Below are 57,671 nucleotides of genomic sequence, written 5' to 3' on the forward strand. Positions count from 1 at the left end.
AACGGGGCCCGGACCGGGCTCCGTACCGGAGTCGTACAGGCATGGGAGACAGCGGATGAGGAGGAGACGGAGTCATGCGTGCGGTCGGGCGCGAGGCCGCCGGTGGAGTCCATGATCGGACCGTACGCAGGCCCGAGGATGACGAACCGTTACGCCCTGGGCATCTTCCTACGATCGGGGGACGGCGACGCCGGCCGCGTCCTCCTCGGCCCCCGCGTCCGGCGCGCCCTCGACCTCGGTGCCGGCCGGTGCGAGCAGGAAGACGTTGCGGTCGACCCGGTGCATGACGCTGCCGAGTCCGAAGACGACGCCGCTGCTGAAGTCCAGGATCCGCTTGGCGACATCGGTGTCGGCGCTGGTCAGGTCGAGGAGCACGGGAATCTGCGCGATCAGGTACTCGGCGACCTCGCGGGCGTCCGCGAAGACCTGCACCCGCAGGACGATCATGCGGCGCTGCTCGGCGTCCTCGTACGGATCGGACATCGTGCGGTGGTCGACCCTGGACGGCCATTCGTCACGACCCCGCAGGGGCAGGACCTGGGCGAGGCCCTCCCACTGCTCGTCGGTGACGTCGTACCTCTCGTACCTACTCATGCACCCATCCTCCCGTTACTCACCCGTTCGGCCCAACAGCGACACGAGCCGATCGGGTGTGCGATCCGCGAACGGTCAGCGTTCGACCGGCAGTCCGCGTGGTTCCTTGATCCGTTTCATGATGATCTGCGAGTTGACCTCGGTGACTCCGGTCAGCGAGGTCAGCCGCTCGATCCAGAGCCGTTCGTACGCGGCGAGGTCGGCGACGGCGATCCGCAGCAGGCAGCCGGGGCTGCCGAAGAGGCGGTGCGCCTCGATGACGTCGGGGATGTCCCGCAGCGCCTCCTCGAAGGCCTCGACGGTCTCCCGGTCGCGCCGGACCTCGATCGAGACGAGTACCTCGAAGCCGCGCCCGACCGCCGCCGGGTCGATGACCGCGCGGTAGCCCTGGATCACGCCGTCCTCCTCCAGCTGCCGCACCCTCCGCAGGCAGGCCGAGGCGCTGAGGCCGATGCGCTGGGCGAGCTCCAGGTTGGTCAGCCGACCGTCTTCCTGGAGTTCGCGCAAGATACTGCGATCGATCCTGTCCATGACGCAATTATGCACTCCGGAATTCACGATTCCGGAGCCGGATTCGCAATCACATTCGACACAAGCTGGCCTATCGTTGCGAAGGCGACGACCTTCGATCCCCGGGACAGACAGACATGCAGTGGACACGCGACGACCGGCCCCGCCGGATCACCCTCATCAGCACGGGCGGCACGATAGCCAGTCGCTGGCAGGGCACCGGGTACGCCGCCGACGCCTCCGGTGACGACGTCCTGGCCACGTCGGCGCTGCCCGAGGGCGTGACGGTCGAGGTCGTCGACCTCTTCAACGTCAACAGCTCCCGGATGACCTCCGCCCGCCAGCTCACCCTGCTGCGCGCGGTCCACGCGGCGCTCGCCGACCCCGGCGTGGACGGCGTGGTGGTCACCCACGGCACGGACACCCTGGAGGAGTCCGCGTTCTTCCTCGACCTCCACCACTCCGACGCGCGCCCGGTCGTCTTCACCGGCGCCCAGCGTCCGCTCGGCACGGGGGACGGCGACGGCCCCGGCAATGTGTACGACGCCCTTCAGGTCGCCGCGTCCGTACGCGACCTGGGCGTGCTGGTGGTCTTCGACGGCCGGGTGCACGCGGCGCGCGGCACCGTGAAGACGCAGACCCTGGCGGCGGACGCGTTCGCGGACCCCTCGGACGCCGTCCTCGGGAAGGTCGGGTTCGGCAGTGTCGACATCCGCCGCAGCCCGGACCGGCCCACGCCGCTGCCCCTGCCCACGGCGGCCGTCGAGGACCTTCCCCGGGTCGACGTGGTGATGCACCACAGCGACGGGGACCCCCTCTTCCTGAACACCGCCGTCTCGGCCGGCGCGCGGGGGGTCGTCCTCGTCGGCACCGGCGCGGGCAACGCCACCCCGGAGATCGCCGAGGCCGTCGGGGCGGCGGTCGCGCAGGGCACCCTGGTGGCGCTGAGCACGCGGGTGCCCTCCGGCCCGATCGCCGAGCTCTACACAGGCGGCGGAGCCGTCGACCTCGTGGCCGCCGGAGCCGTACCGGCCGGGACGCTGCGTGCGGGGCAGGCCCGGATGGCCGTGCTCGCGACCCTGCTGTCCGACGTCGGCCCGGAGCGCCGCCCGGCGCTGCTGCACGCCCTGTTGAACGGCCCGGCCCGCCCGGAGCCCGCCCTGACTGCGTCCGGCTCCCGCTTCAACGGCTCCTCCTGACGTCATCCCCGACGCCCCCGACGCTCTCCCCTCTCCTCACCGCCCCTCCCCCGAAGGCACCTCCATGACGACTGTCTCCCGCCGTGAGCACGACCTCCTCGGAGAGCGGGAGGTGCCCGTCGACGCCTACTGGGGCATCCACTCCCTGCGCGCGATGGAGAACTTCCCGATCACGGGAACGCCGATCTCCGTCTACCCTCAGCTGATCAACGCGCTGGCGGCCGTCAAGGAGGCCGCCGCGCTGACCAACGAGGAACTCGGCCTGCTCGCCCCGGAGAAGGCGGCCGCCATCGTCACCGCCTGCCGGGAGATCCGCGCCGGCAAGCTGCACGAGCAGTTCGTCGTCGACGTCGTCCAGGGCGGCGCCGGGACCTCGACGAACATGAACGCCAACGAGGTCGTCGCCAACCGCGCCCTCGAACTCCTCGGCCACGCCAAGGGCGAGTACCGGCACCTGCACCCCAACGAGGACGTCAACCTCAGCCAGTCCACCAACGACGTCTACCCGACCGCCGTACGGATCGCGGCGATCACGGCCGTCCACGGTCTCCTCCAGGCCACGGCGGTGCTCCAGGACGCGTTCGCGGAGAAGGCCTTCGAGTTCCGCGACGTCCTGAAGATGGGCCGCACCCAGCTCCAGGACGCGGTGCCGATGACGCTGGGCCAGGAGTTCTCCACGTACGCGGTGATGCTGGACGAGGACCGCAACCGGCTCGCCGAGGCCGTGGAGCTCATCCACGAGATCAACCTGGGCGCCACCGCGATCGGTACGGGTCTCAACGCCCCCGCCGCCTACGCCGAGACGGCCCGCCGCCACCTCGCCGCGATCACCGGCATGCCGCTGGTGACCTCCGCCAACCTGGTGGAGGCGACCCAGGACTGCGGCGCGTTCGTCCAGCTCTCGGGCGTCCTCAAGCGGCTGGCGGTCAAGCTCTCCAAGACCTGCAACGACCTGCGCCTGCTCTCCTCGGGGCCGCGGGCCGGCCTGAACGAGATCAACCTCCCGGCGGTCCAGGCCGGTTCGAGCATCATGCCGGGCAAGGTCAACCCGGTGATCCCGGAGGTCGTCAACCAGGTCGCCTTCGAGGTGATCGGCAACGACATGACGATCACGATGGCGGCGGAGGGCGGCCAGCTCCAGCTGAACGCCTTCGAGCCGATCATCCTGCACTCCCTGGCGAAGAGCATCACCTCGCTGCGCGCGGCCTGCCTCACCCTCGCGGAGCGCTGCGTGGTGGGCATCACGGCCAACGTGGACGAGCTGCGGGCGGCGGTCGAGAACTCCATCGGCCTGGCCACGGCCCTCAACCCGTACATCGGCTACACGGCCGCGACCGCGATCGCCAAGGAGGCCCTCCTGACGGGTCGGGGCGTCGCCGAACTCACCCTGGAGAAGGGCCTCCTGCCGGCGGAACGCATCGCGGAACTGCTGACCCCGGAACGCCTGACGGGCGCCGAGGTCCGCCCGGTCGCCTGATCATCTCAGCGGACCGCCGGTCGGCTGATCTGTCCAGACCAGCGGCGTCGTCCGCGCCCCCGCCACGCCGGCCGACCGCTCACGCCGGCCGTCGCTCACGTACGCCGATAGCTCACGCCGGCCGATCGCTCGCCTCGGCCGACCACCGCGCACCTCGGCCGAGCGCTCACGTCGGCTCCTTGAGCTCCTCGGGCCGTGCGGCGGGTGCGGACGGCTTCGCACGGGCCTGGGAGCCCAGAGCCGCCAGTCGGTTCGCGAGCAGCTCTCTGCGCTCCGCCGCCTCGGCCAGCACCGTACGGCGCTGCCAGAGCTGTCGGCGGTATCCGAGTTCCACGGTGCCCAGGGCCAGGACAAGACTGACCAGCGCCACGACCACGGTCAGAACGCCGTCGCGCCACGCCCCGGGACCGGACAGCGCGGCGGGGAGCGTGTGCGCTGCGGTCACCGTGATGTTCAGCGCCACCCATAGGATGTAGGTGCGAAGGAGCCAGGGCTGGTCCTGCGCCAGCCAGGTCAGACGGGGGCGCCGGGTCTCGTCCGCCAGCGCTGCGAGAGCCCGGCCGATGTCGTCGAGCACCCAGGATGCCTTCTCCCGCTGCTCCCGCGTCAGCGGCGACGACCAGAGGCGAGTCCGCGCGTCCAGCCGGGCGATCGCCCGCCGCAGGACCCTTCGGGACACAGGTACCGGCAGCGCCTGTGGCCACCGTGTCCACTGGTCCTCGTCCCGCTTCGTGGCCTGGATGGAAGCCGCGGCCGTGCGCACCACAGCCAGCACCACGACGAGCCCCACGACCAAGGACGGCAGGACTCCCAGCTCACCCATCCGGAACACACCGAACAGCGCGAAGAGCACTATCGTGACCGCGGCCGGGTAGGTCCGGCGGACGTAGGTCTCGTGCCTGACCGAGTGGAGCTCGCGCTCCCAGGCGTCGAAGGTGGAGCGGAAGAGGGCATGGACGACGAAGCCCGTCACTAGAAGGGTGCACATCAGCGACACCGACCACCCGACGACCAGATAAGCGACGGGAATCCTCCCAGGGCGCGCCTGCGCGCCCTCGTGAGTGAAAGCGAACCCCACGGAGACGAGCGCCGGCACGGCGATGGCGGTGCCCAGCCATCGATCCTGCATGACCTGACTGCGCCGTCCCGCCGGGATCGGGTGCCAAGTCCGCGCCACCCGGTGCTCCAGGAGGGCGATCAACTGCAGTAGGTCGGTGGTCCAGCTACGGCACAGCAACGAGTGGGCCTGCCGGTTCGCGAGGTCGCCTAGCTGGGCCGGCAATTGCTCGGCCCTCGGGGCCACCGCACCGTCCAGCAGTATCGGTATGACGGTCGTGCCCATGCGCATCGCGAGGTCGATCTCGCGGCAGACCCAGTCCTCCTCGAGGAACAGCCGCCTGGCCCCCGCCTCGTTCCGTTCGTCGGCCCAGCCCTCATGGATGCCCACGAGGAGCACCTCGCAGTCCGTCAGGCGCTGCCGTAACGCGTCCGGATAGCGGTCGCCCGGCATGATCGACGCGGTGTCGAGGAACACCTGCTCGTCCCCGAAGTGCTCAGCGAGCCGCTCCCGCAGGTCTCGCACCGCCTCAATGTGATTCCCCTGCCGGTAGTTGACGAAGATGCCGCCCACGCTTCCCTTCCCCCTCCCACCCACGCCGCCCCGAACCGGGGGGCGATGCAGGTAGGTGCAACGTCTGCGCCATCGTCTCCGATCCGATGGACGAAGCTCTCCGCGAGAGCTGCCTGGGAGGGTACGAGAAGGTCACCCTCGTGACGGCAGCGGAGGGAAGGCAAGGGCGTTGACGGCGCGGTGGTCGACGTGCGGTCGACCGGCGAGCTCCGAGTCGAGCATCCGCAGCCGATCGAGGCAGTGGCGTTGAGCGCCATAGACCTGCCTGGTCTGCGCCCAGACGGAGTCGCCGTCGGCGAGCGCGGAGGAGATCCTGATCGATCCGGACCTGATCGTCAGGGACTCCACCGCCCCGCCCCCGTGCGGTTCGCGCCTGGGGCCCGGTCACCGCGCGGGGGCAGGCGTGAGCCTGCCCTCCCCCGACGGAAGAGGTCAGGCAGGGCCGGGACGGGACCGATCGTCCCGAGCCGTCAGACGCGCAGCCACACCGCCAGTCCCCAGGCAGACGGCCCTCGGTTTCGAGTGGGCCGCTGGAGAGGATGACGTGTTCGTGCGGTGGGAGGGTCGTGGGCGTCCGTGAGAGGTTGACGACGCAGACGAGGCCCTCCCGGCGGGGCGAGGGCGAGTACGTCCTCGCCGGCGGGCAGCCAGCCCATCGGGCCGTCACTGAAGCCCGGTTCGGTCCGGCGGAGCGCCAGGGCCGTCCGGTACAGCGCGAGCATCGAATCCGGGTCCGTGTCCTGGCGGTCGACCGCGTAGCGGGCCCACTCCGCAGGCTGCGGCAGCCACGGCTCGGCGTACGGGCCGAAGCCCTACCAGGGTGCTTCGGCGGTCCACAGCACAGGCACCCGGCAGCCGTCGCGTCCGGGGTCGACGCCGTCGGTGCGGGCACGCATCGGATCCTGGATGCGGTCGAGCGGGGTGTCGGTCTCGGCACTCAGTTCCTCGCCCTGGTACGCGTAGACGGAACCGGGGAGCGCAAGGGTCAGCAGGGCGGCGGCGCGTGCGCGCCGGGCACCGAGGCCGAGGTAGAACTCTGACAGTGAATGATGGCGAGATGCTGGCTTATTGAGCGTTCTCGTTAATCCTTTGCGCCACGGGGGAACCGGAAGTTGGGGCGTCACATCCGCGCAGGTCAACGACGTGCGACTCCGGCGTCGGGGAACGATGAGGGGCGGGGCGGGGGCGCGGACGGCGCTTCGGGCGCGGAGTTGGGTGCCGGCCGGGAAGGGGGCGGCGCCGGGCTCGGCCGAGCGGGGTCGGCCGAGCGGGGGTGGCAGTCGGGTCAGCCCACCGGGGGCGGTGCCGTCGAGCCTCGGACGACGAGTTCGGGCTCGAAGAGAAGCTCGCCGGGGTCGGTCTGCGTGCCCTGGATCTGGGCGCAGAGCAGCTCGACCGCCGCGCGCCCCATCGCCTCGATGGGCTGGCGGACCGTGGAGAGCGGCGGCTCGGTGCAGTTCATGAAGGCGGAGTCGTCGAAGCCGACGACGGACACCTGCGACGGAACCGAGAGCCCCCGCCTGCGCGCGGCCCTGATCGCGCCCAGGGCGAGCGGGTCGCTGGCGCACACGATGCCGGTGACCCCCCGCTCAAGGAGGCGGTTGGCGGCCGCCTGGCCTCCTTCGAGCGAGAAGATCGAGCGTACGACGTACTCGTCGGGCAGCTTCGCGCCCGCGGCCTCGGCCACCGCGCGGGCCGCCTCCAGCTTGCGCCGCGAAGGGACGTGGTCGTTAGGGCCGAGGACGAGTCCGATCCGCTCGTGCCCGAGGGACGCGAGGTGGCGCCAGGCCTGCTCGACGGCGACGGCGTCGTCGCAGGAGACGCAGGGGAAGTTGAGCCCGGCGATGGACGCGTTGATGAGGACCACCGGGATGTTGCGCTCCGCCAGCTGGTGGTAGTGGTCGTGCGGCGCGTCCGCCTGCGCGAACAGCCCTCCGGCGAAGACCACGCCGGACACCTGCTGCTGGAGGAGGAGATCCACGTAGTCGGCCTCGGAGACACCGCCCTTGGTCTGCGTGCACAGCACGGGCGTCAGCCCCTGCTGGGCGAGCGCGCCGCCGATGACCTCCGCGAACGCGGGGAAGATGGGGTTCTGCAACTCCGGCAGGACCAGCCCGACGAGGCGCGCTCGCTCGCCGCGCAGCTGCGTGGGCCGCTCGTAGCCGAGCACGTCCAGCGCCGTGAGGACGGACTGCCGCGTCGCCTCGGAGACACCGGGCTTGCCGTTGAGCACACGGCTGACCGTCGCCTCGCTGACCCCCACCTTCTTGGCTACTTGAGCAAGTCGTCGCGTCATGAACGCAAGACTATCGCAAGACCCGCAAGATTGTTGCGTCGCTTCCTGCCTCGTATGCTCCGCCCGCCACAGGCCGGAGCGCGGGGCCGTCCACCTGCGGAATCGGCGGCTTGGCCCGCACAAACGGCGGCTCGGCCCGCGGAGCCGGCGGCTCGGCGGCTGTCCTCGGCCCGCCTCCTGCCGCCGGTGGGACGGAAGCGGCGCGCAAATGCTTGCGGAAGAACGCAACCCGCGTCGGCCCGCTCGCGAGCGCCCGTCCGACGCCGTCCCGGCGCCCCCGCCGACGGATGGCCACACGGTCTGGCCGAGTCATGAGCCCGTCGGCTCGGGGAGAGGGAGCGCGATGCGGAACGTGCAGCCCTGGCCCGGGGCGGTATCGAGGGTGATGCGGCCGCCGTGCGCGGTGACGAGGGCCTGGGCGATGGCGAGGCCGAGCCCGGAGCCGCCGGTGGCGCGGGTGCGGGAGTCGTCGGCACGGTAGAAGCGGTCGAAGACCCGGTCGCGTTCGGCCTCGGTCAGACCGGGGCCCCGGTCGGCGACTTCGAGGACGGCGTACGGGCCCGCGGTGCCGACGCCGATCCGGACGGGGGTGCCGGGAGGGGTGTGGGTGACGGCGTTGCCGATCAGGTTGGAGACGACCTGGCGGAGCCGGGCCTCGTCCGCGACGGCCGGGGCCGTGGACGGTTTCCCGCCACCGGGACCGGTCAGGGTCACCGCGCGGGTCGTGTCGAGGGCTCGTACGTCGTGAAGGGCGTCCGCCACCAGCGTACGGAGGTCCATGGGCGCGAGGTCGAGGGCGAACGCCGCCGACGCCGACGGGTCGTGGCCGTCCTCGTCGAGTCGGGCGAGGAGCAGCATTTCCTCCACGAGTCGGGTGAGGCGTTCGGACTCCGCGGCGATCCGGGAATTGGCTGAGCATCTGGTTGAGGCAGGCGGTGAGGCGTCCCACCTCGGTGTGAGGAGCGGCCAGTTCCGGGACGCGGTGGGAGTAGTCGCCTGCGGTGATGGCCGTCGCGGTCTCCTCGATGCGGGTCAGGGGGCGCAGCCCGGAGCGGACGGCGAACCAGCCGGCGACGGCCAGGACCGCGAACAGGGCGGTCCCCACCGTCAGCGACAGGTTCCTGGCCTCGGCGATGGTGCGGTCGACCTCTTCGAGGGAGGTGGCCACGAGAACGCTCCCCCGAACGTCGGACCGTCCGGGCGGGAAGACCTCGGCGGGCTGGTCGAGTGCGACGACCCGCCAGCTGTGGCCGTCTCCGTCGTGCGCGGGAACCGTGAACGGGCGGCCCTCCTGGGCGATTACCTCCGCGCGGACGGCGCCTGCCCGTACACGTACGCCTCGCTCCTCGCCGAGATCTACCGCCGGGGCCACGTCTGGCGCTTCCGCGCCGTCGGGCAGGGCTATGACCACGGACTCGCCGGCCTCGCACGCGACTACGGAGTCGACATCGCCGGTTGAACGAGGCGGGCGACGTCCGGAAGGCCGACGCCCCTACCGGACCGTGGCCGCCGGGGCGGCCTCCGGGCGGGTGCGGTTCCAGGGCATCCGGGACCATGGGAGCGCCAGTTCGCTCTGGTCGGAGACGTCCCGGGGGGCGAGGTTCTTGAGCGGGGTGGCCTCGTCGTGGCGGGCGAAGACCGTGTCGACGTAGCGGTGGCCGGTGTCGGCGGCGATGAAGAGGACCGTCCGCCCGGCGTCGCGCTCGCGTTCGTGGTGCGCGGCGAGGTAGCCGGCGCCGGTCGACAGGCCCGCGAAGACCGCGTGTCTGCGCAGCAGGTCGACGCTGCCGGACAGCGCCGCGTCGAAGGAGATCCAGTGCAGGGTGTCGTACAGCTCGTGCGAGACGTTGCCGAAGGGGATGGAGCTGCCGATCCCGGCGATGATGATCTCCGGGTCGGCGACGTGCTCGGCGCCGAAGGTCACGCTGCCGTACGGCTGCACGCCCACGAGCCGGACGTCGGCCGGGCCGCCCGGGGCTGTGCGCAGCCGGCGGGCGAGGGCGCCGGTCGAGGCGCCCGAGCCGACCCCGCCGACGAGGGTGAGCCCCTCCCCGCCGGTGGCCTCGCGGATCCGGTCGGCGATCGCACGGTAGCCGAGGTAGTGGATGTCGTCGTGGTACTGCCGCATCCAGTGGTACTCGGGGTGCGCGGCGAGGATCTCGTGGATGCGCTCCACCCGCCGCTTCTGGTCGAGTTTGAGGTCGTCGCACGGATCCATCTGTTCCAGCGTGGCGCCGAGGACGGCCAGTTGGGTCCGCAGCGTCCGGTCCACCGTCGTCGAGCCGACGATGTGGCAGCGCATGCCGTGCCGGTGACAGGCCAGGGCGAGCGCGTACGCGTAGATGCCGCTGGAGCTGTCCAGGAGCGTGTCCCCGGGCCGTACGGTTCCGGTGTCGAGCAGGTGGCGCACCGCGGCGAGGGCCGAGACCACCTTCATCGTCTCAAAGCGCAGGCAGACGAGCCGGTCGTCGAGGCGTATCAGGTCCGGCCGGCCGATCGCCTCCGCGATGTGCTGGTCCATTCAGGAACTCCTTGGTGGTGGGGAAGGTCGTGAAGGTCCGGGTGGCGGGGATGCCGTGGGAGTCCAGGGCGCGCAGGCAGTGGCGCACACGGTGCCGCAGCCCCGGCGCGGCCGGGTCGAGGAGCACGCCCGCCACCGCGCCGCTGTGCGCGATCTGTACGCCCGCCGCACCGACCTGCCGCGCGACGGCCGTCAAGGTGTCGAACTCCGGGTGGCCAAGGACCTGTTGGCCGCGCCGGGCGCTTGCGGTGGCGACCTCGCCCAGGAGCCCGGCGTCTCCGGTGGCCACCGCACGGCGCAGCAGTGCGCGCAGCCGCTCGTACTCCCGGATGTCGACGTCGGCGGCCTCCCGTGCGGGCAGGGCGAGCGTGTCCACGGGCGCGCCCCCGCCGAGCGTGCAGCCCACGACGACCAGGGGCGGGAGGGCCGGGCCGAGGATCTCCAGGACCCGGCCCTCCCGCTGGGCGAAGAGCACCGGACGGCCGTCCAGCATCAGCGGATCGCAGGCCAGTTCCGCCCGGACGGCCAGCCGGGCGACCGTCTCGGGGGCGAGCCGCAGCCCGTACGAGTCGGCGACGGCGCGGACGGTGGCGATCACGTCGCTGGTCGAGCTGCCCATGCCCAGCCCCACCGGGATGTCCCCCACGAGCCTCAACTCCCCGCCCGAGGGCGGGAGTCCCGCTCGCCGCGCGCACTCCACGACCGTCAGCGCCGCGGCGTCCGCGGCCTTCGTGCGGTCGGCGGGTACGACGGTGAGCGCTTCGGGTGCGGTACCGGGGCGGCGGGCGAACCGGGCGCGGCTGCCGGGGCCGGCCATGGGGAGGGTGACCAGGCCGGCGCACGTGCGCCCTTCGCCGTCGAGGAACGCCCCCTGGAGGATCTCGCCGTGGTGGCACGGCGCGTACCCGGTGCCGGTGGGGAGGGCACCGGCATCGGGTACGGCCGGACTGTGGGCCGCCCTGCCCGGCAGGGCCGGGTGGCGGGCCGTGTCCGCCCCGGCCGGGTGGTGGGCGGCCGGACTCTGGGGAGCCGGACGGTGGGCGGCCGTGCCCGCCACGGCCGGGCGGTGGGCCATCGTGCCCGCCACGGCCAGGGGGTGGGTGGTCGGGGTCACGCGCCGCCCACCGTCCGGTAGCGGTACAGGGCCGTCTCCTCGGCGCTGAACTGGGAGAAGGGGAACGGCTCCGCCGACAGGGCGGTCACACCCGAGCCGAGAAAGGCGCGGGCGACGGCGCTGCCGGTCTGCGCGTAGACGATCAGCGGGATGCCCCGGGACCGACAGCGCTCCAGGACGGTGTCGAACGAGCCGTTGCTCAGGGTCATCCCGGTGGCCACGACGGCTTCGGCGCGGTCGAGCACCTCGTGCATGTCGGCCGTGACGGGGTCGCCCCACTGGGTGGCCTTGAGGTTGAAGTCGCAGGGCAGCGGCTCGCCGCCGCGCTCACGGATCGCCGCGACCAGCGGGTTGACGACGCCGATGAGACCGACCGTGGCGCCCTGCTCGATGTCGAGCAGCCCGGCGATGGCCGCGTCGCGGGCCTTCGCACGGACCTCCGGGGCGCCGGAGGGCAGGGTCACGGGCTCGGCCTCGCCCGACTCCCCGGCGACGCGGTGCGGGCGGACCTCGGAGAGGTAGGCGTCGAGGGCGGCGATCCGCAGGGGGCGCGGGGCCTCGCGCAGCAGGACGTCGAGCGGGGTGCCGGAGGAGTCGCGGCAGACCGACGGGTCGATCTCGCCGGCCTCGAAGGCGCAGCCGCCGAAGGAGCCGCCGAGGCGGACCAGGACGTACTGATTGAGGTAGGTCGTGTCACCGCCCGCCAGGCGGGTGCCGTGGTGGATCCAGAACACGCTGGTCGCGACGAGTTCCGAGGGAAGCGGGCCGTGCTCGCCGGCCAGAACCGCCTCGACGAGCGCCTCGACGGAAAGGACTGGGTTAGGGGTGGAAAGTACAGGGGTGGAGGGGGCCAGAGCCATGGGTTTCCTTCTCACAGGGCGGGTTGGGGTGCCGGGACGGCGGTCCGGCGTCGCGTGCCCAGCGGGCCGCGGTAGGTGACGGCCGGGTGCCCCAGCGCGTCGGTGGTGAGCGCGGCGTCCACCTCGAAGACCTCGGCGAGCCGCTCGGCCGTCAGTACGGCGGCAGGGGTGCCGGAGGCGACGAGGCGGCCGTGGTGCAGGAGCAGCAGCCGGTCGCAGTAGCGGGCGGCGAGCGACAGGTCGTGCAGCGCGACCAGGACCGTCTGGTCGGTGCCGGCCAGCAGCTCCATCAGCTCCAACTGGTGCTTGACGTCGAGGTGGTTGGTCGGCTCGTCCAGCAGGAGCGCGTACGGCTGCTGGGCCAGCGCGCGGGCGATGTGGGCGCGCTGCCGCTCGCCGCCGGACAGCGCCTTCCAGGAGCGGCCGGCGAGTGCGGTGAGTCCGACACGTTCCAGCGCGGCGGCGACCACGGCCCGGTCGGTGGCGTCCGGTCCGCGCCAGCGGTCCCGGAAGGGAGTACGGCCCAGGCCGACGACGTCCGCGACCCGCAGATCGCTGTCGGCACCCGAGCCCTGTTCGACGAACGCGACGTGACGGGCGATCCGGCGCGCACTCCAGTCCCGTACGGATTCGCCGTCGTAGCGGACCGTGCCGGTGTCGGGGGCCCGCAGGCCGGCCAGGCAGCGCAGCAGCGAGGACTTGCCCGAGCCGTTGGGGCCGAGCAGCCCGACGGTCTCGCCGGGGGCGATGTCCGCGTCGACCTCCCGTACGACCGGGGTGCCGGCCACCGACCAGCTGAGCGTCTCGGCGGTGATCCTCACAGCTCACCCCGCTTGCGCAGGACGAGGAGGAAGAGCGGTACGCCGAGCAGGGCGGTGATCACGCCGACCGGGACCTCGCGCGGCGCGAAGGCGATCCGGGCGAGCGCGTCCGTCCACACCAGGAACACCGCGCCCGCGAGCGCCGCGTACGGCAGCAGCACCCGGTGCGACGGCCCCACGAGGAACCGCACCCCGTGGGGGACGATCAGCCCGACGAAGCCGATGGCGCCGACGGTGGCCACCGCGACCGCCGTCAGGGCGGCGGTGACCACGAGCAGGAGCATCCGGGTGCGCCGTACGCCGATGCCGAGGGAGGCGGCGGTGTCGGTGCCGAACGCGAGCCCGTCGAGGGCGTTCGAGCGGAGCCACGCGACCGCGAGACCGAGCGGGGTGACGATCGCGCAGACCACGACCGTGTCCCAGCGGGCCGGCGCCATCGAGCCGAGGAGCCAGTGGGTGACCGCCCGCGTGGTGTCGGCGTCCGCCGAGGCCATCAGGACGAGCGAGGTCAGCGCGGTGAAGAGCTGGCCGATGACGACTCCGGTGAGGACGATCCGTACGGAGTCGAGGCCGGTGCGCCGCAGCAGAAGGAGCAGGAGCGCGAAGGAGAGCAGCGCGCCGGCGAGCGCACCGCCGGTGACCCCGAGCGTGCTCGCGCCGACCCCGAGGACGACGACGGCCACGGCTCCCGCCGACGCGCCGGAGGAGACGCCGAGGAGGTAGGGGTCGGCGAGCGCGTTACGGGTGACCGCCTGGAGCACCGCGCCGCACACGGCGAGCGAGGCCCCGACGAGGGCGGCCATCAGCACGCGCGGCAGCCGCAGGTCCCAGACGAGGGAGTCCAGCAACGGGGGCAGGGGCTCCACGTCCAGTCCGAGACGGGCGCCGAGGACACGGGCGAGGTCCGCCCAGCCCACGTCGGCGGTACCGACGCGCACGGCCGCGGCGATCGAGCCCGCCAGAGCGGCCACGGCGAGGAGCAGGAGGAGAGCCCGGGCACCCCGGGACGTGCCATTTCCGTACGGCCGAAGGGCGACGCCCCCGCCGGACGGCGCGGCGGCGCCTCCCCCGCCCGACACGGCCCGCGTGACGACGGACTCCCCCGGCCCCGCCTCCCGCCCCCGGGCCGCCGGGCGCAGCAGGTCGACCGGACCTCCCCCGGCGTCCGGTTCAGCGGACATGGCCGAGGCCCTTCATCCCCTGGGCCAGCAGCCCGAGCGCGTGTACGGAGCGGACCGACGGGTCCAGCTCGATGCCCGGCACCGTGAGGATCCGGCCTTCGCGGACCGCGGACAGCTTCGAGACCACGGGGTGGCGGGTCATCGTGGCGCGCTTCTCGGCGGCGCTGTCGCCGGGCCGTCCGCGCTCGGACAGGTCGCCGATCACGATGAAGTCCGGGTCGCGCTCGGCGACTTCCTCCCAGGTGACCTCCGGCCAGTCCTCGTCCACGTCGTCGAAGGCGTTCTTCGCGCCGACGATCCGGCTCATCTCGCTGGGCAGACCGGTCCCGCCCGCCACGTACGGCATGCCGTTGAAGACGGAGTAGAGGTAGACGACCGTCGGCCGGTCCGCGCCCCGGGGGGCCCTGGAGGCGTTCTCCCCCGCCTTGGCGACCGCGGCGCGCTGCTCGGTCGCCAGCCGGTCGGCCCGCTCCTGCGCGCCGAAGACCTTGCCGAGGTTCTCGTAGTCGGAGAAGAGCAGCTCGAAGGGGGTCGCGCCGGCCGGGCTCTGCCGCGGGCAGTCGACGGCGCTGACGAAGGTGGGGACCTTGAGGGCGTCCAGCTCCTCACGGGTGCCGGCCCGGTCCTTGGTGAAGAGGTCCGCGGAGCCACCGACGACGAAGTCGGGTGTGGCGGCCCTCAGTTGTTCACCGGTGGCGATCTTCGGGGCGATGACCGGGATCCCGGCGTACGCGGCCTCGTAGCGCGCGGGGATCTTCGTCTTGAGGTTGGCGGTGCCCGCCATCCTTTCCTGGAGTCCGAGTTCGAGCAGGGTCTCGGTCGAGGTCTGGTCCAGGGCGACGGTCCGCCGCGGCGGTTCGGCGAAGGACACCCGGCGGCCGCAACTGGTGACGGAGGCCGACGCGGCGGAAGCCGACGCGGCGGTGGACCTGGCGGCGGGCTCGGAGTCCGCTCCGGCACCGCCGCCGCCGGCCGCGGAGCAGCCCGCGGTGGCGAGGGCGAGGGTGAGGGCGATGCCGAGACGGGCGGGGTGGCGCATGGGCGATCTCCGGTCTGAGGAAGCGGGGGGCACCGGGCAGGAGTGCCGCGTTCGAAGGGTACTGTAACGACAATCGTTTTCATTAACCACTTCGGGGTGTGGTTCACCGCCCCGCCCCCGCCCTCCGAGGAGCACCCACACCGTGTCCACCACACCCGCGCCCACCACGGCCAATTCCACTGCCCCGCCGCCGCGTTCGGTCCTGCGCGACCCCGCCTTCCTGCGCCTGTGGACGGGCACCACCGCCTCCGGCCTCGCGACCTGGGCCCTGCCCTTCGTCCTCGGGCTCGCCGTACTCCACCGCGACCTCGGTGGAGCGGGACTCGGCCTGGTGCTCGCCGCCCGCACCGTCGGCTTCCTCGTCGCCGTCGCCGTCGGCGGCGTGCTGGCCGACCGGCACTCCCGCCGCGCGGTCGTCCTCTGGTCCGCCCTCGCGGCCGCGGTCGCCGCGCCGCTCCTCGCCGCCGGGCTCGGCCGTTCGGTCGTGCTGATGGCGGCCGCCGCCGCCCTCGCGGGCGCCGGACAGGGCGCCTGCCGCCCGGCGTTCCAGGCACTCACCGCCGAGACCGTCGCCCCCGAGCGCCGTCAGCAGGCCAACGCCGCCATGACGATGGCGGTACGGAGCTCCACGCTGGCCGGCCCCGCCCTGACCGCGCTGCTCGCGGCCCTCCTCGACGTCGGGACGCTGCTGCTCGGCATCGGTCTCCTCTGGCTGGTCGCGGCGCTGGTCCCCGGCAAGGGCACGATCGGCCCGCCCAAGGGCGCCGCATCCGGCTCGGCCCAAAGCACCGGCTTCCGTACGGAGTTCCTGGAAGGCATACGGGAGGCGCGCCGCCATCCCTGGTTCCTGGCCGGACTCGGCGCCCTGGTCGCCGTCATCGCCCTCGGCTACTCCGCCACCAGCGTCGCCCTGCCCCTGATCAGCCGGGACCGCTACGACACCGAGTGGGTGCTGGCCGCCGCCATGACCGCGTACACCGTGGGCGCGCTGGGTGGCGCCCTGGTGATCGCCCGCCTGCGGCCGCGCTCCCAGGGCTGGGCGGCCTTCGCCGGGCTCGCGGCCTACGGCTTCGCACCGCTGAGCCTCGTGCTGCCCGTGCACCCGGTCGTGGTCGTCGCCGCGTACGCCGTGGCCGGGGTCGGCATCGAACTGTTCAACGTGCCCTGGTTCACGGCCACCCAGCGCGAGGTCGCCCCGGACAAGCTGGCCCGCGTCTCCTCGCTGGACTTCCTGGTCTCCTACGGTCTCGCGCCGGTCGGCCTCGCGCTGATCGCCCCGGCCATCGACCTGTTCGGGGTCACCGCCGTCCTCACGGTCTGCGCCGCGGCCTGCTTCCTCGTACCGGCGGCGGCGGCCCTGACACCCACGGCCCGCCACTTCGGGCGCACGGACCCGGCCGCCACTGACGGACGGCCGCCGCTGTGAAGGCGCGGAAGTGACGGAAACGTGGCCCTCACAGGAGAGCGAGGGCCACGTTTCCACGCGTTCGGTTCAGAGCCGTCTCAGCTCCCACAGCCGCCAGATCGCGTTGCCCTCCGCCAGGTGGTGGCCGCCGATGACCGTGGAGCGGGTGACCACATGGTTCTTCTTCTGCCACAGGGGAACCAGGGGGACATCCCGCGCCACGGCATCCTGAATCGACCAGAACTGCGGGACGCTCTGCCCGCGATCGCTGTGCCGCTGGGTGTTCCGGATCGCCGTGTCGACCTCGGTCGAGGTGTATCCGTTGTGAAGAACGTTGCCTGTACCGACCAACGGCTGGACGAAGGTCTCAGGGTCGGCGAAGTCGGGGATCCAGGCACTGACGAAGGCGTCGAACTCGCCGCGCTGGTAACGGTTCTGATAGGCGTCCCAGTCACGCTCCTCGACGAGCTCGACTTCGAAGAGGCCGTCCGTCTCCAGTTGCCGCTTCAGTTCCCCCGCCTCCAGAGCGGCGGTGCCGGTCTGATGGCCGAGCGTGATGGGCACCGGCGTGGTGATGCCGGCGGAACGGAGGCGCTGTGCCGCGTACCGGGGATCCGCCTCGGGGTATGCGTCCAGGAACGCGGTGTTGTGACCGACCACCCCCTGGGGGACGAGGGAGTACAGCGGAGTCACCGTGTACCTGAACACCTCGCCGGCCAGGCGCCCGCGGTCGACGAGGGCGGCGACGGCCCGGCGGGCGGCGACGTCCTTCAGGGGATTGCGTGCGGAGCGCAGGTTCATCACCAGGTAGCGGGCGTGTGCGCTCTCCCCGACGGAGAGGCTCACGTCCGGGTCGCGGGGGTCGAGCCGCTCGAGGGCCGCGGACGGCAGCCCGCTGTAGGCGACCTCGATGGTTCCCGCTTTCCAGGCCTTCTCGACGTCCTGCGCCGTCGGGTAGTAGCGGATGTTCACCGGCACTCTCTTCCTCGTCACGGCCCCCTTGTACGCGGGGTTCGACGCGAGGTCGATCGCCTCTCCCTTCCGATACGAGGTGACCACGTACGGGCCGGAGCCGACGGCGCTCGCGTTGCCCCGGAGACGGTCGAGGGGAAACTCCGCCGGATCGACGATCGAACCCGCCCCCGTGGCGATCTTGTGCGGCCAGGTGGCATCCGCCGTGCGGAGGTGAAAGGTCACGAAGGATCCGCGGGCCTCCACCGAGCGCAGGTTCGCGAACAGCGGCCCCGGCCCCAGCGGATGGCGTATGCGCAGGATCCGGTCGAACGAATGCTTCACCGCCGCGGCGGAGACCGGGTTCCCGTTGGAGAACACCACGCCGTCACGGAGTTCGCACCGGTACGTCCTGAGCGCGGAGTCGGTGAATCCGCACGTCTCGGCCACGTCGGGCCTGGGGCTGGGCGACCCCGCCTCGAAGGTCAGCAGGCTCTGGTAGACGTTGCTGAACACCGCCCAGGACCCGTTGTCGTACGCCCCGGCAGGATCGAAACTCGTCAGGGCGTTGGCCGTCCCGATGACGATCGGACGTTGCTCCTCCTGGCCCGGCAGCAGTTGGCAACCCCCGATCACCAGTAAGGCGAACGAGCCGGCCGCGATGGCAAGGCGGTTCCGTTTCATGTTTGGGTCTCCTCGCGACAGGGACACGGCGACGAGCGGTCGCTCCGGGGATCACGCGGGGACGGCGGCATGGGCGCCGTCAGCCGACGGGGGGTGGCACCGCCGTCCGCCGTCAGCCGACGGGGGAGGTGGCACCGCCGTACGGACTGCCCGCCTTGCCGGCCGCGTACGTCAGCATGGGCCTGACCTTGTTCCAGAAGCCGTTCTGGCAGGAGTACGCCGGGTGGAAGCCCCCGCAGCCGCCGCTGCTCGGCCCGATCTCCCAGGTGAAGGCGGGAACCCCGAGCTGGTCGTAGATCCAGTCGTCGTGGCCGCCGCTGGCGTCGTAGAGGATCTCGCCCGGCCGGCCGTACTCCCATCCCCCGGCCAGCCGGGCCATCTCCTTGCCCATGGCCCGGAGCGCGGCGTCGTTGCCGCTTGCCGTGTCGCCGTCGAAGCCCCAGGGGAAGAGGACCATGTCGGAGTAGCTGTGCAGGGTGACGAACATGCCCCTGGTGCCGGACGCGGCGGCCGCCGTGTCACCCGTGGCGCGGGTGTCGGGGAACAGCTTGCGGTAGAGGCCCTGGAGCGCCTTGTTCTCGGACTCGGAATCCGCCGACCTGCCCTTGTAGACCGGGTCGCACGGGTGGGAGCTGGTGCCCGCGCCACCCCAGTGGCTGTTGTTGTTGCGGTTGAGGTCGATGCCGCTGCCGGTGCCGGGGCCTTCCGCGCAGGTGGCGGCGGCATGGGTGTGGTTGGCGTTCTTGCGGTGCCACTGCTGACCCGTCGGACCGCCCGTGAACCCCTGTTGGACCATGTCCACGCCGTCGGGGTTGCCGACCGGGACGACCCAGACCTCGCGGGTGTCCAGGATCTTCGTGGCCGTGGCGTCGGATCCGTAACCGTCGGTGAGGTAGTCGATCCAGCGGTAGGCCATCTCGCCCGTGGTCAGTTCGCGGGCGTGCACCTGCGCCTGGACGAGGAACCGCGGCCTGGTGGAGTCGGGCGTCAGCCGGCAGCTTCCGCTCTGCTTCTTGGTGAGGCAGATCGCCTTGAGGTCGTAACCGCCGGGCCTGCCGGTGGACTTGCGCCACGAGTCGCCGATGTCGACGACGGTGGCGAGCGACGCGTGGTCGGAGGCGACCTGATCGAGGTGGGCGTACTGGGCGTTCACGGTGCGGTAGCCGCCGTAGTACGTCTCCTCGGCCACTGCGGCGGTGAGCGCGGGCGCCTGGCCGCTGCGCCGAGGCGGCTCCCAGGCGGCCGGGGCCAGCCTCTGCTCCACCTTCGGCCGCAGGCCGGCGGAGTTCAGATGCAGGGCGGTCGCCGCGTCGCCGAGGACGAACAGATCGTCCCCGTCGCGGTCCTCGAGCAGGTCGAGACCGGCGAGCCTCCCGGGCGGCAGGTGCGCGCCGCCGGGGATGCGGTAGACGTAGGCGCGGTCGTCGCCGACCGCGCTCGGGCCGGCCGGTGCGGCCATGCCGTAGCCGGTGCCGGCCAGGACGGCCGCGGCGGTCGCGGCCACGGCCGCCCAGTGGATCGACTTCGCTTTCACAGGGACCTCGTTCGGCGTGGGGGGAGGTGGTGACGGTGGGGACCCATGGCCTGTCCGGCCGGTGCCGGAGCCGGGTCGACACGGGCACCGGGCCGGACAGGCCGTCTCAGGGGTCAGGGCGTCACTACCGGCCGATGAAGCCGGTGTTGAGCAGGTTGTTGGGCGAACCGGCCCCGATGCCGGTCAGCTTGCCCTTGGTGGCGTTGTCCTTGAGGGCGGCGTGCACCTGCGCGGGTGTGGCCGTCCGGTCGACCGACAGATAGAGCGCGGCGGCGCCCACCACGTGCGGGGTGGCCATCGAGGTGCCGGACATCGTCGCGGAGGCGGTGTTCGTCGTGATGCCGGCCGAGACGATGTCGGAGCCGGGGGCGAAGATGTCGATGCAGGAACCGATGTTGGAGAGGCTCCACCTGCTGTCGGTGCGGGTGCTCGCCCCGACGGTGATCGCCTCGGGCACGTTGGCCGGGATGATGTTGCAGGCGTTGTAACCGGAGTCGTTGCCCGCCGCGGCGACGTTGACGATGCCGGAGGCGACGGAGTTCCTCACAGCCGTGGCGACACCCGGACTGGAGCTCTTGAAGCTCATGTTGGCGACGGCGGGCTTCACGGCGTTGCGGGTGACCCAGTCGACGCCCGCCGCGATGGCCGTGGCGGTCGTGCCCCCGGCGCAGTCGAAGACCTTGACGCCCACCAGCCTGACGCCCCTGGCGACACCGTAGGAGGTGCCGCCGACGGTACCGGCCACATGGGTGCCATGCCCATGACAGTCCGTGTTGTTGCTGTCGACGGTGTTCGTGCCCCAGGTGGCGCGCCCGCCGAAGTCGGTGTGCGAGGTGCGGATACCGGTGTCGATGACGTACGCGGTGACGCCCGCGCCCGTGTTGGGCGCCGAGTAGGTCCCGTTCAACGGCAGGCTCTGCTGGTCGACACGGTCGAGCCCCCAGGAGGAGACCGCCTCCAGGGAGGCCACGGTGTCCTGCTCGACCGAGGCGACGGCCGGGTCGGCGGCGAGCCGCTTGGCCTGCTTCTCGGTCATCCTGATCGAGAAGCCCTTGAGCGCGGAGCTGTAGGTGTGCTTCACCTTGCCGCCGTACCGCTTCGACAGGGAGGCCGTCCGGTCCTGGACACCCTTCGCCGTGGTGTCGTCCTCGAGGAGGACGAGGTAGCTGTCCTTGACGGTGTCGCGTGCGCCGGCTCCCAGGATGCCGCCCTCGGCGGCGGTCGCCGTGCTCGGCACTGCGGCGAGCGCGGCGGCGGTCAGAACGGCGGCGAGCGCCGTCCCGATTATCCTGCGCGCGGGCAGTGCGGATCTCTTGTGCATCAGTGCTCCTTGATGGCGGTGCCGCCCCGGTGGCCCGGTGGCCTGTGCCCGTGGGGGTGGACGGCAGGAGGGGTCCGCCGCGCGTCGGTGGGGGACGAACGGCCGCGGCGGAACCACGACAAGGATTGGGCCGCGTCCAACGGCCTGTAAATCACTGTGCGTTTCTGGTTCCGGACAATGTCCTGTTCTGCCGGGACGGGTGCGGGCGCAGCAGGACAGACGGTGCACAGAGGGCGAAATGACCCCGCTCCGCCGGGTGTTCGCGGGATCTTGACGGCCGCAGGAGCGCCACTTACAGTCCCCACGTCGGCGCCCCACCGCCGGTGTGGGAGGTACGCATGTTCCTGCTGGAGCCCATCGGTCTCGGCCGGCTCGAGAACGACGCCTACCTCGCCCTGCTCGATCTGAAGCGGGCCACGGCGGAAGAGCTCGCCGACAGCGTCGCCTGCTCCTCGGCCGAACTGCGCCCCGCCGTCCGTCGTCTCCTCGACCACGGGCTCGTCCAGCAGCTCGGCTTCACTCCCCCGCTGTACGCCCTGGTCGCGCCCGACGAGGCTCTGCCCGCGCTGATCAGCCGACGGCGCGGCGATCTCGCCCAGATGCACAAGCGCGTCGAGGAGCTGGCAGACCGGATGCGGGCCCGTCCCGCGGGCAAGGGGAAGCCGGTCGTCGAACTGCTGGAGGGCGAGGACGCCGTCCTGGCCGCGGTGTCCCGGCTCCAGCTCGAGGCCCGCGAGGAGATCGTCGCGGTCGACGCCCCGCCGTACATCGGCGGCCAGAGCAACCCGAACGACCTCGAACTGCGTCGGCTCGCGGACGGTGTCGCCTACCGGTTCGTCTACTCCCGCGAGGCGCTGGCGTCGCCCGAGCACATGGCGGCCATGCGTCGCTGCACCGATGCGGGGGAACAGGCCCGGGTTCTGCCGGACGTCACGCTGAAGATGGTCGTCGTCGACCGGACCACCGCGCTGCTGCCCGTCTCCTACGCCGACCCGGACCCGGGCGTCCGGCTGCTGGTGCACGAGTCGGCACTCGTCGACGTCCTCGTCTGCTGCTTCGAGAGCCTCTGGGCGCGCGCCACGCCCATGACGGAGACCGAGGCGCCGTGCGGCCCGTCCGCCAAGGACCGCGAGCTGCTGTCGCTGATGGCGTCCGGCATGAAGGACCGCACGATCGCCCGGTCCCTCGGCGTGACCGAGCGGACGGTGGGGCGCAGGCTCACCGAGCTGATGACCGAACTGGGCGTGGAGACACGCTTCCAGGCCGGTGTCCAGGCGGTCCGCAGGGGCTGGCTCTGACACGTCCGACAGGCGGGAGGGCCGACCGAAGCTGCCGTGGGCGCAAGCCGCCCACGGCAGAGAACGGCCAAGTCTCCACAAGGGGACCCGGGAAGGTGCGGACACCGCCGGCCACGACGTGGAAAATCGAGGCCCCCGACCGGGCCCGACGGACCGCCCAGCGGCTGCCCGCGCGCCACATCCCGAAGCCGGCATCCCGGAGAATGCCCCACCCGGTCCGGCATCCAGATCCTGATCCCCTAGATACGTTACTAGTAGGTACGTTATTGTCCGTCCAAGCCAGTAGTCGTCAAACCGCCGTAGTCCCCCGTGACGCCGGTGCGGCACTGGCCTCTGACCCGAGCGATCACGGCGCGGCCTTGACCTGCCACCTTTCGACCGCTCCACTCCGAAGGAGCCGACTATGCCCACCCTTGACCGCCAGGACAACGTCTTCGTTCTCGACCTCGGAGACGGCGAGAACCGTTTCCACCCCGACTGGATCGCCTCTGTCCATGCCGCACTGGACGAGGTGGAGAAGGCCGACGGCCCCCGGGCGCTGGTAACCGCCGCCACGGGGAAGTTCTACTCGAACGGGCTGGACCTGGAGTGGCTGTTCGCGCATGCCGACCAGCACCAGAACTACGTCATCTCCGTCCACGAGCTCCTCGCGCGGATGCTGTCCCTGCCGGTCATCACCGTGGCAGCTCTTCAGGGGCACACCTTCGCGGCCGGCGCGATGTTCTCCCTTGCCCACGACTTCCGTGTGATGCGCGCCGACCGCGGCTACTGGTGCCTGCCCGAGGCGGACATCAACATCCCCTTCACCCCGGGCATGTCCGCCCTCATTCAGTCCCGGCTGACACCGCAGTCCGCCCACACTGCGATGCTCACCGCCCACCGCTACGCAGGCGGCGACGCCCAGACCGCCGGCATCGTGGACCGCGCAGTCGACGAGGACGCGGTCCGCGCCACTGCCATCGAGATCGCCCAGGCGCAGGCCGGCAAGGCCGGCGACACCCTCGGCACCATCAAGGCCCGCATGTACGCCCCGGCCCTGGCCACCCTTCGGGACTCCGCCAACCCCCTCGGCTAGACACGAATGGTGCGCAGGCGGCGGCGGGCAGGAGGACAACAGCCCCCGCCGCCTCGAGCGCATCGCGCTTCCCCTTCGTCCGAGTGGATTCGAAGCCCGGGTCGGCCTGCGTCTCCTGGATACCGAGCTGCGGTTGGTCCGGTACAACTCCGCACGCGCGCGTGCCCACCTGAGTTCCTCGGACGCAGGTTCATCGACGTGCTCCGGGTCTCGACGTCGTGGAGGCGGACGCGTTGAGAACGTGGTCCGCGGGGTGTGGGACACCGGCAGGCCGGTTGGCGATGCGCTGGTGACGGTACGTTCCAGGCATGAGCCGTTTACCCGGGTCACAGCATCGGTGCCGGGGTTCCGGCTGGAGGTCCCGCAAGGGCGTCGCCGCGGAGTGGCGGGTGCGATCGTCGATGCCACAGACCGTCACCGGGCCCAGGCTCGACTCGCCAGACCCTCACCTCCCCCTGCGACAGGCCGCCAGTCGTCCGCTCGATGACGCCGAGCCGAGTGCACCCCCGGCGGGGAAAGCGAATGTGTTCCCCGAGGACGCGCCGTACCGCCGCAGCATGGCCGACCTTCAGCCCCGGCTGGTGATTCGGCGGGACCCGGACACCGAGGGCTCGCCCGGGACGCTGTCCGGGCCCGCGCGCTGCGTGAGGCCGGGGTGCACTCGATGATGGTCGTTGCCCTGTCAGCGCGGGGCCCGGGGCACCAACCGGGGGTGAACCGCGGGGACGCATGCCGGGTGCTTATCGAGCCACGTCGATCGCGTGTTCCTCCGGCTCCCTCAGCTCGCGCTTGAGGATCTTGCCCGTGGCATTCATGGGCAGGACGTCGCGGAACTCCACGAGGCGGGGGTACTTGTAACCGGCCATCTCGTCCCTGCACCAGTCGATCAGCTCCTCCTCGGTGAGCGTCGCCCCCGGAGCGCGGACCACGCACGCCTTGATCTCCTCGCCGTGGCGGTCGTGCGGCACCCCGATGACGGCCGCCATGCTCACGGCGGGGTGGGTGAGCAGCACCTCCTCGATCTCCCGCGGGTACACGTTGAAACCACCGCGGATGATCATGTCCTTGGCGCGGTCGACGATGTAGAACCATCCGTCGGCGTCCCGGCGGGCCAGGTCACCGGTGCGGAACCAGCCGTTGCGCATCACCTCGGCGGTCGCCTCGGGCCGGTTGTAGTAACCCTTCATGACGTTGTGGCCGCGGACGACGATCTCGCCGATCGCGTCGGCGCCCTGGACCGGTGCCCAGTCCCTGTCGACCAGATCCACCTCGACACCCCAGACGGGGCGCCCGATGGAGCCCGGACGCACCTCCTCACCCGGCGGTACGAAGGTGGCCACCGGGCTCGTCTCCGAGAGGCCGTACCCCTCCATGATGGTGACCCCGAAACGCTCACGGAAGCGGCGGTGGATCTCGACCGGCAGTGCCGAGGCTCCCGACCCGGCCATCCGCAGGTTCTTGGCGATCAGCGACAGGTCGGCATCGGGCGCCTCCTCTTCGAGCAGGGCCCAGTACATCGTGGGAACTCCGGCGAAGAACGTGACGGCATGACGCTGCATCAGAGCGAGGGCGGCGCGGGCGTCGAAACGTGGCAGCAGCACAAGCGTCGCCCGGGAGGCGATGCCGGCGTTCATCTGAGCGACCTGGCCGAAGGAGTGGAAGAGCGGCAGGGTGATCAGGTGGACGTCGTGCTCGATCTCGCCGAACAGCTTGTGGCAGGTGAGGACGTTGAGCATCAGGTTGGAGTGGGTGAGCTCGGCGCCCTTGGGGCGGCCGGTGGTGCCGGAGGTGTACAGGATGAGCGCGGTGTCACCGGACTCGGTGGCCGCTGTCTCGAAGTCCGCGCTCTGGGAGGCCAGCGCCGCGGTCAAGGTCTCGGCGCCCGCGATCGGAGAGATCTCGGTGGGGGCCGCGGTCATCAGGAAGAAGTCCTCGCACCCGGGGGTCTCACCGAAGCCGGACCAGCCCTCCTGCCCCATCGGGAGGTCCACGGTGCCCTCGAAACAGAAGTACGCCTTCGCTCCGGAGTCGGCCAGGTGGTACGCGATCTCGCGTCCCTTGAGCAGCACGTTGAGCGGGACGACGACCGCCCCGGCCTTGAGGATGCCGTAGTAGACGATCGGGAACCAGGGCAGGTTCGGGCACGACAAGGCCACCTTGTCACCGGGCTGGATGCCGCGCGAGCGCAGCAGGTTGGCCACCCGGCGGGCGGCCGTGTCCAGCTCGGCGTAGGTGAGCCGCTGGGTGCCCAGCACGACCGCCGTGCGGTCGGGCACGGTGCGGGCGCTGTTCTCCAGCAGGACGGCGAGATTGAGCATGAGGTCTCCGTTGGGGATGCTTCGGCGGGCGCCGAAGGCGTGGCGGATACGAGGCCGGCAGGACCGCGGGCGGCCGCAGGTCAGCCCCGCAGCGCGGAGGCGAAGAGTGCGGGCAGTTTCGTCAGGCTCGGCGCCGCTGTGAAGCGGGTGAGGCGTTGCACCGTGGTCAGCGAGGTGCGGTTGGTGACGAAGTACGGGGGGCGGGGTGACAGCGACGGGTCACCCGTGACCAGGCCCCGGGGGGCAGGTGTGAACGGGGCGCGCAGCACGGTCTTCTCGATGTCCTCAAGCATGAACGCGTTGTGCACGAAGCCGATGCCGCTGCCGATGTCCTGGCGGGTGTGGCCGGGGAACGCGCCCCAGGGGGTGAAGCCGAGGAGGAAGCCGACGCCGGACCAGCAGTTGACGCCCAGGGTGCCGTACCGCAGCTCCGCGATGGCGGTGCGCACCGTCTCCCGGTGGGCCTTCTCGGTCTTCGGGTGGACGATCAGGGTGGCGCCGAGGGTGCCGGGCAGGGTGTCGTTGGCGAAGTCGACGGCGTGGCGCAGGAATTCGGCCGGGGTCGCGCCGGGCAGGCGTACGACGCCCAGGGCGCTGCCGAAGACCTCGTCGGTGATGAGGACGTCGTCGTGGTGGTCGGTGATGTCGGGGACGAGCAGCCGGCAGTCGTCGCCGTGCGTCTCCGCCTGCGGGTGGGCCTCGCGTACCGCGGCGAGGCGGCCTGCGGCGCCGGGGTAGTAGTCGGCGCGCGGGGGCAGATCGCGCAGTACCCGCCGGATCTCGTCGAGCAGCCGCTCGGTGCCGTCCCAGTCGCGCGGCAGGACCAGGATCTGGCTGGCGATGCAGTTGTGGCCGGAGTTGTTCATCTTGCTGGTGACGACGTGCTCGGCCTGGAAGCGGAAGTCGGCGTCGCTCCATGGTCCGGGTGCCACGATGCAGGGGCTGACGCCGCCCAGTTCGCTGCTGAAGGGCTTGGCGATCAGCGGGAGGTCGTCACGGCGGCGTTGTTCCGCCTTCTCGTCGGTGCCCCAGACGATGGCGTCGTGGGTGCGGTCGCTGCCGGTGACATGTATGGCGTCGACGCCTTCGTGGCGGGTGAGATAGGCACCCTCGGCCGCGCCGCCGTCGACGAAGCGCACCCAGCCCCGCTCGACGAACTCGGCGAAGACGTACTCGAAATGGGGGCGCAGGTAGGCGTTGACCGGGTTCATCTTGGCGATGACGACCTGGCCCTCGGCGTAGAGCTTGTGCAGGATGTCCAGCGCGGTGATGGCGGCGACGTTGCCGGCGCCGAGTACCAAAGCCAGGGCCGGGTCTCCCTGCCTGCCCCGGTACTCGCCCGCGGCGCCCGCCCGCGTCTGCTCCGCCGTGACGCCGGGGCGCAGCCATACCTGGGCCCGGAACCCGTTGAGCAGCAGGGTGTCCCAGCCGGTGGCGGGGAAGACGTCCACGCGGGTGCGGCCGTTCTCCTCGTGGACAGCCTTGGCATCCAGCGGATCCCTGCCCGCTGCGATCCGTCGCAGGACGTGCAGAAGCGCCGCGGCGTTCTGGACCAGGGCCCAGGGGCCGCCCATCCAGTCCTCCGCCGCCCAGAGCGAATCCGGTTCGTACCCCTTCGCCCGGGAGCCCGCGCCGGCCATCTCGGCCGCACGTGCGACGACGCGCGGCTGCAACCGCTCCAGGAGGGCTATGCGTTCGGTGAGCGGGGTGCTGGACCAGGACTCGGCGTTGCCGCGTACGTCGGCCACGGTGCGGTCGAGGAAGGAGGTGTCGAGGGCGCTGCTGTTCAACGTCGTCCTTTGCGGAAGGTCGGGAGCGTGAAGGGCGGGGCCTGCCCCGTGCGTTGCGCAAGGAGCGGGCCCGTACGTGTCGTCACACGGAGAGCAGGCGGGCGTCGCGGTCGGGGTTGACCAGCGTGACGGCGGCGGTTCCGCCCACCAGGAGCAAGGCACCGGTGATCAGGACCGCGTACTCGTAGCCCCCCGTTCCATGGGTGTCCACGAGGCTGCCGATCAGCGTCGGAGCGATCAGACCGGCGGTGGTCACGACGGCGTTCATGATGCCCAGGGCGCCGCCGCGACGATTGGCAGGAGCCAGCTCCATGATGGTGGTAGCCGCGATGCCGCCCATCGCTCCGGAGAGGCCGAATGAGCCGACCAGCAGCACGACGGTCGCGGCACCGGCCGGGACCACGGGCAGGGCCAGACAGGACACACCGGAGATGAGCAGAAGGACGCCGCCGACCCAACCGCGGGCCCACCGGCTCGCGATGCCCCGGCGCAGCATCCATCCGGTCAGGCCCGCCTGCCCGAGCACCAGGATTCCGCTCAGACCCCAGAACAGCATCAGCAGCTGTGTGGACACGGCCGAGGAGTAGCCCAGCCCGTCACGGAGATAGGAGGGGAGCCACACCAGGGCGAAGGCGATCACCCAGTAGGTGCTGAAGTAGCCGATCGTGACACCGATCCACGTGCGGGTCGCAAGGATCCGGCGGTACGGCATCTTGGGCTGTGCCCGGCCCGCGGTCCCGGCCCGGGTCCCCTCGTCCGTCCCCGGCCCGTCGTCGGAAGACGCCTCGGCCGGGGAGCCGTTGTCCGACATGGTCGCGTACGGTCCCTCTCCACCGAACGGGATCCACAGCAGCGTCCACACCACGCCGACCAGCGCCACCGCGGCGACGGCCGAGCGCCAGCCGTGACGGTTGATCAACCACGTCAGCACGGGAGCGGCGACCAGGACCCCCAGCGTGATCCCCAGGACGATCAACGATCCGGGCAGGTTGCGCCGGTGGTTGGGGAACCAGGACAGGGTCGTCTGCTGGGCGACCGGGTAGGCGGGCCCCTCGGCGGCGCCGAGGAGAACACGAGAGGCGATGAGCACCGCGAGCCCTCCTCCGACCGCCAGTGGCGCCTGGGATACGGACCACAGAACGGCCATGATCAGCAGCAGCCACTTCGGCCGTACGCGGTCGGCAAGCAGGCCGACGGCCACACCGGAGATCGAGAACAGCAGGAAGAAGGCGCTGCTGGCGAGTCCGAAGGCCGATGCGGACAGGCCGAGGTCCTCTCGGATCTCCTCCGCGGCCAGACCGAGCACGGACTTGTCGGCGAAATTGATCATCATGAAGACGACGAGCAGCACGGTGACGATCCACGCGCGGCGTCTCGTTCTGCTCGGCGCCTTCACAGGGCCGGCGGGCACAGCGGGTGCGACGTCGATGTCGGTCACAAGGGCTCCGCGGAGACTGGATGGGGAGGGAGGGAGGGGCCGGGAGCTCGGTCAGGAGAGCGGGACGCCCGCGATGGCGATGCGCTCCATGACACGGCGCTGCGGGAAGTAGTCGCTGATCGCGTAGTGCTGGGTGGCGATGTTGTCCCACACCGCGACGGAACCCGCCTGCCAGCGGAAGCGCACCTGGTACTCGGGGATACGGGCCTGGAGCACGAGCTCGTCGAGCAGTTCGCGGCTCTCCGCGTCCGACAGACCGACGATCCGGGTCGTGAAGGGCTCGTTGACGTAGAGCACCTTGCGGCCGGTCCGCGGGTGGCGGACGACCACGGGATGCTCGACGGGCGGCAGGTTCTCGCGATGTGCCGCGACCTGGCGCGCGGTCATCAGCGCGCCGTGGCTCACCACCCAGTCGTGCACGGCGGTGAGGCCCTCGATCCGGGCCTTCATGGACTCGGTGAGGTTGTCGTACGCGGCCGCCATGTCCGCCCACATGGTGTCGCCGCCGGCGGTCGGGACCTCGACGGCGCGCAGCACGGAGCCGAGCGCCGGCGCGGCCATGAACGAGTGGTCGCTGTGCCAGATGTTCTCCGTGCCCATGAGCATGGCGTCCTTGGCCAGGCGGGTGACCACAGCGGTGTCGCCCTTGGGGAAGAAGGGGTTCTCCTCCGGCTCGCCCCACAGGGCGGAGAACGCGAGCTGGGACTGCGGGTCGAAGGCGTGCTGGTCGCGGAAGAAGAGCACCTTCCACTCCAGCAGTGCCTGCCGGATCTCCTCCGCGACGTCCTCACCGATCGGCAACGAGAGGTCGACTCCCCCGATCTCGGCGCCGATGTGCGGAGTGAGCGGGCAGACGTCCAGGAGTCGGTAGTCGGGCTGGGTAGCGCCCGGCGCCATGCGGTCGAGGGTGCGCTTCCCGTAGTGCATCAGCGGCTTGTCGAGCGCGGGGGCGGGGGTGGTGACGGCGCTGTCCATGAGTCCTCCGTAACGGCCGGAAAATCGTTACCGGAAGTATCGTTATCAGGGTGCGGTGAGGCAAGGGCTTGGCGACACGAAAAATGGGGCGCGGGTTGGCCGCGAATGCCAGGCGTCAGCCGGTCGGGCCCACAGCGCGGGCCACGAGCTCGACCAGCGTCTCCACGAAGCGGGCGTCGGGCAGCTCCTGCTCACCGACCAGCCGGAAAAGCAGCGGGGCGGCCACCAGCGTGGCCGCGGCCCGGACGTCGGTGTCGGGCGCCACGTCGCCGCGGTCGATCCCGCGCTCGAGGATGCGCCTCGTCTCGCCCGTGATCCGCTCGGTGTACTCCGCGTACTGACCCCGTGCCGCGCCTGTCTCGGCCGCCGCTCCGATCAGGCCCGCGATCAGCCGGTCCGAACCCGGCAGCCGATACGCCTCCAGGCGAGCGGCAAGGACAAAGCGGAGCTCGGCGCGGAAGTCGCCCAGATCAGGCACCGACAGGACGCCGAGACGGGTCTCGGCAGCGGCGATGATCAGATCCTGCTTGGTGGCCCACCGCCGATACATGGCCGGCTTGCTCACCCCGGCGCGGGACGCGACGGCGTCCATCGTGACCGCGCCGATCCCCTGCTCGGTGATCAGGTCCACGACCGCCGTCAGGACGGCTCCGGTGACCCGCTCCTCGCGCGGGCGCCCCGGCCCTCGTACGGCCCCGTCCGGCTTCGTATCCACCATGCTCAGAGCCTACGGTCTCCGCCGGACCTGCCGGAACGAGGTGAGTTCGTCGACCGGAGCCCCCTGCGAGGGGTACTGCCCGCCGAGCCCTGGTGGCGGGAGGTGATCGACTGATCGGCGTCTCGCCTGGGCTCCGAGCGCTGTCCTGCCCACCCGCCCACGCGTGCGGGCAGCCGTGTGTCAGACGGCCGCCCAGCCGCCAGCCGTGGACTTGCAGGCCCCGGGCCTACGCTTCCGGGCGGTCGCCCGAGGCTTGGTGGGTGTCCGCGCCGGAGCTGACGTGCCGCTGGGTCTCCTGCGGACCGTGCCAGTCCAGGCACATCACGGTGGCATCGTCCTCGAGTCGGTCGCCGGCTGCGCCCCGTACCGCCGAAGTCATCGCCAGAGCGGTCTCGCGGGGATGCAGGTTCCGGGTGCGCTCCAGAAGGCCGGGGAGATCGACTTTCTCTCCATGGCGCTCGAGCATGCCGTCGGTGAACATGAGCAGTCGGTCGCCGGGGCGCAGGTCGACGTCCTGAGCGCGGTACGGGTGGGGCACGGGCACGGACAGTCCGAAGGGATGGTCCACCTCGCAGGTGATCGCCTTCGCGACCCCTTGGCGCAGTCGCAGTGGCCAGGGGTGGCCGGCGTTGACGAGCTGGGCCCGCCCGGTGTGGAGGTTGATGCGCAACAGCTGTCCCGTGGCGTGGCCATGGCCGTGGTCGGCCAGGGCCTGGTCCGCCAGATGAGCCTGCTCCACCAGGCCGGCCCCTGCGCGACGGGCGCCCCGCAAGGCGCCGACCAGCACGGTGGCGGCCAGGGCCGCGTCGATGTCGTGCCCCATGGGGTCGGTCACCGACACGTGCAGGGTGTCGCGGTCCAGGATGTAGTCGAAGGTGTCGCCGCTGAGGTCTTCGGAGGGCTCGAGGCTCCCGCACAGGGTGAACTGGGCCGCCTCGCACGACAGGGACGGGGGAAGCAGCTGGTATTGGATCTCCGCGGCCAGGGTGGGCGGCCTGGAACGCTTGCCCCAGGTGTAGAGGTCGGTGAAGCGACCGTTGGCGATCACCACGTAGGCCAGGACGTGCGCGGCCTCCCCGACCGCGGTGAGGGTGTCCTCGCCGGGTCCGGCCGGCAGAAGGAGTTCCAGGAGCCCGATCGCGTCCCCCCGGTTGGTGACCGGCGCGATCACGCGGTGTCCGCGATGGGTCACCTCCTGGTACGGCCGCTGGGTACGGATCACATGCTCGTACACGCTGCCGAGCAGAGGAATCCGTTCCGCTTCCTGACCGTTCTCCCCCACAGCGGTGGTGGACAGCCGGGCCACCGCCCTCCCCGTAAGGTCCACGATGAGGAAGGAGACCTCGACGGCCTCGAACCGCCGTCGCAGATCCCGCGCGACGACGTCGACAGCATCCACCGGCGCGGCCATCTCCGCTGCCGTCAACAGCCGGGGAAGCTCACTCTGCCCATCGCTCACGGCCACGGTCCCTTCGGTGAGCCCCTCCTGCGCCGACCCGGCACTCCGCCAGGGTGAGCGCCACCGGCCAGGCTCTTCACCTACACATCATCCACCCGGAGGGAGCCGGCCACAGGTCTGCCGCATCGCGCCGCCGCGCGGCGCGGCAGGATACCGGCGTGTAGGGCAGCGGTGAACATCGAAGCAGCTCGGCGACGGGCGCGCACTCGCCCCGACCAGCGCCTTCTGCGTCAGGTCACCTCGGCCAGGCCACCTCGGCATCGCCGGACCCGCCCGTCCGCTCTTTCCACGGTGTCGACAGCACCGTGAGTGGTCCGCGATCTGGCACCACTCCAGGGCCGACCGGCCCGTCACACGCTCCCTGGTCGCTGACAACCCCTGACGATCACATCGTGACGACTCGTGCGGGCGGGCGAGGTCGAGGCGTCTCGTCGGCCCCGATCAAGCGTTCCCCGGGTGCAAGGTGGCCTCGCCGGTGAGACACACGCCGACCCTCACACCCGGTTCGACCCGCAGGGGGCCCGAAGTGCGAATGTCGATCGGCCGGTCCAGGCCGTCGACGGCGACCGTGACCAGGGCGTCGTGACCGAAGAAGCGAACGTCGGTCACGACGCCCGCGGCGTCGGCGGAGTCCGCCTCCGAGAGCCGGAGTTGCTCAGGGCGGAGGAGGACCAGACCGTCGCGTAGTCCCTCCGGGGCGGCTGCGAGCGGGATGCGTCCCAGCGCGGTCGCGGCGACGTCCTTGTCGGCGGTTCCGGGAACGAGGACGGCGTCGCCGACGAACGAGGCCAGCCAGGGGTCCACCGGCCGGTGGTACAGCTCCTCGGGCGTGCCGCACTGGGCGACGCGCCCCTCGCGCAGGACGGCGACCAGGTCGGCGGTGGAGAGGGCCTCCTGCTGGTCGTGGGTGACGAGCAGGGCGGTGGCGCCGCTCTCCCGGAGCACGGCACGGACCTCGGCCCGTACGGCCCCGCGCAGTCCGCTGTCGAGTGCGCTGAACGGCTCGTCGAGGAGCACGAGATGGGGCCGGGGAGCGAGCGCGCGGGCGAGGGCGACGCGCTGCTGCTGCCCTCCTGACAGCTCGTGCGGCATGCGCTCGCCGTAGCCCGGCAGTCCCACCAGGTCCAGCATCTCCCCCACGCGGGCTCGTCGGCCCGGACGGTCGAGGTCCGTGAGCCCGAAGGCGATGTTCCGGGCCACACTCAGGTGCGGGAAGAGCGCGCCCTCCTGGGGCACGATCCCGATCCGGCGCCGCTCGGGCGGCAGGTGGACACCGGGCCCGCCGAGGAGCCGGCCCGCGACGGTCACGGTGCCGGCGTCGGCCTTCAGGAACCCGGCGATCACCCGCAGCAGGGTGGTCTTGCCGCACCCGGAGGGGCCGAGGACGGCGGTGAGGGAGCCGCCGGGGACGGTGAGGTCGAGCCCGTCCAGGACCGGTGTCCCGGGCCCGTACGCCTTGACGGCCTGGCGGACGTCGAGCTCGTTCATGAGCGGTGCCTTCCGAGGAGGTACGAGGGGACGGCGGCGAGCAGGATCAGCGCGGCGGCGTAAGGGGCCGCCGCCGCGAACGAGCCGGTGCCGGTCTCCGTCCACAGCCGGGTGGCGAGGGTGTCCATGCCCGTGGGGCGCAGGAGCAGGGTGGCGGGGAGTTCCTTCATGCAGACCACGAAGGTGAGGGCCGCCCCGGCCGCGACGCCGGGGGCCGCGAGCGGCAGGGTGACCTCCCTCAGGACGCCGAACGGGGTGCGGCCCAGGGAGCGGGCCACGTCGTCCAGGACCGGCGGCGACTGCAGGACGGCGGCGCGCGTGGCGGCGACCGCGACCGGCAGGAAGAGCACCGCGTACGCGCAGATCAGGAGCGGCGTCTCCTGGTACAGCGGCCGGGCGTAGCGCACGGCGAAGAAGACCAGGGCGAGCGCGACGGTGATGCCGGGGACGGCGTGGCCCGCGTACGCGGCTTGTTCGAGCAGGTGGGCGAGGCGGCCCCGGTGGCGGGCGGCGATGACGCCGACCGGCAGGGCGAGCAGGGTGGTGAGGGCGGCGCCCGCGGCGGCGACGCCGAGGGTGGTGAGCGCGGTACCGGTGAGCGTGGCCGGGTCCCAGGTCGCGGAGGAGCCGACTGCGAGCCAGTAGCCGAGCGTGGCGAGCGGGAAGCCGACGGCCGCGGCGACGACGGCTCCGCACCAGGAGAGGGCGACCGGCCTGAGCCGGCCCAGGGCGGCAGGAAGGGCCCGCCGAGCGGTGCCCGTGCCGGTACGGGCGTAGTCGGCGCGGCCTCGGGTGCGGGTCTCGGCGGTGACGAGCAGCACGGTCATGAGGACCAGGACCGCGCTGAGCGCGGCGGCGGGCGTGCGGTCGAAGCTGGCCCGGTAGGAGGTGTAGATGCCCCGGGTGAAGGTGTCGTACCGCATGAGGGACACGGCGCCGAAGTCGGAGAGCACGTACAGCGCGACGAGGAGTCCGCCGCCGGCCGCGGCGGGTCGCAACTGCGGCAGGGTGACGCGGAGGAAGGTGCGGAAGGGGCCGTGGCCGAGGGAGCGGGCGACCTCCTCGTGTCCGGGGTCGGTGCCCCGCAGGGCGGCGGCGACCGGCAGGTACACGTACGGGAAGCTCACGAGGGTGAGCGCCAGTGCCGATCCGGTGAAGCCGGCGAGTGAGGGAGCGGCGGAGAGCCAGGCGAAGGCGGCGACGTAACTCGGCACGGCGAGCGGCAGGGTGACGAGAACGGACCAGGCGCGGGCGCCCGGCAGGGCCGTGCGGACGGTGAGCCAGGCGAGGGACACGCCGATCACCGTGCTGGCCGCGACGACCGCGGCGGTGAGACCGAGGCTGTGCAGCAGGAGTTCGCCGGTGCGCTCGTCGGCGATGACGTCCCAGGCGTAGGCGGGGCCGTGTTCCAGGGCGCGGACGGCGAGATAGCCGAGGGGCAGCACGGCCAGGGCGGCGGCGAGCACGGCGGGCACGATCAGCACCCAGGAGGGCCGGGAACCGGCGCGCCGCCGCCCGGCGGGTGCGGGAGCACCCGCCGGGCGGCGGTCGCGACGGGCCGGGGCGGAGAGCTCCGGTGAGGTCACGTCAGACCAGTCCGGCTTCCTGGAGCATGGCCAGGGTTTCCTTCAGGGAGTCGAGCTTGCCGAGGTCGATCTTCGGCGGCTGGAGGGTCTCCAGTGGAGGTACGCCCTCGGCGGTCTTCACGCCGGCGGCCAGCGGGTACTCCTTGGTCTCTTCGGCGAAGTACGTCTGGGACTCGACGGAGAGCAGGTAGTCGACGGCCTTCTGCGCGTACGCGGCCTGCTTCTCGTCGGCGCCCTTGAGTATGCCGACGCCGGAGACGTTGACGAGGCCGCCCGGGTCGCCCTTGGGCAGGTAGTGGATCTTGGCCTTCATCTTGTCGGCGCCCTTCTCCGCCGCCTGCTCGTACCAGTAGTAGTGGTTGAGCAGGCCGAGGGAGACCTCGCCCTTGTCGACGGCTTCGAGGACCTTGAGGTTGCCCTCGTACACCTTGGGCTCGTTGGCCTTGAGGCCCTTGAGCCAGGTGCGGGTGGCCTCGTCGCCCTCCAGGACGCGCATGCCGGTGACGAACGCCTGGAAGGAGGCGTTGGTCGGCACGAAGCCGATCTTGCCCTTCCACTCGGGCTTGACCAGCTCGTGGACGCTGCTCGGCGGCGTGGGGACCTGATCGGGGTTGTACCCGAGGACGCGCACGCGACCGCTGACACCGGTCCAGTCACCGCCCGACCCGCGGTAGGCGGTGTCGACCTTGTCGAGGGTGGCCTTCGGGAGCGGCGCGAGGCGCTGCTCCTTGGAGAGCGCGCCGAGGGCTCCGGCGTCCTGGGAGAGGAAGAGGCCGGCCTCGGTCTTGTCCCCCTCCTCCAGGAGCTGGGCGGAGAGCTCGGCGCTGTCGCCGTAGCGGACCTCGACGTTGGTGCCGAGGTGCTTCTCCAGCTTCTCGATGAGCGGCTTCACGAGGTTCTCGTTGCGGCCGGAGTAGATGACCAGGCCGGCGGGCTCGTCGCTGCCGCACGCGGCGAGCACGGGGGTGAGCAGGGCGGCCGCGGCGAGTGCGGTCAGGGTGCGGGCCAAGGGGCGGCGCATGTGGGTGGAGCCTTCCTGCGTGAACTACCGGGAGAACCTGTGAATAGGGCATTGATAAGGTAAAGCTAACCTAAGGGTCAAGTCAGGAAGTGATAACAACCTGGCCGCGAATGAACATCCGGAGACCCCTCCCCCTCTTCTCGATAAGGAAAGCCTTACCTACGATGCGCCCGTGACCCTGCTCCCCGCCCCGCCCGTCGGTGGCCACGCCCTCCCCCTCGCCCGGGCCCTCGCGCTCCACGGCGACCGCTCCGCCCTCGTGACCGCCGACGCCGAGATCTCGTACCGCGAACTGGCCGGGCGAGTCGAGGAGACGGCGCGGCGCCTCGGTCCGGGGCGGCGGCTGATCCTTCTGCCCGGCGCCAACACGGTCGAAGCACTTGTCGTCCACCTGGCCGCGCTCTCGGCCGGCCATCCCCTGCTGCTCGTGTCCGGCGACCACCCCGAGGCGGCGGATTCCCTGATCGCCGCCTACGACCCCGACGTCGTCGTCCACCCCGAGGACGGCGAGGAATGGCGCATCGAGGAGCGCAGGCCCGGCACCGCCCACGTCCTCCACCCCGACCTCGCGCTGCTGCTCAGCACCTCCGGCTCCACCGGCTCCCCCAAGCTCGTCCGGCTCTCCTACGAGAACCTGCAGGCCAACGCCGAGTCGATCGCCACCTACCTCGGCATCCGCGACACCGACCGCGCCGCGACGACCCTGCCGATGCACTACTGCTACGGCCTGTCCGTGATCCACAGCCATCTGCTGCGCGGCGCCGGCCTCGTCCTCACCGGCCTCTCGGTGGCCGACACCTGCTTCTGGGACCTCTTCCGCGCCGCCGGAGGCACGGCCATCGCCGGCGTCCCGTACACCTTCGACCTGCTCGACCGGGTCGGCTTCGCCGAGATGGATCTCCCCCACCTGCGGTACGTCACCCAGGCCGGCGGCCGCCTCGCTCCCGACCGGGTCAAGCACTATGCCGAATTGGGCGCTCGGCGCGGCTGGGACCTCTTCGTCATGTACGGCCAGACCGAGGCGACCGCGCGCATGGCCTACCTGCCGCCCGCGCTCGCGACCGAACGCCCCGGGGCGATCGGCGTCCCGGTGCCCGGTGGCTCGTTCTCCCTCGAACCCGTCGACGAGTCACCCGGCCAGGACGTCGGCGAGCTCGTCTACTCCGGCCCGAACGTCATGCTCGGTTACGCCCACACCCCCGACGACCTCGCCCTCGGCCGTACGGTCGACGTCCTGCACACCGGCGACCTCGCCCGACGCGCCGACGACGGCCTGTACGAGATCGTCGGCCGGCGCAGCCGCTTCCTCAAGATCCTCGGCCTGCGCATCGACCCCGGACAGGTCGAGGCCCTGCTGGGACGACACGGCCTCGACGCCCTGGCCTCGGGCGACGACGAGAGCCTCACCGTCGCCGCCGTCGGCAGACCCGGCTGGGACCAGCGGCGGATCCGAAGACGGATCGTGGACGAATGCGGCCTGCCCGCCCGCGCCGTCCACGTCCATCTACTGCCCGAACTCCCCCGCCTGCCCACCGGCAAGCCCGACTACCAGGCCGTACGCGCTCTTCGCGGCCCCGCCGAGGTGTCCCTGCCGGGCGCGGACGGAACCCCTGATGACCTGTGCGCGCTCTACGCACGGATCCTGGACCGCCCGGACGTGACGCCCGACGGCTCGTTCGTGTCCCTCGGCGGCGACTCCCTGTCGTACGTCGAGATGTCACTCCACCTCGAACAGCTCCTCGGCCGACTGCCGTCGAACTGGCACACGACTCCCATCCGTGAGCTGGAGCGGCGTGAGGCACCCGCCCCGTGCGGCCGGCGGCGGCTTCGGACCGTGGAGACCGGTGTCGTCCTTCGCGCGGTGGCCATCGTGTGCGTCGTCGGCTCGCACATCCGCCTCTTCGAGCTCCGCGGCGGAGCCCATCTGCTGCTCGCCGTCGCCGGCTACAACTTCGCCCGCTTCCTGCTCGCCTCTCCCGAACGCCGCGAGCGGACGCGCCGGACGGCACGCGGCATCGCGCGGATCGCCGTCCCCACCATGGTTTGGACCGCCTTCGCGCTCCTCGTCGACGACGACTACGACCTGTCCAATCTCTTCCTCCTGCACAACGCGCTCTGGCCCGAGGACATGGGCACCGGGATCCACCTCTGGTTCGTCGAGGCCCTCGTCTACATCCTGCTGGCGGTGATGGCGCTACTCGCCCTCGCCCCGGTGCACCGCCTGGAGCGCCGCTTCCCGTACGGGCTGCCGGTCGCCCTCATCGGCCTCGGGCTGCTCACCCGCTACGAACTCGCGGGGCTGCCGGACCGCGCCCAGATCACCGACGCGGTCACCGTCTTCTGGCTCTTCGCCCTGGGCTGGGCCGCTGCCCGGTCCCGCACCGTGCCGCACAGGCTCCTCGTGACGGTCGCCGCGCTGAGCACCGTCCCGGGCTTCTTCCCCGGCGAGCCGCGCCGGGAGCTGTTCGTCATGGTCGGCTTCGTCCTGCTGGTCTGGTTCCCCACCCTGCCGAGCACCCACCGGCTCAACCAGCTGGCCGGCCTGCTCGCCGGCAGCTCGCTCGCCATCTACCTGACGCACTGGCAGATCTATCCGGTCTTCGACGGGCTGTCGAAGCACCTGGCCCTCGTCGTGTCCCTGGCCTTCGGCATCGGATACGCGGCCGGCGTCAGCCGGCTCACCCACCGTGTGTCGGCGATGCGCACCGCCCGGAGGCGCCCGGCGTGCCCCGGCCGCGCGAAGCGGTCGGGACACGCCCGTCCGGCCCTCAGGTCAGGGTGGTCCCCCGTGAGCCGGGCGAGGCCCTTGCCGTAGTGGACCAGTCGAACCGTGCGGGGGTGGCGCTCGTAGCGGCGGTCGAGACGGCGGTAGCGGTCAGCCAGGACACGACCACGCGATCACCCACCGGCGGCGCCCAGGCTCCCTCCGACCGCGTCACGAGGGCGAACCGGAGACGGCCAGCCCCCCGACCGACACCCTCGAACCACGCATGACGACTCATCAGAAACCGCGCCGTCCGTGCGTCAAACGTGCGTCACGTGTGTCACGTGCGTCGAATATGCGTCAAGACAACGCACCTAACGCACGTAACGCCCCATCACGCCCACTCGGAGAAACAGCAGGTCAGAGCCCCTACTTCACCGGCTCAAGAATCGCCACGCACTCGACATGATGCGTCATCGGGAACAGGTCGAACGCCCGCAGTGTCCGGACCCGGTAGCCGCCCTCCTTGAAGTACGCGATGTCGCGGGCCAGGGCCGCCGGGTCGCAGGCCACGTAGGCGATCCTTCGTGCGCCCAGGCCCGCCAGGTGCTTGACCGTCTGCTTGCCGGCGCCCGCGCGGGGCGGGTCCAGGACGATGAGGTCGACCTCCGTGATGCGGGTGCGCGGGAGGACCGTCTCCACCTTGCCCTGCTCGATGCGCACGCGGTCGTAGGCCTCGAGGTTGTGGCGGGCGTCCTCGACCGCGCGCTTGCCCGACTCGATGCCCAGGACCGCGCCCTGGTCGCCCACGCGGTCGGCGATCGCGCCGGCGAAGAGGCCGACGCCGCAGTAGAGGTCCAGGGCCGTGTCGCCCTTACGGGGCATCAGGCCCTGCATGACCGCGAGGACCAGCGTCTGGGCCGCCTTCGGGTGGACCTGCCAGAAGCCGCCGTTGCCGACGCGGTACGTGCGGTCGTCGGCGCGCTCGCGGACGAAGGGGCGGCCGTGCACGCGGTGGACGCCGCCGTCCTTCTCGTCGACGCGGAGGACCGAGACCGGCTTGTCCAGCTCGACCAGCGGGAGGCGGGCGCCCGGACGAGGAGTGAGGATGACCTGGCGGTCGCCCGAACCCGAGGCGGCGATCGCCTCGACCGAGGCCATGCCCTCCCAGGTCCGCTTCTCGATGCCGAGCTCCGAAACGCCCTCGGCCGCGATCATGCAGCGGTCGATCACCTCCACCTCGTGCGAGCGGTGCTTGCGCAGGCCCGCGTGGCCCTCGGTGTCCACGGCGTACTGGACGCGGGTGCGCCACTGCGGGACCTCGCCCGCCGGGAGCTTGTCGCCCTCGGCCGGCATCACGGTGCCGTCCCAGCCGGCCTCCTCGGGCGTGAGCCCGGCCAGCCGCTGGAGCTGCTCGGCGACGACCTCGCCCTTGAGGCGGCGCTGGGCGCCCGGCTTGGCGTGCTGCCAGTCGCAGCCGCCGCACCTGCCCGGGCCCGCGAACGGGCAGGGCGCCTCCACCCGGTCCTTCGAGGCGTCCAGGATCGTGACCGCGTCCGCGCGCAGGTAGCGGGACGTCTCGTCGCCCTCGGTCACCTTCGCGACCACCCGCTCGCCCGGCAGGGCGTGCCGGACGAAGAGGACGCGGCCCTCCTCCGTACGAGCGATGCAGTGGCCGCCGTGCGCCACCGGCCCGACCTCGACCTCGTACTCTTCCCCGACCAACGAAGAAACAGGTGCGTTCTGCATGACGGGGTGACTCCAGAGAAAGAGGGAGGTGGGCTGCCGCTAGCGGCAGCCCACCAGTCTACGTGCCCTTGCCGGTCGGTTCCTTCGCGCGCTTCTCGACCGGCCCGCGGCGCACCGAACCCGGCGCGTTCCAGTCCTGGCGCTTCCTCGCCCGCTTCCTCGCGGCCTCGGAGGACTGCAGCTGGTACGGGACGGACGTCACCATCACGCCGGGGGTGAAGAGCAGGCGGCCCTTGAGGCGCAGGGCGCTCTGGTTGTGCAGCAGGTGCTCGTACCAGTGGCCGACGACGTACTCGGGGATGTAGACCGAGACGGCGTCCCGCGGGCTCTCGCGGCGGATGTTCTTGACGTACTCGATCACCGGCCGGGTGATCTCGCGGTACGGCGAGTCGAGGATCTTGAGCGGTACGTTGATCCCGCGCCGCTCCCACTCCTCCCTGAGCGCCTTGGTCTCGGCCGGGTCGACGTTGACGCTCAGCGCCTCCAGCTCGTTCGCGTGCAGCAGCTTGGCGTAGGCGAGCGCCCGCAGCGTGGGCTTGTGCAGCTTGGAGACGAGGACGACGGAGCGGACCCGCGAGGGGCGGACGTACTCGTCGGGGCGTTCCTCCGCGGCGGCGATCTCGTCCGCGACCGAGTCGTAGTGGCGGCGGATCGCGGTCATCGTCCCGTAGAAGATGACCATGCCGAGCAGCGCGACCCACGCGCCGTGCGTGAACTTGGTGGCGAGGACGACGACCAGGACCAGGCCGGTGAAGAAGGCGCCGAAGGTGTTGATCGCGCGGGAGCGGATCATGTGGCGGCGCTTGGCCGGGTCCTTCTCGGTCCTCAGGTGCCGGTTCCAGTGCCGGACCATGCCGGTCTGGCTGAGGGTGAAGGAGACGAAGACGCCGACGATGTACAGCTGGATCAGCTTCGTCGAGTCGGCGCCGTAGACCCAGACGAGCAGGGCCGCGGCGCCGGCGAGGAGCACGATGCCGTTGGAGAAGGTGAGCCGGTCGCCGCGGGTGTGCAGCTGGCGCGGCAGGTACCGGTCCTGGGCGAGGATCGAGCCGAGGAGCGGGAAGCCGTTGTACGCCGTGTTGGCGGCCAGGAAGAGGACGAGCGCCGTGGCCGCGGCGAGGAGGACGAAGAAGAACGTTCCGTCGCCGAAGACGGCGGCGGCGACCTGGGAGATGACCGGGTCCTGGACGTAGCCCGGGCCGACCGGCACACCGTCCAGGAGCAGGTCCTGGGCGGGCTTCTCGGCCATCCGTACGTCGGTGGCGAGGGCCAGGAAGATGATGCCGCAGAACATGGTGACGGCCAGCGCGCCCATCAGCGCGAGCGTGGTGGCGGCGTTCTTCGACTTGGGCTTGCGGAAGGCGGGGACGCCGTTGGAGATCGCCTCGACGCCGGTGAGGGCGGCACAGCCGGAGGAGAAGGCGCGCAGCAGCAGGAAGAACAGCGCGAAGCCGGCCAGGCCCTGGTGCTCGGGCTTGATCTCGAAGTCGGCGGTGGGGGCCTTCATGGTCTCGTCGAGGACGATCCCCTTGTAGGCGCCCCAGGCGATCATGATGAAGACGCCGGCGACGAAGACGTACGTCGGGATGGCGAAGAGGCTGCCCGACTCCTTCACCCCGCGCAGGTTCATCAGCGTCAGCAGCACGATGACGCCGACCGCGCAGAGGACCTTGTGCTCGACGACGAACGGGACGGCCGAGCCGAGGTTCTCGATCCCGGAGGAGATCGAGACGGCGACGGTCAGGACGTAGTCGACGAGCAGGGCGCTGGCGACGGTCAGTCCGGCCTTCGGGCCGAGGTTGGTGTTGGCGACCTCGTAGTCGCCGCCGCCGCTCGGGTAGGCGTGGACGTTCTGGCGGTAGGAGGCGACGACCGTGAACATCAGGACGACGACGGCCAGCGCGATCCACGGGCTGAAGTGGTACGCCGACAGACCCGCGATCGACAGGACGAGCAGCACCTCACCGGGTGCGTACGCCACCGAGGACAGCGGGTCGGAGGCGAAGACGGGGAGGGCGATGCGCTTCGGGAGAAGGGTCTCTCCGAGCTTGTCGCTCCGCAGAGCCCGTCCGATCAAGATCCGTTTGGGCAGGTCGGTCAGTTTGGACACGGAGAGGATCGTAAGCGTTCGAAAACAGCCATGCTCACCGCGACCCCCAATCCGCACGGAATCTCCCTGGCAGACACCTCGGATGCGGTCCCCTTCGGGGTTGCCGCATAAGCTCGGATCGGGCAGCACGGCAGGGCGCTGCCCGCCACGGCCCGGGCCAGTCGGGTGAGGAAAGTTGTGAGCAGGGTGTATTCGCAGGTCAGTAAGACGATCAGGAGTGCGGGGTAAGGGGACGTGCACATCGTCATCATGGGCTGCGGGCGAGTGGGAGCCGCTCTCGCGCAGACCCTGGAGCAGCAGGGGCACACCGTCGCCGTCGTGGACCAGGACCCGACGGCTTTCCGCCGTCTGGGCTCCGGCTTCGGCGGGCGCCGTGTCACCGGCGTCGGCTTCGATCAGGACACGCTGCGCGAGGCGGGGATCGAGGAGGCCGGTGCCTTCGCCGCGGTGAGCAGCGGCGACAACTCGAACATCATCGCGGCGCGGGTCGCGCGCGAGATGTTCGGCATCGAGAACGTGGCCGCCAGGATCTACGACCCGCGGCGCGCCGAGGTCTACCAGCGCCTCGGCATCCCGACCGTCGCCACGGTCCGCTGGACCGCCGACCAGATGCTGCGGCGCCTGCTGCCGTCGGGCGCGGAGCCCCTGTGGACCGACCCGAGCGGTGGGGTGCAGCTCGCGGAGGTGCACACGTCCGCCGCGTGGATCGGCCACAAGATCAGCAAGCTGCAGGACGAGACGGGCGTGCGCGTGGCGTTCCTCACGCGGCTGGGCGAGTCGATCATCCCCTCCTCGCAGACCGTGCTGCAGGAGGGCGACCTCGTGCACGTGATGATGCGCACGGACGAGATCGAGAAGGTCGAGGAGGCCTTCGCCGAGGGTCCTGAGGAGGGCGGTCACTGATGCGTGTCGCTATTGCGGGCGCGGGTGCGGTGGGCCGTTCCATCGCGGGCGAGCTCCTGGAGAACGGCCACGAGGTCCTGCTGATCGACAAGGCGCCCACCGCCATCTCGGTGGAGCGGGTGCCGCAGGCGGAGTGGCTGCTCGCCGACGCCTGTGAGATCACCTCGCTGGACGAGGCGGCGCTCCAGCGCTGCAACGTGGTGATCGCGGCCACCGGTGACGACAAGGTGAACCTGGTCGTCTCGCTGCTCGCGAAGACCGAGTACGGCGTGCCGCGCGTGGTCGCCCGGGTGAACAACCCGAAGAACGAGTGGCTCTTCAACGAGTCCTGGGGCGTGGACGTCGCCGTGTCGACTCCGCGTCTGATGTCGGCCCTGGTGGAGGAGGCGGTGAGCGTCGGCGACCTGGTCCGGCTGCTGCGCTTCAGCCACGGCGACGCGAACCTGGTGGAGCTGACGCTCCCGCCGGAGTCGGCGATCGCGGGAACGGCCGTCGGCGACGTGGCCTGGCCGCAGGACACCTCCCTCGTGACGATCATCCGCGGCTCGCGGGTGCTGACCCCGAGCCCGGAGGAGACCCTGGAGGCGGGCGACGAGCTTCTCTTCGTGGCCGCCCAGGCGCGCGAGGAGCAGCTGGAGGACCTGCTGTCGGTCCGCAGCGAGGGCGCGCCGAAGGGCTGACGTCCGGGCCGTGTTGTGCCTGTGTACGGGGAAGGGCCCGGGACCTTGAAGTCCCGGGCCCTTCCCCGTACACGCCGTACACGCCGTACACGGCGTACTGCGGCCTACGCTTCCGGCTGCCGTGCCGCGGCCGCCTTGCGGGCCTTCTCGGCCTCCTCCTCCGCCTCCATCTCGGCGAAGACGTCGATCGGCGGCGGGGCCTTCGCCAGGAAGACCCACGTCAGGTACACCGCGAGCAGGAAGGGCGGGATCTTCAGCGCGACGAGGACCCAGCCGAACTTGGTCGTGTCGGCCCACCAGTACATCGGGAAGAGGATCGCGCACTTGCCGAGCAGGATCAGGCCCCACGCCCAGCTCGCCTTGGCGTAGGCCTTCTTGCGCCCGGGGTTGCGGGTCCGCCAGGAGAGGTTCTCCTTGAAGACCGGGCCGAGCATCAGGCCGATCAGCGGGACGCCCGCGATCGTGGTGATGATGTACGCGAGGGCGAGGCCCAGCGTGTACAGCATGCCCGGCAGGTAGAAGTCCTTGGCGTTGCCGGTCATCATCGCGAAGACGACGCCGAACGCCACGCCGAAGACGCCGCTGAAGGCGTGCTTGACGGTGTCCCGGCGGACCAGCCGGACGGCGACCAGCAGCAGGGAGACCGCGAGGGCCGCGATCGCCGAGATGTGCAGGTCCTTGTTGATCGTGAAGATCGTGACGAAGAGCAGACCGGGCAGGACTGTCTCGATCATGCCCCGCAGGCCGCCGAAGGCCTCGAAGAGCGCGGCCTCGGTGACCTCCTTGGAGGCCTGCGCTTCCTGCGCGCCCTTGCTGTCCGGGGCGTCGTGATCCGTCGGCTTGTCGAGCGACGTCACCGGCTACTCCTGTCCGAGCGGTCGGAGCTCGTATTTGGGGTTGAAGAGGACCCGCCGGCCGTGGCTCATGGAGATCCGGCCGGAGGCGATCAGCTTGCGGCCCGGCTCGATGCCCACGATGGACCGCCGGCCCAGCCACACCACGTCCAGCGGGGCCGTGCCGTCGAACAGCTCGGCCTCCAGGGCGGGCACACCCGCCCTGGGACGCAGCGTGACCGTGCGCAAGGTACCAGTCACCTTGACTATCTGGCGGTCGGAGCAGTCGCAGATACGCGTGCAGCCCGACGCCTCGGCGTCCTCCTGGAGCTCGACGGACTCCAGTTCCTCCTGCGAGGTGGACAGCCGGTCGAGCATCCGGCGGAACCGTCCGGCCGGCTTCTCTGTACGCGGTGCAGCACTCATACAGAAAGCGTACCGGCCCCCACGGACAAGGGAACCGGCCCTCCGAACGGACGGCGTCGGGGTGGCTCCGGCCGTCTTCCGGGCGCCTCTCCGGGCACCCGCCGCCGTTCGTCTCAACGCTCGAAGCGGTAGCCCATGCCCGGTTCGGTGACGAAGTGCCGCGGGTGCGAGGGGTCGACCTCCAGCTTGCGCCGCAGCTGCGCCATGTAGACCCGCAGATAGTTGGTCTCCGTGCCGTACGACGGGCCCCAGACCTCCTGCAGGAGCTGCTTCTGGCTCACGAGGCGCCCGCTGTTGCGGACGAGCACTTCGAGCAGGTGCCACTCGGTGGGCGTGAGGCGTACGTCGCGCCCGTCCCGGTGGACCTTCTTGGCGGCCAGGTCGACCGTGAAGCCCTCCGCCTCGACGGTCACGAGGCCGTCGTCGCCGCCGACCGGCTCGGCCCTGCGGACCGCGGCCCTCAGCCGGGCCAGGAGCTCGTCCATCCCGAAGGGCTTGGTGACGTAGTCGTCGGCTCCGGCGTCCAGGGCCCCGACCTTCTCGTCGGAGGTCTGGCGTGCCGAGAGCACCAGGATCGGCACACGGGTCCAGCCGCGCAGGCCCTTGATGACCTCGACACCGTCGATGTCCGGCAGGCCGAGGTCGAGGACGACCACGTCGGGATGGCGTTCGGCGGCGAGCCGAAGGGCGGTGGCGCCGTCGGGCGCCGCGTCCACCTCGTACTTCCGCGCCTTGAGGTTGATCACCAGCGCGCGGACGATCTGTGGCTCGTCGTCGACGACGAGAACCCGGGTCATCGAGGGCTTCCTTCTCTCTGCTTCGTACGTCTGGGAGTACGGGGGAATCCGTGCGGTCACGAGGTCAAGAGGTCACGGTCGTCAGGGCGGTCAGGGTCACGGGCTCAGGGTCGTCACGGTCGTCACGGTCGTCACGGTCGTCAGGGGCACGGGCTCACGGTCGTCAGGGTCACGGGCTCACCGGGCCCGCTGTCACGGGGTCACGAGGTCACGAGGTCACGAGGTCACGAGGCACGACGTCACGAGGTCACCCGGGCGGGCAGATCGGCGACCGGCGGCGGGGGCCGGCCCGTCACGGCCCTGAGGGTGATCGTCATGGTCAGGCCGCCTCCGGGGGTGTCCTCCGCGGTGATGGTGCCCCCCATGGCCTCGACGAAGCCGCGGGCGACCGCGAGGCCCAGGCCCACACCGGAGCCGCGCGGGGCATCCCCGAAGCGCTGGAACGGCTCGAAGATGTGCTCCTTGCTCTCGTCCGGGACCCCCGGCCCGCGGTCGACGACCCGCAGCTCGACCCGCTCGCCCAGGGCGCTGCCGGAGACGACCACCGGCACCCCGTCCGGACTGTATTTCACGGCGTTCTCGACGATGTTGGCCACGACGCGCTCCAGGAGCCCCTTGTCGACCTCGACCATCGGCAGGGTCTCGGGGATGTCCAGCTCGGCACTGCCGTCGGGCACCCCGCCGAGCGCCATCGGGACGACCTCGTCCAGGTCGATGGAGCGGATCAGCGGGGTGACGGTGCCGGTCTGGAGCCGGGACATGTCGAGGAGGTTCCCGACCAGGTGGTCGAGCCGGTCCGCACCCTCCTCGATGCCTTCGAGAAGCTCGGCCCGGTCCTGCTCGGACCACTCCACGTCGTCGGAGCGCAGGGAGGAGACGGCCGCCTTGATGGCGGCGAGCGGGGTACGGAGGTCGTGGCTGACGGCCGCGAGGAGTGACGTACGGATCTTGTTGCCCTCCGCCAGCTTGCGGGCCTCCTCGGCCTCGCCGACGAGCCGCTGGCGGTCCAGTACGACCGCGGCCTGCGCGGCGAAGGCGCCGAGCACGCGCCGGTCCTCGGCGGGCAGCACCCGGCCGGTCAGGGCGAGCGCCAGATGCTCACCGACCGGCATGTCCACGTCCGCGTCCTCGGGCCGCACGACCGGGCGCGATCCCACGCTCGCCGCACAGGTCCAGGGCTCGACGTCGCTCCTGCGTTCCAGCAGGGCGACGGACTCCATCGCGAAGGTCTCCCGGACCCGTTCGAGCAGGGACTCCAGGCTGGTCTCCCCGCGCAGCACGCTCCCCGCGAGGAAGGAGAGCGTCTCGGCCTCGGCGCGCAGCCGGGCCGCCTGATGGGTCCGGCGGGCGGCCAGGTCGACCACCGAGGCCACGGCCACCGCGACGCCGAAGAAGACGGCGATGGCGACGATGTTCTTCGGGTCGGCGATGGTCACCCGGTGCAGCGGCGGAGTGAAGAACCAGTTCAGCAGGAAGGAGCCGAAGGCCGCCGACGCCAGTGCCGGCAGGAGTCCGCCGAGCAGCGCCGCGGCCACGGTCAGCGCCAGGAACAGCAGCATGTCGTTGGCCAGACCGAGGTCCGCGTCGACATGGGTGAGCAGCAGGGTGAGCAGGGCCGGGCCCCCGACGCCGATCAGCCAGCCCCAGATGATCCGGGAGCGGCCGAGGCGGGCGCCGCGGGCGACGGGCAGTCCGCGCCCCTTGGCGACCTCCTCGTGGGTGACGATGTGGACGTCGAGGTCGGGGCCGGACTCGCGGGCGACGGTCTGGCCGACGCCGGGTCCGAACATGTACTGCCAGGTCCTGCGGCGGCTGGAGCCGAGGACGACCTGGGTGGCGTTGACGCCCCGGGCGAACTCCAGCAGGCCGGAGGGGATGTCGTCGCCTATGACGTGGTGGAACGTTCCGCCCAGGTCCTCGACCAGGGTCCGCTGGACGGCGAGCTCCTTCGGCGAGGCGGACGTGAGGCCGTCGCTGCGGGCGATGTAGACGGCGAGCACCTCGCCGCCCGCGCCCTTCTCGGCCAGTCGCGCGGCGCGCCGGATGAGGGTGCGGCCCTCGGGACCGCCGGTGAGGCCGACGACGATCCGTTCACGGGCCTGCCAGGTGGAGCGGATGCCGTGCTCGCCGCGGTACTGCTGGAGGTACTCGTCGACCCGGTCGGCGGTCCAGAGCAGCGCCAGCTCGCGCAGGGCCGTGAGGTTGCCGGGGCGGAAGTAATTGGCGAGGGAGGCGTCGATCCGGTCCGGCTTGTAGATGTTGCCGTGGGCCATGCGGCGCCGCAGGGCCTGGGGCGACATGTCGACCAGTTCGATCTGGTCGGCGCGGCGCACGACCTCGTCGGGGACGGTCTCCTGCTGCCGTACGCCGGTGATGGACTCGACCACGTCCCCCAGCGACTCCAGGTGCTGGATGTTGACCGTGGATATGACGTCGATCCCGGCCGCGAGCAGTTCCTCGACGTCCTGCCAGCGCTTGGAGTTGCGCGAGCCGGGCACGTTGGTGTGGGCCAGTTCGTCCACGAGGGCGACGGCGGGCTTCCGCGCCAGAACCGCGTCCACGTCCATCTCGGTGAAGGAAGTGTCGCGGTACGCGAGGGTCCGGCGCGGCATCTGTTCGAGGCCGTGCAGCATCACCTCGGTGCGCGGCCGGCCGTGGTGCTCGACGAAGGCGACGACGCAGTCCGTGCCGCGCTCGACCCGGCGGTGTCCCTCCGAGAGCATCGCGTAGGTCTTGCCGACGCCCGGCGCAGCCCCGAGGTAGATCCGTAGCTTGCCCCGTCCCATGCCATGACCTTACGTCCAGCGAATCGGACATTCCGCACAGGGGGCAGGTCGGACGAGCCGTATTGACGGGATTCTGATGGGGCCGGCCGCGGGTGCGGGCCCGCACCCCGTGAACGCCGGGCGACACGGCGTGAGGCTGGTGCGGCCCCGCATGCGCCTCAGGCCGTGTGCTCGACGATCTCGCCGTCGCTCAGTTCGAGCACACGGTCGGCGAGCCCCAGGAGCTGGGCGTCGTGGGTGGCCACCAGGGCGGTGACTCCCTCGCTGTGGACCACCGCGCGCAGGAGTTGCATCACCGCGAGCCCGGTCTCCGCGTCGAGCTGCCCCGTCGGCTCGTCGGCGATCAGCAGGGCCGGCTTGTTGGCGAGAGCGCGGGCGATGGCGACGCGCTGCTGCTGGCCGCCGGAGAGCTCGCCGGGCCGCTGCGCCGCGTGGTCGGCGAGGCCGACCAGGGCGAGGAGGAGGGCGACCCGGTCCTCCCGCTCCCTCGGGTCGGCCCTGCGCAGCCGCAGCGGCACCCCCACGTTCTCCGCGGCGGTCAGGATCGGGATGAGTCCGAAGGACTGGAAGATGAAGCCGATGCGGTCCCGGCGCAGCTCCAGGAGCCCGTTCTCGCCGAGCTCCGCGAGGTCCGTCCCGTCGATGGTGATCCGGCCGCCGTCCGGGCTGTCCAGGCCTCCGACCAGGTTGAGCAGGGTCGTCTTGCCCGAGCCCGAACGGCCCTTCAGGGCGACGAGCTCGCCGCGCGGGATGTCGAAGGAGACCCCGCGCAGGGCGTGGACGGCCGCCTCCCCCGTACCGTACGAGCGGCGCAGGTTCTCGACGCGGACCATGGGTCCGCCGGTCGGGTCCTCGGCGACCGCCGTGCCGGACCGCACGCTGCTCTCACTCATCCCCGTGCTCCCCCTCGTCGACCGTGTGCGCCCGTCAGTATGAGCCGCCGAGGGGCCGCCGGGCCAGGGCCTGAACGCACCGGTGGACCGTATTCCGGACAAGCTGTTCGGAATACGGCCCACCGGCCTTGATCTGCGTACGGGACGGAACCGGGTCAGCGGACCTCGGTGATCTCCGGTCCGCGCTGGAGCTGGCCCATGCCTCCGGAGAAGCGCGAGCCCTCCTGCTCCTCCTGCTGCACGCCGTCCGGCACCATCTGCGCGTCGTTGGGCAGCTTGAGGACGATCGGGTCGCGCGGGGCCATTGGGCCCTCGCCACGGACCACCACGGTGTCCCGGACGATCTGCTCCAGGAGACCGGCGGCCTCCGGCTGCACGGCGCCCTGGCCGGAGATCACTCCGCGCAGGAACCACCGCGGGCCGTCGACGCCCACGAAGCGCACCAGCTGCACACCGCCGGTGCCATCCGGCAGCTGCACCGGGACCTGGGCCCGCAGCTCCCAGCCCAGCGGGCCCTCGACCTCGTCGATGACACCGCCCTGCTGGGTGATGCCGGAGGCGATCTCCTCGCGGACCTCGCCCCAGATGCCTTCCTTCTTCGGTGCGGCGAAGGCCTGCAGCTGCACGGCGCTGTCGCGCAGTACGACGGTGGCCGCGACGATCGCGTCGCCCGCCACCTCGACCCGCAGCTCCATGCCCTCGACTCCGGGCACGAAGATGCCGCCGAGGTCCACGCGGCCGTCCTCCGGCTTGGAGACCTCGGAGATGTCCCACGGTCCGTCGGGCCGGGGCGCCGGCGGAAGGTTCACCCGACGCGGCGCGCCGGCCGTGTCGTCAGTGTCGACCTCGTCGACGACCTGCTCGGCCTCGCCCGCTGCGTCCTCAGCGGCACCGCTCTTCTTGCGACGTCCGAACACGTCACTGTCCTTCCCGGTCGGATACGACCGAAGCGTATCGATTCCCACCCGTTGTGCCGTCCACGGCGGCATGACCGCCGGTGGACCCGAAGCCCCCCTCGGCCCGCGCCGAGCCGGGAAGCTCCGCCACCTCGTGGAAGCGCACCTTCTCGACCTGCTGGACGACCAGTTGGGCAATCCGGTCGAACTTCTCGAACCGCACGCTCTCGCGCGGGTCGAGATTGACCACGATCACCTTGATCTCTCCACGGTACCCGGCATCCACCGTCCCTGGGGCATTCACGAGGGCGACTCCGCAGCGGGCGGCCAGGCCGGAACGCGGGTGCACGAAGGCGGCGTAGCCGTCCGGGAGCGCGATGGAGATCCCGGTGGGCAGTACGGCCCGCTCACCGGGGGCCAGGACGGCCGCCTCGGTGGTCACGAGATCGGCGCCGGCGTCGCCGGGGTGTCCGTAGGCGGGGATCGGTACGTCCGGGTCCACACGCCGGATCAGTACGTCGACAGGGTTGCGCATCAGGGGTTCACCTCGAAGGCGCGGGCGCGCCGGACCTGGTCGGGGTCGGACATGGCGGCCTGGATCTCCTCCGGGCGGCCGTTGTCGATGAAGTGGTCGACCTTGACCTCGATGAAGAGGGCGTCGGCGCGGACCGCGACGGGGCCGTCGGGCCCGCCGATCCGGCCGACGGCGGTCGAGTAGATCTTGCGCCCGTGCACGGCGGTGACCTGGGCCTCCAGGTGCAGGACGGTGCCGACCGGGACGGGCCGCGCGAAGTCGGTCTCCAGGCGTCCGGTGACGGCGATGACGCGCAGCAGCCAGTTCAGGGAGCCGAGGGTCTCGTCGAGCGCGGTGGCGAGGACGCCGCCGTGCGCGAGGCCGGGGGCGCCCTGGTGGTCGGGGGTCACGGTGAACTCGGCGGTGACGGTCACGCCCTCGCCGGCCCTGGCCTCCAGATGAAGCCCGTGGGGCTGCCCGCCGCCGCACCCGAAGCAGTGCTCATAGTGCGCGCCGAGCAGCTCGCCGGGGGCGGGCGCGTCGGGGTGTCGTACCGGCGGTATGGCGTCGGCCGGCGGGGTGAGGGCGGGAGATGTTGCGGTCACAGCCGCAGACCTTACCCGCGAGGCCAGGCGCGGGTCGCGCCGTGCCAAGCTTGGACGCATGCAGCCTTCCGCCTCGCCCTCCGCTCCGACCGCCGCGCCGCGCTTCGACGAGCGGCTGACCGCTCCCGGCTCGTGGTGGGTGATCACGGTTCTGCTGGCGCTCAGCGGCGGTCTGGTGACGTTCCCGCTGGGTACGGTTCCCACGCTGGGCGGGCTGATCGTGGCGGGCGCGCTGGCGGCCGTGGCGGTCTCCTCGTACGGCTCGGCCCGGATCCGGGTGGTGGCCGGTTCGCTGGTCGCGGGCGACGCGCGGATCCCGGTCTCGGCGCTGGGGACGCCGGAGGTGCTGGACGCGGAGGAGGCGCGTGCCTGGCGCACGTTCAAGGCCGATCCGCGCGCCTTCATGGTGCTGCGCAGCTACGTGCCGCGCGCGGTGCGGGTCGAGGTCACGGACCCTTCCGACCCGACGCCGTACGTGTACCTCTCCAGCCGTGACCCGGAGGGCCTGGTCGCGGCGCTCGACGCGGCCCGCGCCGAGGCAGCAGGCTCCGACGCGGCCGACTCCGAGGCAGCCCGCTCCGAGGCAGCCGGCTCCGAGGCGGCCCGCTCCGAGGCCTAGAAGCCGATCTCCTTGGGGTTCTCCGGCTGCTCCAGCGGGGGCAGCCCCTCCAGGGCGTTCCAGGGCACCTGTCGCGCGCGCAGGTCCTTGCGGACGTGCTGGGCGAGCTTCCTGGTGTCGCGGCGGTTCATGACGGCTCCGACGGCCGCGCCGACCATGAACGGCATCAGGTTGGGCAGGTTGCGCACCATGCGCTTCATGATCTGCTGGCGCAGCTCGCGCTTGAGCTGTCCGCCGAGCGCAGCGTTGACGGTCGTCGGCTTCCCGGGGTCGATGCCCCGCTCCTCCGTCCAGGAGGTCAGATACGCCGTCGACCGCTGGGTGAGCGTGCCGGGTGGCCGGACGCCGTAGACCTCGTGCAGCTCGGCGATGAGCTTGATCTCGATCGCGGCGACCCCGGTGATCTCCGCGGCCAGTTCGGCGGGCATCGCGGGGGGCACGGGCAGCATGGCGGCAGCCCCGACGCCGGCGCCGACGGTCGAGCTGGCGTTGCAGGCGCCCGCGACGAGTTTGTCGGCGATCTGCTCGGGGCCGAGTCCCGGGAAGTGCTTGCGCAGCGTCGCCAGGTCCCGGACGGGGACGCGCGGGGCGAGCTCGATGATCCGGTCGGCGAGATAGCCGAGTCCGGCCTTGGCGCTCTCACCGCCACGCTTCACGCCGCGTTTGACGGCGTCGATCCGCGCGCGGTCGAGCTTCAGTCGGTCCAGCTGGGCGCGCGCCGGATCGGCGACGCGCTTGACGGCGTCGCGACGGCGCCCGCCCCGCGAGGCCTCCCGCTCCACCGGTACCGGTGTCGCGGTCGCTTCGGTCGCGGGCGGGTCGGGCACGGGTGTGCCGGACCCGGGCGTACCAGGCGCGGCTGCTTCGAGCGAGGCCGAGCGGCCCCGCTCGTCGTCACGTGCGCCGAGGGAGGGCAGGAGGGCGGTCTGCTCGGCTTCCGGTGCCTCCTGGGCACCCTCTGCCGCCTCCGAGCCGCCCTGGTTCGCCTCCGGCCTCCCAGGAAGCCGGAAGCGACGCTTCCGAGAAGGTGTGTCGTCGCCTGCCACGGCCGACCGATCTCAGTCGCAGTCGCGGCAGATCGGCTGACCGTTCTTCTCCCGAGCCAGCTGGCTGCGGTGGTGCACGAGGAAGCAGCTCATGCAGGTGAACTCGTCGGCCTGCTTCGGCAGGACCCGTACGGCGAGCTCTTCGTTCGACAGGTCTGCGCCGGGCAGCTCCAGGCCCTCTGCGGCCTCGAACTCGTCGACGTCGACCGTCGAGGTCGACTTGTCGTTCCGGCGGGCCTTCAGTTCCTCAAGGCTGTCCGAATCGACGTCGTCGTCGGTCTTGCGTGGGGTGTCGTAATCCGTTGCCATGTCGCTCTCCCCCTCTGGGTGGTTGCGGTGTCTCCAGCGCACGTAACGCGTGAGAGGCCGGACTTGTGCCCGACCTGAGGCGGAGATTTTGCCTCACATCAAGGTCTGTTACTCAATCGACACCCAACCGGCCCTCTCACGAGAGATCGGCTTTGGGTGGCGAACGGGACCGTACACGGTCCGCCTGCCGTCCTTCACGGGCGCCACCCCGTGTACTTCCCGTCATCCAGGGCCCGGGAAACCCGGACTTTTCCGGGTTTTCCCATGGAATTCTCGATCACGGAGAGTAGAGAGCCGGATGTGCGTTCCTGTGATCGATCACACAGGGGCGTCTCAGGAACGGGATCCGAAAATTCCGCGCAAAGCGAACGGAACCGGCTGGTACCCGAAGTGTGTCAGATCGGGAGAGTGACACGCATCACGAGACCGCCGCCTTCGCGGGGCTCCGCGATGATACGGCCGCCGTGGGCGCGCGCGACGGATCGGGCGATCGACAGGCCGAGCCCGACTCCCTTGTCACTCCCCGTCCGCTCCTGCCGCAGCCGTCTGAACGGCTCGAAGAGGTTGTCGATCTCGTAGGCCGGGACCACGGGGCCCGTGTTCGAGACGACCAGGAGCGCCTGGCCGTGCTCGGTCTCGGTGGTGACCTCGACCCAGCCTCCCCCGGTCACGTTGTACCGCACGGCGTTCTGGACCAGGTTCAGCGCGATCCGCTCCAGCAGGACGCCGTTGCCCTGGACGACGGCCGGCCCGCACTCGCTGCGGATCTCCACGCCCTTGGACGCGGCCTCCGCGTGCACCTGGTCGACGGCGCGCGAGGCGACCTCGGCCAGGTCGACCGGCTTGCGCTCGACGATCTGGTTGTCGCTGCGGGCGAGCAGCAGCAGGCCCTCCACGAGCTGCTCGCTGCGCTCGTTGGTGGCCAGCAGGGTCTTGCCGAGCTGCTGGAGCTCGACGGGCGCCCCGGGATCGGAGAGATGGACCTCCAGGAGCGTGCGGTTGATCGCCAGCGGCGTGCGCAGCTCGTGCGAGGCGTTGGCGACGAAGCGCTGCTGGGCGGTGAAGGCCCGCTCCAGCCGCTCCAGCATCTCGTCGAAGGTGTCCGCGAGCTCCTTCAGCTCGTCGTCCGGACCGTCCAGCTCGATCCGGCGGGCGAGGTCGGATCCGGCCACCTGGCGGGCGGTCCGGGTGATCCGCCCCAGCGGGGAGAGCACCCGGCCTGCCATGGCGTAGCCGAAGGCGAAGGCGATGATGCTCAGACCGAGCAGGGCGAAGAGGGAGCGGCGCAGGAGGTCGTCGAGCGCCAGGTCCCGCTGGTGCTGGAGACAGGCGGAGACGGCTTCGTTGAGCTGGTCGCCGGTGCCCGAGGCGGGCAGCTGGCACCAGGAGGTGGTCGGCTGGACCTCGCCCTTGACGACCTTGAACGGCAGCTCGGAGGCGCTGTCGCCCAGGGCCTGCGCGGTGAAGAGGTAGATGATCGACAGCAGCAGGATGCCGGCGATCAGGAACATCCCGCCGTACAGCAGCGTGAGCCGTATCCGGATCGTCGGGCGGAGCAGCGGCCTGACCGGGTCCCTGGGGTCCCAGGTCGGCTTCGGGGGCGCCTGTGGGGGCGCGGGGGTCGCGGCCACCGGGTCAGATCCGGTAGCCGGAGCCGGGGACGGTCACGATGACCGGCGGCTCGCCCAGCTTGCGGCGCAGGGTCATGACCGTGACCCGTACGACGTTGGTGAACGGGTCGGTGTTCTCGTCCCAGGCCTTCTCCAGGAGCTGCTCGGCCGAGACGACCGCGCCCTCGCTGCGCATGAGCACCTCCAGGACCGCGAACTCCTTCGGGGCGAGCTGGACCTCCTTGCCCTCGCGGAAGACCTCGCGGCGGTTCGGGTCGAGCTTGATGCCGGCGCGCTCCAGGACGGGCGGCAGCGGCACGGTGGTGCGCCGGCCCAGCGCGCGCACGCGCGCGGTGAGCTCGGTGAAGGCGAACGGCTTCGGAAGGTAGTCGTCCGCGCCCAGTTCCAGACCCTCGACGCGGTCGCTGACGTCACCGGAGGCGGTGAGCATCAGGACGCGGGTGGGCATGCCCAGTTCGACGATCTTCCGGCAGACGTCGTCGCCGTGGACCAGGGGGAGGTCGCGGTCGAGGACGACCACGTCGTAGTCGTTCACCCCGATCCGTTCCAGAGCTGCGGCGCCGTCGTACACGACGTCGACGGCCATGGCCTCCCGGCGCAGTCCGGTGGCCACCGCATCGGCGAGCAGCTGCTCGTCCTCGACGACGAGTACGCGCACGTCGGTCATTCCTTCCTACGGGCCCCTGCCCCTGATGCGGACCGGGCGATGGTGAGCACTGACTGTGCGTGTCCATCCTGCCCCGTACGCGCGTAAACCGGCTGTAAGGCGGCGTAGGGGAGGCCGGGGAGGAGCGCCAGTACGGTCCGGGGGCGCGCGGAAGCATAGGCGGGGCGAGAGGGGGCGCGCGAAGAATTCACCTGATTCACGGGCCAGTTGAGGTTTCTGTGAGGAAACTCCTGGGGAGGACGTCTGCACACCCCGTGATCACGCCCTGTATGTGGCACGTACGTGGCAGGCCACATGCCGCTCTGTCCCCCAGAGGTAACAGCGTGTGATCCACCCACCCTCGGCACACCCCCGTGCCACCGACCCATGACGAGGGGGCGCACGATGGACGCTTTCACCGCAGGACTGCTGCAGCGCATAAGGACTGCGCAGACCGACCTCACACGGGCACGCGAGACGGGCGACGACTTCCTCGCGGAGGTCGAGCAGGCTGAGCTCGAAGACCTGCACCGCCTTGCCGCCGAGCACGGCGTAGAGGTCGGCGCCGCCAGCGCCTGACCCCCTGGTACGGAAGTGGCCCCGGTGTCGACGACACCGGGGCCTCTTCGCGTCCGCGGGGGCCTAGGCCCTGTCGTCGACAGGGCCTAGTCGTGCCAGGCCCCGAGCTCTTCCAGAAGCCCCTGGAGCGGCTCGAAGACACCGGGTGGGGCCGCGACGGCCAGCTCCCCCGAGGGGCGCTCACCGGGCCGCCCACCGGTCAGGGCGCCCGCCTCGCGGGCGATCAGGTCGCCCGCGGCGAGGTCCCAGGGGTTGAGGCCGCGCTCGTAGTAGCCGTCGAGCCGGCCGGCGGCGACATCGCAGAGGTCGATCGCGGCCGATCCACCCCGCCGGATGTCGCGCAGGCGCGGGATCATCCGCTGGGCGATGTCGGCCTGGTGGGCGCGGCGGGTCTGGACGTAGGCGAAGCCGGTGGAGATCAGGGCCTGGTCGAGCGTGGGTGCGGGGCGGACCGCGAGACGGCGCTCCCCCAGGTGGGCGCCGCGGCCGAGCACCGCCCGGTACGCCTCGTTCCGCATGGGCGCCTCGACGACGCCGACGACGGTCTCGCCGTGGAGCTCGGCGGCGATGGAGACCGACCAGGTCGGCAGGCCGTAGAGGTAGTTCACCGTTCCGTCGAGCGGGTCGATCACCCAGCGGACG

At 71.4% G+C, this 57,671-nt stretch carries 49 protein-coding genes and 3 pseudogenes (1 of these 52 cut by a window edge); 11 read left to right on the top strand and 41 right to left on the bottom strand.

Going from position 1 to position 57,671, the window contains the following annotated elements; translation table 11 throughout:
* Window positions 1-168 precede the first annotated feature (168 nt).
* Together M5362_RS04660 and M5362_RS04665 are read right to left on the bottom strand one after the other, a co-directional pair.
* Window positions 169-594 carry a cell division protein SepF gene (locus M5362_RS04660; RefSeq protein WP_260226007.1) on the bottom strand — a complete coding sequence of 142 codons (426 nt, stop codon included), beginning with the start codon at window positions 592-594 and terminating at the stop codon, window positions 169-171.
* A 75-nt stretch (window positions 595-669) separates the two neighbouring features.
* Window positions 670-1,125 (bottom strand): Lrp/AsnC family transcriptional regulator, encoded by a 456-nt coding sequence (locus M5362_RS04665; protein ID WP_260226008.1) that lies wholly within the window; start codon window positions 1,123-1,125, stop codon window positions 670-672.
* Between the two features lie 116 nt (window positions 1,126-1,241).
* Here M5362_RS04665 and M5362_RS04670 point away from each other — a divergent pair, with 116 nt between their 5' ends.
* The gene (locus M5362_RS04670) at window positions 1,242-2,303 is read left to right on the top strand and encodes an asparaginase (RefSeq protein ID WP_260226009.1); all 1,062 of its coding nucleotides are present in this window, start codon (window positions 1,242-1,244) and stop codon (window positions 2,301-2,303) included.
* A 64-nt stretch (window positions 2,304-2,367) separates the two neighbouring features.
* Window positions 2,368-3,780, top strand: a complete 1,413-nt coding sequence (gene aspA / locus M5362_RS04675; RefSeq protein ID WP_260226010.1) for an aspartate ammonia-lyase — start codon at window positions 2,368-2,370, stop codon at window positions 3,778-3,780.
* A gap of 166 nt (window positions 3,781-3,946) precedes the next feature.
* Here the strand turns inward: aspA and M5362_RS04680 are convergent, their stop codons facing one another.
* The 6 genes and pseudogenes from M5362_RS04680 to M5362_RS33105 form a co-directional block, all read right to left on the bottom strand.
* Entirely contained in the window at window positions 3,947-5,410 is a 1,464-nt protein-coding gene (locus tag M5362_RS04680; RefSeq protein WP_260226011.1) for a toll/interleukin-1 receptor domain-containing protein, read from the bottom strand.
* Window positions 5,411-5,542: 132 nt separating this feature from the next.
* The gene (locus M5362_RS04685; protein WP_260226012.1) at window positions 5,543-5,758 is read right to left on the bottom strand and encodes a hypothetical protein; all 216 of its coding nucleotides are present in this window, start codon (window positions 5,756-5,758) and stop codon (window positions 5,543-5,545) included.
* A 122-nt stretch (window positions 5,759-5,880) separates the two neighbouring features.
* A pseudogene (locus tag M5362_RS04690) lies at window positions 5,881-6,438 on the bottom strand (DUF3459 domain-containing protein); the annotation flags it as partial.
* Window positions 6,439-6,695: 257 nt separating this feature from the next.
* On the bottom strand, window positions 6,696-7,706 hold the full coding sequence (locus M5362_RS04695) for a LacI family DNA-binding transcriptional regulator (RefSeq protein ID WP_260226013.1): 1,011 nt from the start codon (window positions 7,704-7,706) through the stop codon (window positions 6,696-6,698).
* Between the two features lie 309 nt (window positions 7,707-8,015).
* Window positions 8,016-8,564, bottom strand: coding sequence for a HAMP domain-containing sensor histidine kinase (locus M5362_RS33100; RefSeq protein WP_308354847.1), 549 nt, complete (start codon window positions 8,562-8,564; stop codon window positions 8,016-8,018).
* Window positions 8,565-8,676: 112 nt separating this feature from the next.
* Window positions 8,677-9,078 (bottom strand): annotated as a pseudogene (locus M5362_RS33105) (two-component sensor histidine kinase); the annotation flags it as partial.
* Here M5362_RS33105 and M5362_RS04705 point away from each other — a divergent pair.
* A pseudogene (locus M5362_RS04705) lies at window positions 9,049-9,165 on the top strand (TerD family protein); the annotation flags it as partial. The pseudogenes M5362_RS33105 and M5362_RS04705 overlap by 30 nt on opposite strands.
* A 33-nt stretch (window positions 9,166-9,198) precedes the next feature.
* Here M5362_RS04705 and M5362_RS04710 read toward each other — a convergent pair.
* From M5362_RS04710 to M5362_RS04735, 6 genes are read right to left on the bottom strand one after another with little or no spacing between them, the layout of a single operon-like run.
* On the bottom strand, window positions 9,199-10,227 hold the full coding sequence (locus tag M5362_RS04710; protein ID WP_260226014.1) for a pyridoxal-phosphate dependent enzyme: 1,029 nt from the start codon (window positions 10,225-10,227) through the stop codon (window positions 9,199-9,201).
* Window positions 10,148-11,341: a GHMP kinase gene (locus M5362_RS04715; RefSeq protein WP_260226015.1), complete on the bottom strand. Its 1,194-nt coding sequence runs from the start codon at window positions 11,339-11,341 to the stop codon at window positions 10,148-10,150. The genes M5362_RS04710 and M5362_RS04715 overlap by 80 nt, the downstream gene beginning before the upstream one ends.
* Entirely contained in the window at window positions 11,338-12,201 is an 864-nt protein-coding gene (locus M5362_RS04720; protein WP_260226016.1) for a Rossmann-like domain-containing protein, read from the bottom strand. Before M5362_RS04720 ends, M5362_RS04715 begins: the two co-directional genes overlap by 4 nt.
* Before the next feature lie 11 nt (window positions 12,202-12,212).
* On the bottom strand, window positions 12,213-13,022 hold the full coding sequence (locus M5362_RS04725) for an ABC transporter ATP-binding protein (protein ID WP_260226017.1): 810 nt from the start codon (window positions 13,020-13,022) through the stop codon (window positions 12,213-12,215).
* Window positions 13,019-14,203, bottom strand: coding sequence for an iron ABC transporter permease (locus M5362_RS04730; protein WP_260226019.1), 1,185 nt, complete (start codon window positions 14,201-14,203; stop codon window positions 13,019-13,021). Before M5362_RS04730 ends, M5362_RS04725 begins: the two co-directional genes overlap by 4 nt.
* Window positions 14,193-15,242, bottom strand: a complete 1,050-nt coding sequence (locus M5362_RS04735; protein WP_260226020.1) for an ABC transporter substrate-binding protein — start codon at window positions 15,240-15,242, stop codon at window positions 14,193-14,195. The genes M5362_RS04730 and M5362_RS04735 overlap by 11 nt, the downstream gene beginning before the upstream one ends.
* Before the next feature lie 142 nt (window positions 15,243-15,384).
* Here M5362_RS04735 and M5362_RS04740 point away from each other — a divergent pair, with 142 nt between their 5' ends.
* A complete protein-coding gene (locus M5362_RS04740) occupies window positions 15,385-16,668 on the top strand; it encodes an MFS transporter (RefSeq protein ID WP_260226021.1) in 1,284 nt (427 codons plus the stop codon).
* Window positions 16,669-16,734: 66 nt separating this feature from the next.
* On the opposite strand, the gene M5362_RS04745 is transcribed toward M5362_RS04740, so the two are convergent.
* The 3 genes from M5362_RS04745 to M5362_RS04755 all read right to left on the bottom strand — a co-directional run bounded on the left by M5362_RS04745 (window position 16,735) and on the right by M5362_RS04755 (window position 21,137).
* The gene (locus M5362_RS04745) at window positions 16,735-18,282 is read right to left on the bottom strand and encodes an ABC transporter substrate-binding protein (protein ID WP_260226022.1); all 1,548 of its coding nucleotides are present in this window, start codon (window positions 18,280-18,282) and stop codon (window positions 16,735-16,737) included.
* Between the two features lie 112 nt (window positions 18,283-18,394).
* The gene (locus M5362_RS04750; RefSeq protein WP_260226023.1) at window positions 18,395-19,816 is read right to left on the bottom strand and encodes a M14 family zinc carboxypeptidase; all 1,422 of its coding nucleotides are present in this window, start codon (window positions 19,814-19,816) and stop codon (window positions 18,395-18,397) included.
* Between the two features lie 124 nt (window positions 19,817-19,940).
* Window positions 19,941-21,137, bottom strand: coding sequence for a S8 family peptidase (locus tag M5362_RS04755; protein WP_260226024.1), 1,197 nt, complete (start codon window positions 21,135-21,137; stop codon window positions 19,941-19,943).
* Between the two features lie 338 nt (window positions 21,138-21,475).
* Here M5362_RS04755 and M5362_RS04760 point away from each other — a divergent pair, with 338 nt between their 5' ends.
* Window positions 21,476-22,435 carry a LuxR family transcriptional regulator gene (locus M5362_RS04760; protein ID WP_260226025.1) on the top strand — a complete coding sequence of 320 codons (960 nt, stop codon included), beginning with the start codon at window positions 21,476-21,478 and terminating at the stop codon, window positions 22,433-22,435.
* Window positions 22,436-22,838: 403 nt separating this feature from the next.
* Complete coding sequence (locus tag M5362_RS04765; RefSeq protein WP_260226026.1) at window positions 22,839-23,510, top strand: enoyl-CoA hydratase-related protein; 672 nt, start codon at window positions 22,839-22,841, stop codon at window positions 23,508-23,510.
* 740 nt (window positions 23,511-24,250) lie between these two features.
* Here M5362_RS04765 and M5362_RS04770 read toward each other — a convergent pair.
* From M5362_RS04770 to M5362_RS04810, 9 genes are all read right to left on the bottom strand, one after another.
* The gene (locus M5362_RS04770; RefSeq protein ID WP_260226027.1) at window positions 24,251-25,828 is read right to left on the bottom strand and encodes a long-chain fatty acid--CoA ligase; all 1,578 of its coding nucleotides are present in this window, start codon (window positions 25,826-25,828) and stop codon (window positions 24,251-24,253) included.
* 80 nt (window positions 25,829-25,908) lie between these two features.
* Window positions 25,909-27,618, bottom strand: a complete 1,710-nt coding sequence (locus tag M5362_RS04775; protein WP_260226028.1) for an aldehyde dehydrogenase family protein — start codon at window positions 27,616-27,618, stop codon at window positions 25,909-25,911.
* 82 nt (window positions 27,619-27,700) lie between these two features.
* Window positions 27,701-29,056: an MFS transporter gene (locus M5362_RS04780; protein ID WP_260226029.1), complete on the bottom strand. Its 1,356-nt coding sequence runs from the start codon at window positions 29,054-29,056 to the stop codon at window positions 27,701-27,703.
* A 51-nt stretch (window positions 29,057-29,107) separates the two neighbouring features.
* Complete coding sequence (locus M5362_RS04785; protein ID WP_260226030.1) at window positions 29,108-30,031, bottom strand: TauD/TfdA family dioxygenase; 924 nt, start codon at window positions 30,029-30,031, stop codon at window positions 29,108-29,110.
* 115 nt (window positions 30,032-30,146) lie between these two features.
* Window positions 30,147-30,749, bottom strand: coding sequence for a TetR/AcrR family transcriptional regulator (locus M5362_RS04790; RefSeq protein ID WP_260226031.1), 603 nt, complete (start codon window positions 30,747-30,749; stop codon window positions 30,147-30,149).
* A gap of 226 nt (window positions 30,750-30,975) precedes the next feature.
* Entirely contained in the window at window positions 30,976-32,208 is a 1,233-nt protein-coding gene (locus M5362_RS04795; RefSeq protein WP_374214405.1) for a PP2C family protein-serine/threonine phosphatase, read from the bottom strand.
* Between the two features lie 441 nt (window positions 32,209-32,649).
* Complete coding sequence (locus M5362_RS04800; RefSeq protein WP_260226032.1) at window positions 32,650-33,696, bottom strand: ABC transporter ATP-binding protein; 1,047 nt, start codon at window positions 33,694-33,696, stop codon at window positions 32,650-32,652.
* On the bottom strand, window positions 33,693-35,282 hold the full coding sequence (locus M5362_RS04805) for an iron ABC transporter permease (RefSeq protein WP_260226033.1): 1,590 nt from the start codon (window positions 35,280-35,282) through the stop codon (window positions 33,693-33,695). The genes M5362_RS04800 and M5362_RS04805 overlap by 4 nt, the downstream gene beginning before the upstream one ends.
* Before the next feature lies 1 nt (window position 35,283).
* Window positions 35,284-36,303 (bottom strand): iron ABC transporter substrate-binding protein, encoded by a 1,020-nt coding sequence (locus M5362_RS04810; protein WP_260226034.1) that lies wholly within the window; start codon window positions 36,301-36,303, stop codon window positions 35,284-35,286.
* A gap of 172 nt (window positions 36,304-36,475) precedes the next feature.
* Between M5362_RS04810 and M5362_RS04815 the strand changes: the two genes are divergently transcribed.
* On the top strand, window positions 36,476-39,118 hold the full coding sequence (locus M5362_RS04815) for an AMP-binding protein (RefSeq protein ID WP_260226035.1): 2,643 nt from the start codon (window positions 36,476-36,478) through the stop codon (window positions 39,116-39,118).
* A gap of 318 nt (window positions 39,119-39,436) precedes the next feature.
* On the opposite strand, the gene M5362_RS04820 is transcribed toward M5362_RS04815, so the two are convergent.
* Window positions 39,437-40,756, bottom strand: coding sequence for a class I SAM-dependent RNA methyltransferase (locus M5362_RS04820; RefSeq protein ID WP_260226036.1), 1,320 nt, complete (start codon window positions 40,754-40,756; stop codon window positions 39,437-39,439).
* 58 nt (window positions 40,757-40,814) lie between these two features.
* Complete coding sequence (locus tag M5362_RS04825) at window positions 40,815-42,866, bottom strand: APC family permease (protein ID WP_260226037.1); 2,052 nt, start codon at window positions 42,864-42,866, stop codon at window positions 40,815-40,817.
* A 234-nt stretch (window positions 42,867-43,100) separates the two neighbouring features.
* Here M5362_RS04825 and M5362_RS04830 point away from each other — a divergent pair, with 234 nt between their 5' ends.
* Both M5362_RS04830 and M5362_RS04835 read left to right on the top strand, forming a co-directional pair.
* Window positions 43,101-43,769 carry a TrkA family potassium uptake protein gene (locus tag M5362_RS04830; RefSeq protein ID WP_260226038.1) on the top strand — a complete coding sequence of 223 codons (669 nt, stop codon included), beginning with the start codon at window positions 43,101-43,103 and terminating at the stop codon, window positions 43,767-43,769.
* Window positions 43,769-44,449 (top strand): TrkA family potassium uptake protein, encoded by a 681-nt coding sequence (locus M5362_RS04835; RefSeq protein WP_260226039.1) that lies wholly within the window; start codon window positions 43,769-43,771, stop codon window positions 44,447-44,449. The genes M5362_RS04830 and M5362_RS04835 overlap by 1 nt, the downstream gene beginning before the upstream one ends.
* Window positions 44,450-44,553: 104 nt before the next feature.
* Here M5362_RS04835 and M5362_RS04840 read toward each other — a convergent pair whose 3' ends face one another.
* The 8 genes from M5362_RS04840 to M5362_RS04875 form a co-directional block, all read right to left on the bottom strand.
* Window positions 44,554-45,306: a DUF3159 domain-containing protein gene (locus M5362_RS04840; protein WP_260226040.1), complete on the bottom strand. Its 753-nt coding sequence runs from the start codon at window positions 45,304-45,306 to the stop codon at window positions 44,554-44,556.
* Window positions 45,307-45,309: 3 nt separating this feature from the next.
* Window positions 45,310-45,708: an OB-fold nucleic acid binding domain-containing protein gene (locus tag M5362_RS04845; protein ID WP_260226041.1), complete on the bottom strand. Its 399-nt coding sequence runs from the start codon at window positions 45,706-45,708 to the stop codon at window positions 45,310-45,312.
* Window positions 45,709-45,821: 113 nt separating this feature from the next.
* Window positions 45,822-46,505, bottom strand: coding sequence for a response regulator (locus M5362_RS04850; RefSeq protein WP_260226042.1), 684 nt, complete (start codon window positions 46,503-46,505; stop codon window positions 45,822-45,824).
* A gap of 239 nt (window positions 46,506-46,744) precedes the next feature.
* Window positions 46,745-49,291, bottom strand: coding sequence for a sensor histidine kinase KdpD (locus M5362_RS04855; protein WP_260226043.1), 2,547 nt, complete (start codon window positions 49,289-49,291; stop codon window positions 46,745-46,747).
* 158 nt (window positions 49,292-49,449) lie between these two features.
* The gene (locus M5362_RS04860) at window positions 49,450-50,184 is read right to left on the bottom strand and encodes an ABC transporter ATP-binding protein (protein WP_260226044.1); all 735 of its coding nucleotides are present in this window, start codon (window positions 50,182-50,184) and stop codon (window positions 49,450-49,452) included.
* Window positions 50,185-50,339: 155 nt separating this feature from the next.
* Complete coding sequence (locus tag M5362_RS04865; protein WP_260226045.1) at window positions 50,340-51,101, bottom strand: DUF3710 domain-containing protein; 762 nt, start codon at window positions 51,099-51,101, stop codon at window positions 50,340-50,342.
* 1 nt (window position 51,102) lies between these two features.
* Entirely contained in the window at window positions 51,103-51,615 is a 513-nt protein-coding gene (gene dut / locus M5362_RS04870; RefSeq protein ID WP_260226046.1) for a dUTP diphosphatase, read from the bottom strand.
* Window positions 51,615-52,199, bottom strand: coding sequence for a PaaI family thioesterase (locus M5362_RS04875; protein WP_260226047.1), 585 nt, complete (start codon window positions 52,197-52,199; stop codon window positions 51,615-51,617). Before M5362_RS04875 ends, dut begins: the two co-directional genes overlap by 1 nt.
* 58 nt (window positions 52,200-52,257) lie before the next feature.
* On the opposite strand from M5362_RS04875, the gene M5362_RS04880 reads away from it, so the two are divergent.
* Window positions 52,258-52,818: a DUF3093 domain-containing protein gene (locus M5362_RS04880; RefSeq protein WP_260226048.1), complete on the top strand. Its 561-nt coding sequence runs from the start codon at window positions 52,258-52,260 to the stop codon at window positions 52,816-52,818.
* Here the strand turns inward: M5362_RS04880 and M5362_RS04885 are convergent.
* The 4 genes from M5362_RS04885 to M5362_RS04900 form a co-directional block, all read right to left on the bottom strand.
* Window positions 52,815-53,864 (bottom strand): hypothetical protein, encoded by a 1,050-nt coding sequence (locus M5362_RS04885; RefSeq protein ID WP_260226049.1) that lies wholly within the window; start codon window positions 53,862-53,864, stop codon window positions 52,815-52,817. The genes M5362_RS04880 and M5362_RS04885 overlap by 4 nt on opposite strands.
* A gap of 12 nt (window positions 53,865-53,876) precedes the next feature.
* A complete protein-coding gene (locus tag M5362_RS04890) occupies window positions 53,877-54,173 on the bottom strand; it encodes a DUF4193 domain-containing protein (RefSeq protein WP_003955561.1) in 297 nt (98 codons plus the stop codon).
* Window positions 54,174-54,568: 395 nt separating this feature from the next.
* Entirely contained in the window at window positions 54,569-55,804 is a 1,236-nt protein-coding gene (locus M5362_RS04895; RefSeq protein WP_260226050.1) for a cell wall metabolism sensor histidine kinase WalK, read from the bottom strand.
* A gap of 4 nt (window positions 55,805-55,808) precedes the next feature.
* On the bottom strand, window positions 55,809-56,462 hold the full coding sequence (locus M5362_RS04900) for a response regulator transcription factor (protein ID WP_024758527.1): 654 nt from the start codon (window positions 56,460-56,462) through the stop codon (window positions 55,809-55,811).
* A 393-nt stretch (window positions 56,463-56,855) separates the two neighbouring features.
* Here M5362_RS04900 and M5362_RS04905 point away from each other — a divergent pair, with 393 nt between their 5' ends.
* Entirely contained in the window at window positions 56,856-57,029 is a 174-nt protein-coding gene (locus M5362_RS04905; protein ID WP_260226051.1) for a hypothetical protein, read from the top strand.
* A gap of 86 nt (window positions 57,030-57,115) precedes the next feature.
* Here M5362_RS04905 and M5362_RS04910 read toward each other — a convergent pair whose 3' ends face one another.
* On the bottom strand, window positions 57,116-57,671 hold the 3' portion of the coding sequence (locus M5362_RS04910; protein WP_260226052.1) for an inositol monophosphatase family protein. 269 nt of this gene lie beyond the right edge of the window; only the last 556 of its 825 coding nucleotides appear in the window; the start codon falls outside the window, past its right edge; its stop codon occupies window positions 57,116-57,118.

It is taken from the genome of Streptomyces sp. Je 1-79, assembly GCF_025195125.1.
Taxonomy (GTDB): Bacteria; Actinomycetota; Actinomycetes; order Streptomycetales; family Streptomycetaceae; genus Streptomyces.

Bases quoted from the DNA above. Each gene is read 5' to 3' on its own strand.
- aspA (WP_260226010.1), top strand. From the start codon at position 2,368: ATGACGACTGTCTCCCGCCGTGAGCACGACCTCCTCGGAGAGCGGGAG.
- M5362_RS04745 (WP_260226022.1), bottom strand. From the start codon at position 18,282: ATGAAACGGAACCGCCTTGCCATCGCGGCCGGCTCGTTCGCCTTACTG.
- M5362_RS04850 (WP_260226042.1), bottom strand. From the start codon at position 46,505: ATGACCCGGGTTCTCGTCGTCGACGACGAGCCACAGATCGTCCGCGCG.
- M5362_RS04890 (WP_003955561.1), bottom strand. From the start codon at position 54,173: ATGGCAACGGATTACGACACCCCACGCAAGACCGACGACGACGTCGAT.
- M5362_RS04760 (WP_260226025.1), top strand. From the start codon at position 21,476: ATGTTCCTGCTGGAGCCCATCGGTCTCGGCCGGCTCGAGAACGACGCC.
- dut (WP_260226046.1), bottom strand. From the start codon at position 51,615: ATGCGCAACCCTGTCGACGTACTGATCCGGCGTGTGGACCCGGACGTA.
- M5362_RS04665 (WP_260226008.1), bottom strand. From the start codon at position 1,125: ATGGACAGGATCGATCGCAGTATCTTGCGCGAACTCCAGGAAGACGGT.
- M5362_RS33100 (WP_308354847.1), bottom strand. From the start codon at position 8,564: ATGCTGCTCCTCGCCCGACTCGACGAGGACGGCCACGACCCGTCGGCG.
- M5362_RS04855 (WP_260226043.1), bottom strand. From the start codon at position 49,291: ATGGGACGGGGCAAGCTACGGATCTACCTCGGGGCTGCGCCGGGCGTC.
- M5362_RS04755 (WP_260226024.1), bottom strand. From the start codon at position 21,137: ATGCACAAGAGATCCGCACTGCCCGCGCGCAGGATAATCGGGACGGCG.
- M5362_RS04820 (WP_260226036.1), bottom strand. From the start codon at position 40,756: ATGCAGAACGCACCTGTTTCTTCGTTGGTCGGGGAAGAGTACGAGGTC.
- M5362_RS04835 (WP_260226039.1), top strand. From the start codon at position 43,769: ATGCGTGTCGCTATTGCGGGCGCGGGTGCGGTGGGCCGTTCCATCGCG.
- M5362_RS04800 (WP_260226032.1), bottom strand. From the start codon at position 33,696: ATGAACGAGCTCGACGTCCGCCAGGCCGTCAAGGCGTACGGGCCCGGG.
- M5362_RS04660 (WP_260226007.1), bottom strand. From the start codon at position 594: ATGAGTAGGTACGAGAGGTACGACGTCACCGACGAGCAGTGGGAGGGC.
- M5362_RS04720 (WP_260226016.1), bottom strand. From the start codon at position 12,201: ATGGCTCTGGCCCCCTCCACCCCTGTACTTTCCACCCCTAACCCAGTC.
- M5362_RS04790 (WP_260226031.1), bottom strand. From the start codon at position 30,749: ATGGTGGATACGAAGCCGGACGGGGCCGTACGAGGGCCGGGGCGCCCG.
- M5362_RS04735 (WP_260226020.1), bottom strand. From the start codon at position 15,242: ATGCGCCACCCCGCCCGTCTCGGCATCGCCCTCACCCTCGCCCTCGCC.
- M5362_RS04810 (WP_260226034.1), bottom strand. From the start codon at position 36,303: ATGCGCCGCCCCTTGGCCCGCACCCTGACCGCACTCGCCGCGGCCGCC.
- M5362_RS04695 (WP_260226013.1), bottom strand. From the start codon at position 7,706: ATGACGCGACGACTTGCTCAAGTAGCCAAGAAGGTGGGGGTCAGCGAG.
- M5362_RS04730 (WP_260226019.1), bottom strand. From the start codon at position 14,203: ATGTCCGCTGAACCGGACGCCGGGGGAGGTCCGGTCGACCTGCTGCGC.
- M5362_RS04785 (WP_260226030.1), bottom strand. From the start codon at position 30,031: ATGGACAGCGCCGTCACCACCCCCGCCCCCGCGCTCGACAAGCCGCTG.
- M5362_RS04845 (WP_260226041.1), bottom strand. From the start codon at position 45,708: ATGAGTGCTGCACCGCGTACAGAGAAGCCGGCCGGACGGTTCCGCCGG.
- M5362_RS04765 (WP_260226026.1), top strand. From the start codon at position 22,839: ATGCCCACCCTTGACCGCCAGGACAACGTCTTCGTTCTCGACCTCGGA.
- M5362_RS04880 (WP_260226048.1), top strand. From the start codon at position 52,258: ATGCAGCCTTCCGCCTCGCCCTCCGCTCCGACCGCCGCGCCGCGCTTC.
- M5362_RS04770 (WP_260226027.1), bottom strand. From the start codon at position 25,828: ATGCTCAATCTCGCCGTCCTGCTGGAGAACAGCGCCCGCACCGTGCCC.
- M5362_RS04860 (WP_260226044.1), bottom strand. From the start codon at position 50,184: ATGAGTGAGAGCAGCGTGCGGTCCGGCACGGCGGTCGCCGAGGACCCG.
- M5362_RS04670 (WP_260226009.1), top strand. From the start codon at position 1,242: ATGCAGTGGACACGCGACGACCGGCCCCGCCGGATCACCCTCATCAGC.
- M5362_RS04905 (WP_260226051.1), top strand. From the start codon at position 56,856: ATGGACGCTTTCACCGCAGGACTGCTGCAGCGCATAAGGACTGCGCAG.
- M5362_RS04710 (WP_260226014.1), bottom strand. From the start codon at position 10,227: ATGGACCAGCACATCGCGGAGGCGATCGGCCGGCCGGACCTGATACGC.